Annotated in this window: 57 protein-coding genes and 1 riboswitch (2 of these 58 only partly in view); of the genes, 29 read left to right on the top strand and 28 right to left on the bottom strand. The window is 74.6% G+C overall.

The window, feature by feature from the left end:
* On the bottom strand, positions 1 to 452 hold the 5' portion of the coding sequence (locus AC4OR8_RS16530; RefSeq protein WP_492166802.1) for a dihydrofolate reductase family protein. The gene continues 112 nt to the left of window position 1, outside the view; the window shows 452 of its 564 coding nt (coding positions 1-452); its start codon is at positions 450 to 452; the stop codon falls past the left edge of the window.
* Between the two features lie 290 nt (positions 453 to 742).
* Between AC4OR8_RS16530 and mraY the strand changes: the two genes are divergently transcribed.
* Together mraY and AC4OR8_RS16540 are read left to right on the top strand one after the other, a co-directional pair.
* Positions 743 to 1,828: a phospho-N-acetylmuramoyl-pentapeptide-transferase gene (gene mraY / locus AC4OR8_RS16535; protein ID WP_492166686.1), complete on the top strand. Its 1,086-nt coding sequence runs from the start codon at positions 743 to 745 to the stop codon at positions 1,826 to 1,828.
* Between the two features lie 116 nt (positions 1,829 to 1,944).
* The gene (locus tag AC4OR8_RS16540) at positions 1,945 to 2,325 is read left to right on the top strand and encodes a MerR family transcriptional regulator (protein WP_492166687.1); all 381 of its coding nucleotides are present in this window, start codon (positions 1,945 to 1,947) and stop codon (positions 2,323 to 2,325) included.
* Positions 2,326 to 2,353: 28 nt separating this feature from the next.
* On the opposite strand, the gene AC4OR8_RS16545 is transcribed toward AC4OR8_RS16540, so the two are convergent.
* The 3 genes from AC4OR8_RS16545 to AC4OR8_RS16555 are packed head-to-tail and all read right to left on the bottom strand — an operon-like array spanning position 2,354 to position 4,101.
* Positions 2,354 to 2,860 carry a Clp protease N-terminal domain-containing protein gene (locus tag AC4OR8_RS16545; protein WP_492166688.1) on the bottom strand — a complete coding sequence of 169 codons (507 nt, stop codon included), beginning with the start codon at positions 2,858 to 2,860 and terminating at the stop codon, positions 2,354 to 2,356.
* Between the two features lie 16 nt (positions 2,861 to 2,876).
* The gene (locus AC4OR8_RS16550) at positions 2,877 to 3,101 is read right to left on the bottom strand and encodes a hypothetical protein (RefSeq protein ID WP_492166689.1); all 225 of its coding nucleotides are present in this window, start codon (positions 3,099 to 3,101) and stop codon (positions 2,877 to 2,879) included.
* A gap of 58 nt (positions 3,102 to 3,159) precedes the next feature.
* Positions 3,160 to 4,101, bottom strand: a complete 942-nt coding sequence (locus tag AC4OR8_RS16555; protein WP_492166690.1) for a helix-turn-helix domain-containing protein — start codon at positions 4,099 to 4,101, stop codon at positions 3,160 to 3,162.
* A gap of 81 nt (positions 4,102 to 4,182) precedes the next feature.
* On the opposite strand from AC4OR8_RS16555, the gene AC4OR8_RS16560 reads away from it, so the two are divergent.
* The 6 genes from AC4OR8_RS16560 to AC4OR8_RS16585 all read left to right on the top strand — a co-directional run bounded on the left by AC4OR8_RS16560 (position 4,183) and on the right by AC4OR8_RS16585 (position 8,175).
* On the top strand, positions 4,183 to 4,809 hold the full coding sequence (locus AC4OR8_RS16560; protein ID WP_492166691.1) for a DJ-1/PfpI family protein: 627 nt from the start codon (positions 4,183 to 4,185) through the stop codon (positions 4,807 to 4,809).
* 12 nt (positions 4,810 to 4,821) lie between these two features.
* Positions 4,822 to 5,133, top strand: coding sequence for a cupin domain-containing protein (locus AC4OR8_RS16565; RefSeq protein ID WP_492166692.1), 312 nt, complete (start codon positions 4,822 to 4,824; stop codon positions 5,131 to 5,133).
* Between the two features lie 141 nt (positions 5,134 to 5,274).
* Positions 5,275 to 5,781 carry a hypothetical protein gene (locus tag AC4OR8_RS16570; protein WP_492166693.1) on the top strand — a complete coding sequence of 169 codons (507 nt, stop codon included), beginning with the start codon at positions 5,275 to 5,277 and terminating at the stop codon, positions 5,779 to 5,781.
* Positions 5,782 to 5,961: 180 nt separating this feature from the next.
* Positions 5,962 to 6,861 (top strand): hypothetical protein, encoded by a 900-nt coding sequence (locus AC4OR8_RS16575; protein ID WP_492166694.1) that lies wholly within the window; start codon positions 5,962 to 5,964, stop codon positions 6,859 to 6,861.
* A gap of 126 nt (positions 6,862 to 6,987) precedes the next feature.
* Positions 6,988 to 7,569, top strand: a complete 582-nt coding sequence (locus AC4OR8_RS16580; RefSeq protein WP_492166695.1) for a DinB family protein — start codon at positions 6,988 to 6,990, stop codon at positions 7,567 to 7,569.
* Positions 7,570 to 7,620: 51 nt separating this feature from the next.
* A complete protein-coding gene (locus AC4OR8_RS16585; protein WP_492166696.1) occupies positions 7,621 to 8,175 on the top strand; it encodes a DinB family protein in 555 nt (184 codons plus the stop codon).
* Positions 8,176 to 8,201: 26 nt separating this feature from the next.
* On the opposite strand, the gene AC4OR8_RS16590 is transcribed toward AC4OR8_RS16585, so the two are convergent.
* Together AC4OR8_RS16590 and AC4OR8_RS16595 are read right to left on the bottom strand one after the other, a co-directional pair.
* Positions 8,202 to 8,846: a hypothetical protein gene (locus AC4OR8_RS16590; protein ID WP_492166697.1), complete on the bottom strand. Its 645-nt coding sequence runs from the start codon at positions 8,844 to 8,846 to the stop codon at positions 8,202 to 8,204.
* A complete protein-coding gene (locus AC4OR8_RS16595; protein WP_492166698.1) occupies positions 8,843 to 9,145 on the bottom strand; it encodes a hypothetical protein in 303 nt (100 codons plus the stop codon). The genes AC4OR8_RS16590 and AC4OR8_RS16595 overlap by 4 nt, the downstream gene beginning before the upstream one ends.
* Before the next feature lie 19 nt (positions 9,146 to 9,164).
* Between AC4OR8_RS16595 and AC4OR8_RS16600 the strand changes: the two genes are divergently transcribed.
* The 4 genes from AC4OR8_RS16600 to AC4OR8_RS16615 all read left to right on the top strand — a co-directional run bounded on the left by AC4OR8_RS16600 (position 9,165) and on the right by AC4OR8_RS16615 (position 12,515).
* A complete protein-coding gene (locus AC4OR8_RS16600; protein ID WP_492166699.1) occupies positions 9,165 to 10,682 on the top strand; it encodes a YcaO-like family protein in 1,518 nt (505 codons plus the stop codon).
* Between the two features lie 59 nt (positions 10,683 to 10,741).
* Complete coding sequence (locus tag AC4OR8_RS16605; RefSeq protein WP_492166700.1) at positions 10,742 to 11,536, top strand: class I SAM-dependent methyltransferase; 795 nt, start codon at positions 10,742 to 10,744, stop codon at positions 11,534 to 11,536.
* A 77-nt stretch (positions 11,537 to 11,613) separates the two neighbouring features.
* Positions 11,614 to 12,072 (top strand): RDD family protein, encoded by a 459-nt coding sequence (locus AC4OR8_RS16610; protein ID WP_492166701.1) that lies wholly within the window; start codon positions 11,614 to 11,616, stop codon positions 12,070 to 12,072.
* 59 nt (positions 12,073 to 12,131) lie between these two features.
* Positions 12,132 to 12,515, top strand: coding sequence for a hypothetical protein (locus AC4OR8_RS16615; RefSeq protein ID WP_492166702.1), 384 nt, complete (start codon positions 12,132 to 12,134; stop codon positions 12,513 to 12,515).
* Here AC4OR8_RS16615 and AC4OR8_RS16620 read toward each other — a convergent pair.
* Positions 12,512 to 13,387, bottom strand: coding sequence for a helix-turn-helix transcriptional regulator (locus AC4OR8_RS16620; RefSeq protein WP_492166703.1), 876 nt, complete (start codon positions 13,385 to 13,387; stop codon positions 12,512 to 12,514). The two genes, AC4OR8_RS16615 and AC4OR8_RS16620, sit on opposite strands and share 4 nt — an antisense overlap.
* 168 nt (positions 13,388 to 13,555) lie before the next feature.
* On the opposite strand from AC4OR8_RS16620, the gene AC4OR8_RS16625 reads away from it, so the two are divergent.
* Positions 13,556 to 14,614 (top strand): SDR family oxidoreductase, encoded by a 1,059-nt coding sequence (locus AC4OR8_RS16625; RefSeq protein WP_492166704.1) that lies wholly within the window; start codon positions 13,556 to 13,558, stop codon positions 14,612 to 14,614.
* A 16-nt stretch (positions 14,615 to 14,630) separates the two neighbouring features.
* Here the strand turns inward: AC4OR8_RS16625 and AC4OR8_RS16630 are convergent, their stop codons facing one another.
* A complete protein-coding gene (locus AC4OR8_RS16630) occupies positions 14,631 to 15,548 on the bottom strand; it encodes an alpha/beta fold hydrolase (protein WP_492166705.1) in 918 nt (305 codons plus the stop codon).
* Between the two features lie 69 nt (positions 15,549 to 15,617).
* Positions 15,618 to 17,282 (bottom strand): hypothetical protein, encoded by a 1,665-nt coding sequence (locus AC4OR8_RS16635; RefSeq protein WP_492166706.1) that lies wholly within the window; start codon positions 17,280 to 17,282, stop codon positions 15,618 to 15,620.
* A 351-nt stretch (positions 17,283 to 17,633) separates the two neighbouring features.
* On the opposite strand from AC4OR8_RS16635, the gene AC4OR8_RS16640 reads away from it, so the two are divergent.
* The 5 genes from AC4OR8_RS16640 to AC4OR8_RS16660 all read left to right on the top strand — a co-directional run bounded on the left by AC4OR8_RS16640 (position 17,634) and on the right by AC4OR8_RS16660 (position 21,097).
* Entirely contained in the window at positions 17,634 to 17,861 is a 228-nt protein-coding gene (locus AC4OR8_RS16640) for a hypothetical protein (protein WP_492166707.1), read from the top strand.
* Positions 17,858 to 18,322: a hypothetical protein gene (locus AC4OR8_RS16645; RefSeq protein WP_492166708.1), complete on the top strand. Its 465-nt coding sequence runs from the start codon at positions 17,858 to 17,860 to the stop codon at positions 18,320 to 18,322. Before AC4OR8_RS16640 ends, AC4OR8_RS16645 begins: the two co-directional genes overlap by 4 nt.
* Positions 18,323 to 18,403: 81 nt before the next feature.
* On the top strand, positions 18,404 to 19,246 hold the full coding sequence (locus AC4OR8_RS16650; protein WP_492166709.1) for an aldo/keto reductase: 843 nt from the start codon (positions 18,404 to 18,406) through the stop codon (positions 19,244 to 19,246).
* Complete coding sequence (locus AC4OR8_RS16655) at positions 19,246 to 20,319, top strand: alanine racemase (protein WP_492166710.1); 1,074 nt, start codon at positions 19,246 to 19,248, stop codon at positions 20,317 to 20,319. Before AC4OR8_RS16650 ends, AC4OR8_RS16655 begins: the two co-directional genes overlap by 1 nt.
* A 46-nt stretch (positions 20,320 to 20,365) precedes the next feature.
* Entirely contained in the window at positions 20,366 to 21,097 is a 732-nt protein-coding gene (locus AC4OR8_RS16660) for a peptidylprolyl isomerase (protein ID WP_492166711.1), read from the top strand.
* Between the two features lie 27 nt (positions 21,098 to 21,124).
* On the opposite strand, the gene AC4OR8_RS16665 is transcribed toward AC4OR8_RS16660, so the two are convergent.
* A complete protein-coding gene (locus tag AC4OR8_RS16665; RefSeq protein WP_492166712.1) occupies positions 21,125 to 21,700 on the bottom strand; it encodes an OsmC family protein in 576 nt (191 codons plus the stop codon).
* Positions 21,701 to 21,767: 67 nt separating this feature from the next.
* Positions 21,768 to 21,911, bottom strand: coding sequence for a hypothetical protein (locus tag AC4OR8_RS16670; protein WP_492166713.1), 144 nt, complete (start codon positions 21,909 to 21,911; stop codon positions 21,768 to 21,770).
* Positions 21,912 to 22,102: 191 nt separating this feature from the next.
* Between AC4OR8_RS16670 and AC4OR8_RS16675 the strand changes: the two genes are divergently transcribed.
* A complete protein-coding gene (locus AC4OR8_RS16675) occupies positions 22,103 to 23,101 on the top strand; it encodes an NADP-dependent oxidoreductase (RefSeq protein ID WP_492166714.1) in 999 nt (332 codons plus the stop codon).
* 97 nt (positions 23,102 to 23,198) lie between these two features.
* Here the strand turns inward: AC4OR8_RS16675 and AC4OR8_RS16680 are convergent, their stop codons facing one another.
* Positions 23,199 to 24,932 (bottom strand): SpoIVB peptidase S55 domain-containing protein, encoded by a 1,734-nt coding sequence (locus AC4OR8_RS16680; protein WP_492166715.1) that lies wholly within the window; start codon positions 24,930 to 24,932, stop codon positions 23,199 to 23,201.
* Positions 24,933 to 25,088: 156 nt separating this feature from the next.
* Between AC4OR8_RS16680 and pepN the strand changes: the two genes are divergently transcribed.
* The 3 genes from pepN (at position 25,089) to AC4OR8_RS16695 (ending at position 29,664) form a co-directional block, all read left to right on the top strand.
* On the top strand, positions 25,089 to 27,572 hold the full coding sequence (gene pepN / locus AC4OR8_RS16685; protein WP_492166716.1) for an aminopeptidase N: 2,484 nt from the start codon (positions 25,089 to 25,091) through the stop codon (positions 27,570 to 27,572).
* Positions 27,569 to 28,438, top strand: coding sequence for a formate dehydrogenase accessory sulfurtransferase FdhD (locus AC4OR8_RS16690; protein ID WP_492166717.1), 870 nt, complete (start codon positions 27,569 to 27,571; stop codon positions 28,436 to 28,438). The genes pepN and AC4OR8_RS16690 overlap by 4 nt, the downstream gene beginning before the upstream one ends.
* Positions 28,439 to 28,611: 173 nt before the next feature.
* On the top strand, positions 28,612 to 29,664 hold the full coding sequence (locus AC4OR8_RS16695) for an NAD(P)-dependent alcohol dehydrogenase (RefSeq protein WP_492166718.1): 1,053 nt from the start codon (positions 28,612 to 28,614) through the stop codon (positions 29,662 to 29,664).
* 69 nt (positions 29,665 to 29,733) lie between these two features.
* On the opposite strand, the gene AC4OR8_RS16700 is transcribed toward AC4OR8_RS16695, so the two are convergent.
* Complete coding sequence (locus tag AC4OR8_RS16700) at positions 29,734 to 29,973, bottom strand: hypothetical protein (protein WP_492166719.1); 240 nt, start codon at positions 29,971 to 29,973, stop codon at positions 29,734 to 29,736.
* A gap of 88 nt (positions 29,974 to 30,061) precedes the next feature.
* Complete coding sequence (locus AC4OR8_RS16705; protein ID WP_492166720.1) at positions 30,062 to 30,562, bottom strand: DinB family protein; 501 nt, start codon at positions 30,560 to 30,562, stop codon at positions 30,062 to 30,064.
* 187 nt (positions 30,563 to 30,749) lie between these two features.
* Here AC4OR8_RS16705 and AC4OR8_RS16710 point away from each other — a divergent pair, with 187 nt between their 5' ends.
* The 3 genes from AC4OR8_RS16710 to AC4OR8_RS16720 all read left to right on the top strand — a co-directional run bounded on the left by AC4OR8_RS16710 (position 30,750) and on the right by AC4OR8_RS16720 (position 36,341).
* Positions 30,750 to 31,817 carry an aldose epimerase family protein gene (locus tag AC4OR8_RS16710; RefSeq protein ID WP_492166721.1) on the top strand — a complete coding sequence of 356 codons (1,068 nt, stop codon included), beginning with the start codon at positions 30,750 to 30,752 and terminating at the stop codon, positions 31,815 to 31,817.
* 79 nt (positions 31,818 to 31,896) lie between these two features.
* Positions 31,897 to 33,117: an exonuclease SbcCD subunit D gene (locus AC4OR8_RS16715; RefSeq protein ID WP_492166722.1), complete on the top strand. Its 1,221-nt coding sequence runs from the start codon at positions 31,897 to 31,899 to the stop codon at positions 33,115 to 33,117.
* Entirely contained in the window at positions 33,117 to 36,341 is a 3,225-nt protein-coding gene (locus tag AC4OR8_RS16720; protein WP_492166723.1) for an AAA family ATPase, read from the top strand. Before AC4OR8_RS16715 ends, AC4OR8_RS16720 begins: the two co-directional genes overlap by 1 nt.
* Before the next feature lie 71 nt (positions 36,342 to 36,412).
* Here the strand turns inward: AC4OR8_RS16720 and AC4OR8_RS16725 are convergent, their stop codons facing one another.
* Complete coding sequence (locus tag AC4OR8_RS16725) at positions 36,413 to 37,171, bottom strand: sulfotransferase domain-containing protein (RefSeq protein WP_492166724.1); 759 nt, start codon at positions 37,169 to 37,171, stop codon at positions 36,413 to 36,415.
* A 95-nt stretch (positions 37,172 to 37,266) separates the two neighbouring features.
* On the opposite strand from AC4OR8_RS16725, the gene AC4OR8_RS16730 reads away from it, so the two are divergent.
* From AC4OR8_RS16730 to AC4OR8_RS16740, 3 genes are all read left to right on the top strand, one after another.
* Positions 37,267 to 38,808 carry a TldD/PmbA family protein gene (locus AC4OR8_RS16730; RefSeq protein ID WP_492166725.1) on the top strand — a complete coding sequence of 514 codons (1,542 nt, stop codon included), beginning with the start codon at positions 37,267 to 37,269 and terminating at the stop codon, positions 38,806 to 38,808.
* Positions 38,808 to 40,196 (top strand): metallopeptidase TldD-related protein, encoded by a 1,389-nt coding sequence (locus AC4OR8_RS16735; protein ID WP_492166726.1) that lies wholly within the window; start codon positions 38,808 to 38,810, stop codon positions 40,194 to 40,196. The genes AC4OR8_RS16730 and AC4OR8_RS16735 overlap by 1 nt, the downstream gene beginning before the upstream one ends.
* A 68-nt stretch (positions 40,197 to 40,264) precedes the next feature.
* Positions 40,265 to 40,576 carry a hypothetical protein gene (locus tag AC4OR8_RS16740; RefSeq protein WP_492166727.1) on the top strand — a complete coding sequence of 104 codons (312 nt, stop codon included), beginning with the start codon at positions 40,265 to 40,267 and terminating at the stop codon, positions 40,574 to 40,576.
* Between the two features lie 609 nt (positions 40,577 to 41,185).
* On the opposite strand, the gene AC4OR8_RS16745 is transcribed toward AC4OR8_RS16740, so the two are convergent.
* Entirely contained in the window at positions 41,186 to 42,760 is a 1,575-nt protein-coding gene (locus tag AC4OR8_RS16745; RefSeq protein ID WP_492166728.1) for a CYTH and CHAD domain-containing protein, read from the bottom strand.
* Between the two features lie 202 nt (positions 42,761 to 42,962).
* Between AC4OR8_RS16745 and AC4OR8_RS16750 the strand changes: the two genes are divergently transcribed.
* Positions 42,963 to 43,700, top strand: coding sequence for an Ig-like domain-containing protein (locus AC4OR8_RS16750; RefSeq protein WP_492166729.1), 738 nt, complete (start codon positions 42,963 to 42,965; stop codon positions 43,698 to 43,700).
* 65 nt (positions 43,701 to 43,765) lie between these two features.
* Here AC4OR8_RS16750 and gcvP read toward each other — a convergent pair whose 3' ends face one another.
* The 12 genes from gcvP to AC4OR8_RS16810 form a co-directional block, all read right to left on the bottom strand.
* Entirely contained in the window at positions 43,766 to 46,639 is a 2,874-nt protein-coding gene (gcvP, locus tag AC4OR8_RS16755; RefSeq protein ID WP_492166730.1) for an aminomethyl-transferring glycine dehydrogenase, read from the bottom strand.
* A 75-nt stretch (positions 46,640 to 46,714) separates the two neighbouring features.
* Positions 46,715 to 46,819, bottom strand: a riboswitch (glycine riboswitch).
* Between the two features lie 104 nt (positions 46,820 to 46,923).
* Positions 46,924 to 47,472 (bottom strand): MerR family transcriptional regulator, encoded by a 549-nt coding sequence (locus tag AC4OR8_RS16760; protein ID WP_492166803.1) that lies wholly within the window; start codon positions 47,470 to 47,472, stop codon positions 46,924 to 46,926.
* A gap of 248 nt (positions 47,473 to 47,720) precedes the next feature.
* Complete coding sequence (locus AC4OR8_RS16765) at positions 47,721 to 48,191, bottom strand: bifunctional nuclease family protein (RefSeq protein WP_492166731.1); 471 nt, start codon at positions 48,189 to 48,191, stop codon at positions 47,721 to 47,723.
* Positions 48,192 to 48,628: 437 nt separating this feature from the next.
* Positions 48,629 to 49,372: a transcriptional regulator FtsR gene (gene ftsR, locus AC4OR8_RS16770; RefSeq protein ID WP_492166732.1), complete on the bottom strand. Its 744-nt coding sequence runs from the start codon at positions 49,370 to 49,372 to the stop codon at positions 48,629 to 48,631.
* A gap of 4 nt (positions 49,373 to 49,376) precedes the next feature.
* Positions 49,377 to 49,907 (bottom strand): zinc-ribbon and FHA domain-containing protein, encoded by a 531-nt coding sequence (locus tag AC4OR8_RS16775; protein ID WP_492166733.1) that lies wholly within the window; start codon positions 49,905 to 49,907, stop codon positions 49,377 to 49,379.
* A 156-nt stretch (positions 49,908 to 50,063) separates the two neighbouring features.
* Complete coding sequence (gene gcvH, locus AC4OR8_RS16780) at positions 50,064 to 50,450, bottom strand: glycine cleavage system protein GcvH (protein WP_492166734.1); 387 nt, start codon at positions 50,448 to 50,450, stop codon at positions 50,064 to 50,066.
* Positions 50,451 to 50,484: 34 nt separating this feature from the next.
* Entirely contained in the window at positions 50,485 to 51,300 is an 816-nt protein-coding gene (locus tag AC4OR8_RS16785; RefSeq protein ID WP_492166735.1) for a DUF881 domain-containing protein, read from the bottom strand.
* A 7-nt stretch (positions 51,301 to 51,307) separates the two neighbouring features.
* Positions 51,308 to 51,640, bottom strand: a complete 333-nt coding sequence (locus tag AC4OR8_RS16790) for a small basic family protein (protein ID WP_492166736.1) — start codon at positions 51,638 to 51,640, stop codon at positions 51,308 to 51,310.
* Positions 51,637 to 52,569, bottom strand: a complete 933-nt coding sequence (locus tag AC4OR8_RS16795; RefSeq protein ID WP_492166737.1) for a DUF881 domain-containing protein — start codon at positions 52,567 to 52,569, stop codon at positions 51,637 to 51,639. The genes AC4OR8_RS16790 and AC4OR8_RS16795 overlap by 4 nt, the downstream gene beginning before the upstream one ends.
* Positions 52,562 to 53,161, bottom strand: coding sequence for a cardiolipin synthase ClsA (gene clsA / locus AC4OR8_RS16800; RefSeq protein WP_492166738.1), 600 nt, complete (start codon positions 53,159 to 53,161; stop codon positions 52,562 to 52,564). Before clsA ends, AC4OR8_RS16795 begins: the two co-directional genes overlap by 8 nt.
* Before the next feature lie 139 nt (positions 53,162 to 53,300).
* Positions 53,301 to 54,389, bottom strand: coding sequence for a hemolysin family protein (locus AC4OR8_RS16805; protein WP_492166739.1), 1,089 nt, complete (start codon positions 54,387 to 54,389; stop codon positions 53,301 to 53,303).
* A protein-coding gene (locus AC4OR8_RS16810; protein WP_492166740.1) for a hemolysin family protein crosses the window boundary here: on the bottom strand, positions 54,386 to 55,113 show its final stretch. The gene runs 763 nt beyond the window's last position; 728 of the gene's 1,491 nt are visible here — the last part of the coding sequence; the start codon falls outside the window, past its right edge; the stop codon is at positions 54,386 to 54,388. Before AC4OR8_RS16810 ends, AC4OR8_RS16805 begins: the two co-directional genes overlap by 4 nt.

Genomic DNA, 55,113 nt, shown 5'->3' on the forward strand with positions numbered 1-55,113 from the left:
CCCACCAGGACCGGGTGGGTGACGATCACGTACTCGTCGATCAGCCCGGCCCGCATGGCCGCCGCGGCGAGGGTGGCGCCGGCGACGTCCATCGGCCCGTCGCCCTCGGTCTTCAGCCTGCTGATCTCGGTGACGGCGTCGCCGGTGACCAGACGGGCGTTCCAGTCGACCACGGTGGTCGTCGAGGAGAACACCACCTTCGGCATGTCCCGCCAGCGGCGGGAGTACTCGACGTGCGCCGGCGTGACGCCGGGCTGTTGATCAGCGGTGGGCCAGTGGGAGCTCATCGTCTCCCAGAGCCTGCGTCCGTACAGCGCCAGGTCCGTCGCCCCCACCCTGTCGGACCACCACTGGAACAGCTCGTCGCTAGGCACGCTCCAGCCGAGGTCGTCGCCGGGCGCGGCGATGTAGCCGTCAAGGCTCGCGTTCATGCTGTAGGTCAGTTTCCGCATCGCGTCAGGCCTTCCGTGAGTCGGTTCGGCGTACAGACCAGCACGGCGCGGATGGTTCATCGGGGGCCACTGCGCCGTCCCATCCCCCAGCTCTGGAACCGGAGGCGCCCGCACCGCCACCCGACGGACCCAGCGCTTGCAGCTCAGTCAGCGATCCCGTCGAGGACTTCGCCCCGGCCCGGTGCGCCTCGGCCGCCGCACCGTTCCTTTACCTGACAATCGCGTCGAGACGACTCCCCTCCTGCCCTGGAGGGATCGACCATCCGGGTGGCCGAGGGACGGGGAACTCTGTGCGGGCGATAGTTCTGAGCGGCGGGTTGGCGGTGGTCTGCTCGTTGCTGGGCACCCGGTTCGCCATCGGATGGTTCACCCGGCACGGGTTCGGCCAGCCGATCAGGGACGACGGGCCGACGACGCACCACGTCAAGCGGGGCACGCCGACCTTGGGCGGTCTGGTGATCCTGCTGAGCGCCACGGCGGCCTACCTGGTCGCCACCATCTCGACCGGCGGCCGGCCGAGCGCCAGCGGCCTGCTCGTGCTGCTGCTGTTCCTCGGCTGCGGGGTCGTGGGCTTCCTCGACGACTTCATCAAGGTCTACACCCAGAACAACGCTGGTCTGTCCGGTCGGGCCAAGATCGCTGGACAGACGGCGATCGCGCTGGTCTTCGGCATCCTCGCCACGTGCTTCTTCGCTGATGGGCGCGGCGTCATGCCGGCGTCGCAGTACCTGTCGACCACGCGTGACTGGGGGGTCAAGCTTCCCCTGGTCGTGGTGCTGCTCCTGATCTGGTTCATCGTGACTGCGACGTCCAACGCCGCCAACCTCACGGATGGCGCCGACGGGCTGCTGGCTGGCGCCTCGACGTTGATCTTCGGCGCATACGCCATGGTGAACGTCTGGCAGAACAACCAGCTGTGCGGCTCGCCCCGGCCCACCGTGGTGGAGTCACAGTGCTACGAGGTGCGCGATCCTCTCGACCTCGCGGTGTTCTCCGCCGCCGTCGCGGCAGCATGCCTCGGCTTCCTCTGGTGGAACGCCAAGCCGGCGCGGATCATCATGGGGGACGTCGGCTCCCTCGCCATTGGAGGGGCGCTGGCCGGCCTGGCGATCCTGTCACGCACCGAGCTGCTGATGGCCGTCATCGCTGGGCTGTTCGTCCTCGAGACCATGTCGGTCCTCATCCAGATGAGCTACTTCAAGCTCACGCGGCGACTCACCGGCACGGGGCGTCGGCTCTTCCGGATCACCCCCATCCACCACCACTTCGAGCACCTCGGCTGGGACGAGGTCACCGTGGTGGTCCGCTTCTGGATCGTCGCAGGGGTCTGCGTCGCGGCCGGGCTCGGGATCTTCTACGCCTCGTGGCTGGCCTAAGCCGCGAGCGAGAAGCGTCGATCCCCCCATTTGCGCCGGGGAGCAGGCGCCGACCCTCGCTCGAACACCGCACGCAGCAGTGCGTGCGATCGACCACTGAGGAGCGGTAGGCCGCGGTGAGGATCGGTGACCTCGCCCGAGCGACCGGGGTGAGCCCGCGCTCGTTGCGCTACTACGAGGCGCAGGGGCTCCTTGCTCCCACCCGGTGCGAGAACGGGTGGCGCCGGTACGACGACGGGGCGGTGGACCGCGTCGTGCGGATCCAGCACCTCTTCGCAGCCGGCCTCTGCAGCCGCCGGATCGCCCAGCTGCTGCCCTGTCTCGACACCCCACCAGCCGAGCGCACGACCTACCTCGCGGCCGCGCTGCAGCACGAGGTGGATCGGTTGCACGCCGAGCGCCGGCGCCTGGACGGCGAGCTCGGCCTCCTGACTGACCTGCTCGCCGACGTGACGGGACCGGGCGACGACGGTCCCGACGACCACGGGCAGCGGTGAGCGACGGCCCGACGGGTGCGGCGAGACCTCACGGGGTCTCCCCCGCAGCTGCGTGAGCCGCCTCGCGGAGGCGGTCTCGATCCACACCCAGCGTCGCGAGGGCACGCGCCACGGTGCCGTGCTGCAGCGCGCAGGCGGCCGCCACGACGTGGGCGCCCAGCAGCCTCGACGGCTTCGTCGCCTTCGACAGCGTCACGGCGTCCTGGAAGACCTGCTGCGCCTGGGGCGTGGAGCGGAACGCGCCGGCGGCCGCGCCGCGCAGCTCCACCGGGTGGTCGGTGGCAGGCAGGGCCTGGATGCCCACCGCCGTCAGTGCGCTGGCGTGGGACGCCTCGACGGCGGCCCGCAGTCGCGGCGCGTCCGCGCCGACGCGTTCCAGGGCGCGGGCCGCGGTGCCGTCGGGCAGCCCGACGGCGGCCAGCAGGAGGTGCTCCGGTCCAGGGGTCCCCTCCCCTGCGTTGCGCGCCTCGACCTCGGCCCGGGAGAGCAGCAGCTTGATCGTGCGCACGTCGCGCACGGCGTTGACGAGTCCCATCGACGGTTCCTCCTGGTCAGCGGGCGCCGCGACGTGCGCGGACCTCGGGTGCGAGCTTCTTGTGGGCGGCCTGGGCGCTGATGCCCAGCGCCTCGCCCACCTGGGCCCACGTCCAGCCCTGGGCGATCGCCTCGACCGCCGCGGCCACCTCGAGCTGGCCGGCGAGTCGGCGCAGCGCCACCACCGAGGCGAACGCCGCCTCCGGCTCCTCGGGACTCGGCAACGGCTGGACGTCGGACACGTCTGTCAACTTACGTTGACGGCACCGATTCGTCAACCCAGGTTGACAACTCCCCCGGCTAGACGCCCGGCCGCCCCCGGAAGGCACGGCGGTACGCCGTCGGCGTGGTGCCGGCGTCGCGAGCCAGGTGCAGCCGCATGTTGGCCGCCGTGCCGAGACCGGCACGAGCCGCGACCTGGTCGACCGAGAGGTCGGTGGCCTCCAGCAGCCGGCGCGCCTCGAGGACCCGCTGCGCGGAGAGCCACCGCAGCGGCGTCGTCCCGGTCTCCTCCACGAAACGACGCGCGAAGGTGCGGGGCGCCCACCCGGCGTGCTCGGCCATCGCCCGCACCGTCAGGGGGTCGCCGAGGTGCTCGAGCGCCCACTGGCAGGTGGCGGCCAGGCTGGCGCTCGGGCGCGGCACCGGCCGCTGCACGTACTGCGCCTGCCCGCCCTCCCGGTGGGGTGCGACCACCAGGCGACGAGCGGTCCGGGCCGCGGCTCGGGCGCCGTGGTCGGCGCGCACGAGGTGGAGGCACAGGTCGATGCCGGCGGCCACGCCCGCGCTGGTCATCACCTCCCCCGCGTCGACGTAGAGCACGTCGGGGTCGACGTCGACCGCGGGGTGGCGCTCGGCGAGCTCGGCGGCGTCCTGCCAGTGCGTGGTGGCACGCCGGCCGTCGAGCAGCCCCGCCGCCGCCAGCGCGAAGGCCCCGGTGCACACCGAGACCACCCGGGCACCCCTGTCCGCGGCGGCCCGGAGCGCGTCGAGCACCGGCGGCGGCGGTGCGTCGTGGGGGGCGTAGCCGGGCACCACGACGGTGTCGGCGCCGGCCAGCGCCTCGAGACCCGACGGCACCTGCACGGCGTACCCGGTGGTCGAGGCGACCAGCCCCGGAGTGACGGAGCAGGTCGTGAACGAGTACCGCCCGCGCTCGTCGTGGTGGCCGAAGACCTGGGCCGGGATCGCCAGGTCGAACGCGACGACGGCGGGCAGGGCGAGGGCGACGACGCGGTGCACGCGGCCATGATGGCAGGATCCTGGCGAACCCCGCCTCTTCTGCCACTGGCCGTCGCCCGCCGGCGGCGACACGCTGGTGGCATGACCTCTCCCCCGGCCCTGCCCGCCACCGAGGCCGGACTGCGGCAGATCGGCCTCTTCCTCTTCGACGGCGTCGAGGAGCTCGACGCCGCCGGGCCGTGGGAGGTGCTGGCGCACTGGACGCAGACCCACCCCGAGGACGGCTGGTCCGCCTTCTGCCTCTCCGCCGACGGCCGGCCCGTCACCGGCGCCAAGGGCCTCGTGCTCGGCGCCCACGTCTCGGTGGCGCAGGCGCCGGCGCTGGAGGTGCTGGTGCACCCGGGCGGGTGCGGCACACGCCGACTGGTGCGCGACGAGGGCCACCTCGAGTGGGTGCGCCGGCAGCGCCGGGAGGTGCCGCTGATGACCAGCGTGTGCACCGGCTCCCTGGTGTACGCCGCCGCCGGCCTGCTCAGGGGCCGTCCGGCCACCAGCTACTGGGACTCGCTGGACGACCTGCGCGCCATCGACCCGACCGTGCAGGTCCGCGACGACGACCGGTGGGTCGACGACGGCGACGTGATCACCTCGGCCGGGGTGTCGGCAGGCATCGACATGGCCCTGCACCTGGTCGCCCGCCTGGCCGGCCCGGACCGCGCCGCGCAGGTGCGCCGCGGCATCCAGTACGACCCCGACCCCACCCCCTGAACGGAGCACGACGTGCGCTTCCTCGACGCCACCACCTACGTCGCCGACCGCCCCTGGGGCGCCGTCGACCTCGCCTCGATCGACGACGCGACCGTCCGGGTGCACTGGACCGACCAGCCCTACGTGTGGCACGTCAACGACGGGACCGAGGTCTTCGTCGTGCTCGACGGCGCCGTCGACATGCACCACCGGCAGGGCGACGAGGTGCGGGTCGAGCGCCTGGTGCCGGGGCTCGTCTGCGTGGCCGAGCCGGGTGACGAGCACGTCGCCCACCCCGCCCCCGAGGCCCGGATCCTCGTGGTCGAGCGCCGGGGCAGCATCTAGGGCCGGCTCGGGGCGGCGCAGCCGGTCGAGCGCACGGCCCGTGCCGTCCGCCGCCCGTGCCGTCCGCTGCCCGCGTCGGGGGCTACCGTTCCTGCAGACGTCGTCCACCGCACGACTGCGGGAGCCTGCTCCGGGGGTCACATGGTCCAGAACGTCCACGAACGCGTGCTGGCGGCTCCGCCGGAGGTCGTGGGCCGGTTGATCGACAGCCTGTCCTCACCCGCCGACCGGCTGTGGCCCGTGCGGCAGTGGCCCGCGATGCACTTCGACCGGTCGCTCGGCGTCGGTGCTCGGGGAGGACACGGGCCGGTCCGCTACCACGTCGAGGAGCACGCGCCGGGCGAGCGGGTGCGGTTCCGGTTCGAGGCTCCTGCGGGCTTCGACGGCTACCACGAGTACGTCGCGGCTGCCGCCCCGGGCGGAGGCACCGTGCTGCGCCACTCGCTGGTCATGAACACGACGGGGGCGGCCCGGGTGACGTGGCCGCTGTTCTACCGGCCGCTCCACGACGCCGTCCTCGAGGACAGCCTGGACACGGCGAGCCGGAGCCTCGGTCTCGAGGTCGCACCCGCCGCCGGCTGGGGCTGGCGCGTTCGCTTCCTGCGTCGAGTGGCCCTCGGCAGGCAGCGCAGACGTCCGAGGCCCTGACCGGTCGTCGTCTCCCGGGGTCCGGCCACCACGCCGCGGGGCGTCGAGTCGCGCCGGGGCGCCGGGGGCGAGCCGTCGCTCGGCAAAGCCTTCGGAGAACGGCCGATGCTGGAGTCGACGGTGGCTACGGTGCGAGAGCGGTTCCCCCCGTTCTCCCCCCTTCTCCCCCCAGGAGCACCCATGAAGATCAGCCAGGCGCTGTCCGCCACCGCGGTCACCGCCCTCCTCGTCACCGGCCTCGGAAGCGTCTCGGCCCACGCCGCGGTGCGCGACTCCGACCGCGACGGCATCCCCAATCGCTGGGAGAAGGCGCACGGCATGAACCCCTCCAGCGCGGCGGACGCGAGGGCCGACTTCGACCGCGACGCCCTGGTCAACCTCGCGGAGTACCGCCTGCGCACCGCGCTGCGTGACGAGGACAGCGACAACGACGGCCACGACGACGGCGACGAGGTCGAGGACGGCACCAGGACCACCGACGTCGACGACGCCGACACCGACGACGACGGCGTCAAGGACGGCGACGAGGACTCCGACGACGACGAGGTCGACAACGAGGACGAGGACGACGCCGGCGAGTCCTGCCGCGAGGACGACGACGACAACGACCGCGACGACGTCGACGACGAGGACGAGAACGAGCTGGGGCTGGCCCGCGGTGACAGCGACGAGGACGACGACGGCGTCCTCGACGGCGACGAGGACTCCGACGACGACGGCGAGGCCAACGAGGACGAGGACGACGCCCTGGAGGACCGCTGCGACGGTGACGCCGACGGCGACGGGGAGTCCGACGAGGACGACGGCGACCTCTTCGGCACGATCGCTGCCTTCGACAGCACCACCGGTTCGCTGACGATCACCACCGTGGCGGGTCACGCCCTCACGGCGGTCGTCGACGAGGACACCGAGATCGAGATCGAGGAGTCCGACGCGTTCGAGGACGAGTCCGACGAGGACGAGTCCGAGTTCGAGGACGAGGGCAGCACCGCCGACCTCGACCCGGGCGTGCAGGTCGCCGAGGTGGAGATCGGGGACACCGGCGCCTTCGAGGAGATCACCATCTACCGCGTCCTCTGACGCCGCAGGCCGCGACCGCCGGCGGTCGCGGTCCAGCACCGCCCCCGTGACCCCCTGAGGGCCACGGGGGCGTTCGTCGTCCGGGGGTCCTGGACAGCCGATCGGCGATGACCCAGGGTGCTGCCCATGGGTGGCTCCCCCTCGCACGACGCGGCTCGTCCCGAGTCCGGCCTGACCGAGGCCGACTTCTCGCCCGGCTGGGCGGACGACGACCGTCCGCGCATCCCGCGCGTGGCCGGTGAGCGCGAGGCACTCGCGTCCTACCTGGAGCACTACCGGGCGACCGTCGAGATGAAGTGCCGCGGCTTGACCCCGGCACAGCTGCGCGCCCGCTCGGTGCCGCCGTCCACGATGTCGCTCCACGGCCTGGTCCGTCACCTCGCCGCGGTCGAGCGCTGGTGGTTCCAGCAGAACTTCGAACGCCGCGACGTGCCGCTGCTGTTCTCCGCCCCCGGCGCACCGGACCTCGACTTCGACCCGCCCCCCGACGCCGACTTCGCCACCGACCTGCAGACCTGGCGCGCGGAGTGCGCGGTCTCCCGCGAGATCCTGGCCGCTCACGACCTCGACGACGTCGCGCGGCCGCTGGACTGGCAGGAGGACGTCGACCTGCGGTGGCTGGTGCTCCGGATGATCACCGAGTACGCCCAGCACTGCGGGCACGCCGACCTGCTCCGCGAGGGTGTCGACGGCAGGACCGGCGCGTGAGGCGGTGCTCGAACGTGGACCCGGGACCGGCGAACCCCTAGCGTCGACGTCATGACGACAGCGCCGTCCACCGATCCGTACGCCGCCGAGCGGGCCGACCTGCTCGAGGCCCTCACCAAGCACCGGGCTCTCTTCCTCCGCACCGTCGACGGCCTCGACGACGACCAGGCCCGGCTCACCCCGACGGCGTCGACCCTGTGCCTGGGTGGGCTGGTCAAGCACGTGGCCGCCACCGAGCGGGAGTGGGTCGACTTCGTGGCCGTGGGGCCGCCGGCCGACGGCCCCGACATCGACTGGGAGAACATCGACTGGGCCGACCCGCCGCCGGAGGTGCAGGCCTACCAGGACGGCTTCCGGCTGCTGCCCGGTGAGACCCTGTCGGGCGTGGTCGCCGACTACCGGGACGCTGCGGCGGCCACCGACGCCTCGCTGGCCACCACCGACCTGGCCGCGACGCAACCGCTCCCGGCCGCCCCGTGGTTCGAGCCGGGCGCCACCTGGTCGGCCCGGCGGGTCTTCACCCACCTGGTCGCCGAGATCGCCCAGCACGCGGGGCACGCCGACATCCTGCGCGAGAGCATCGACGGCCAGCGCACCATGGGGTGAGCCGGCCCCGGCCGGCCCGATCCGGACTAGCCGCCGCCCGGCGACACGGGCGCCGCGGGGACGGCCTCGACCGACCAGTTCGACATCACGAAGCGCAGGCCGAGGTCGCGCAGCAGCCGGTTGCCCGGCAGCGCGTCGTCGAACCGGGAGCCGCCGCGCCAGGCGCCGATGCGGGGGGCCCGGCCGCTCAGCTCGCCGATGCGGGCGTACGGCTCCGCGACCTCGTGCGGCAGCGTGGCCTCGGTGACCTCCGCGGCCGAGCGGTGGCTGCTGGTGTGGAACCCGAGCTCGTGCACCGTGGCGATGTCGGCGAGCTCGGCGTCGGTCAGCGACGCCGTGCCGGGCTCGTCGAACGGCTCGAACAGCGGGAAGAAGTACGCCCGGATGCCGAGGCGGTGGCACAGGTCGGCACCGAACAGGCCTGCCTCCCGGTAGCTGTCGTAGAAGCCCACCACGATCCGCGGCTCGGGCAGCGCGCCGCTGTCCGGCGACCCGGACACGTCGGTCTCGAGGTCCAGCGAGGGCCCTACCTCGACGAGCCTCCGCAGCCGCCGTTCCACCGCGCCCCGGTTCTCCGGCAGCACGTCGTGGTAGTTGCAGGCCAGCAGCGGCGCGCGCAGCAGCGCGGTGCTGTGACCGGGCGTCCACGCGCCGCCGGGCGTCGTGGTCACGCCCCCTCCGGCAGCAGGTCGGAGCCGAGCGCCGACTGCAGCACGTAGGCCTCCGGGCCGAACAGCTCGGGTGCTGCCGGGCCCGAGCCGAGCTCGGTGGACGTCGCAGCCACCCGCTCGGCCACCGCCTCGTCGACCTCGCCGCCGCCCGCTGCCAGCGTCGCGCTGGTGAACAGCACCACGGCCGCGCCCCCCGGCTCCAGGGCCTGCGCCAGGATCACCTCGCGCAGGGGCGACGGGCTAGCGTCGGTGGCGACGTCGGCCTCGTAGAAGTCGCGGTCGTGCGAGTCACGGGTCATCGAGGAAGGTCTACCGTCCATGTCCAAGAACGACCCGGCCACCACGGCCACCCCCGCCCGCGAGCCAGACGGGTCCGACAGCGCCGACCGGTCCGACGGGGCCGCCGAGGCGTACGCCGCCGTGCTCGGCCGGCACGGCACGGTCGTGCAGTTCGACATCAGCGGGGTCGACCGCACCGGCGTGCCCGTCACCAGCTGCTCGCTGCTCGTCGGCAACCGGCTCACCCACCACGGCAACGGGTACGGCGCGACCTCGGACGCGGCGGTCCTCGGCGGGCTCGGCGAGCTGGCGGAGGGCGTGCTGATGGGCGCGGCGCTGACCGGGCTGCGCGCCCAGGCGGAACGCGGCTCGTGGCGCGAGCTGGTCGCCCGCGAGGGCGTCGACCGCGTGGTCGACCCCCGGCTCCTCGGCCTTCCGGCGGGGGCCGACTGGACCCCCGACCGTCCCCTGACCTGGGTGCCGGTGGAGCGGGTGCGCACCGGGGAGACGGTGCTGGCCCCGCTCGACTGGGTCGCCAGCGACACCGCCGACCTCGCCGGGGCCGAGCCGCTGGTGCCGCCCGTGACCAACGGCCTCGGCGCCGGGCTGGACACCGCCCGGGCGGTGTCCCACGGCATCGGCGAGGTGCTCCAGCGCCACACCAACGGCCTGCGCTTCCGCGCCCTCGACCGGCTCTCCCCCGCTCTCGACCCGGCAGGCCTGCCCCCCGGTGTGGCAGCCCTGGTGGAGCGGCTGCGCGCCGTGGGGATCGAGCCCGTGCTGAAGCACGCCGCCACCGAGCTGGGCGTGTGCTCGACGTACGTCATGGGGCTCGACCCGCAGCCCGGCACGCCCGTGGTGCTCAGCGCCTGCGGCGAGGCGGCGCACCCCGACCCCGAGGTCAGCCTGACCAAGGCGCTGCTGGAGTACGCCAACTCCCGCGCCCGCAAGGCGTTCTGCTTCGGCGACCCCGCGCTGGCCCGCGCCGTCGCCCCCGCGGCCTACCTCGACCGCGTCGACCGCTCCCCCACCGGCGGGCGTGAGGCGGAGGCGATGCGGGCCTGGCACGACCTCCCGCCCGACCGGTTCCGTGCCCTCGTCGAGCCGGTGCGCGAGCACACCGTGGCGTACGCCGACCTGCACGCGCCGACCGCGCCGACCGTGCCGGGCGCCCCCGCGGGCCGGACGTCGAGCGCGCCCGCCGACGTCCTGGCCGGGCTGCTGACGTCACTGGCCGAGCACGACGTGCTCGCGGCCACCACGACCCAGGACGGCGTGGTGGCCGCCAAGGTGCTGGTCACCGGGATGGAGGTCGAGGTGCTCTCCCACGGCCGCGTCGGCGAGGCGGCGTGCCGCGCCTCGCTCGAGGCCGACCTCGACCTGGTGCGGGTGCAGGACCGCCCGTCGGGCGGCCACACCGCGCAGGTGCACCTCACCGAGGCGGCCCAGGCGCGGCTGGGCGGCCCGGCGTGGTGGTCGTGGGAGACGGCCCACCGGGTCGTCGGTCCCCTGTACCCGCTCTACCGGGAGCCGGCCCGCCACACGGTCGTGGTGTGACGGCCCGAGGCCGTGCCGGGACGACGCGGCTCGGTCGTGGTCGGGCCTAGGCTCCCGGCATGGACCAGGCGGCCACCGACGCGGCGATCCAGGCCTACTACGCCGACCAGTTCGACGAGTCGTCGCGGCTGACGACGCGCTCGCTGGCAGGCGTCCTCGAGCTGGTGCGCACCCAGGAGATGGTCGGTGCACGCCTCGGGCCGGGCTCGCGCGTCGTCGACGTCGGCGGCGCCACCGGCGTGCACGCCGCCGCCCTCGCCGCCGCGGGCCACCGGGTCACGCTGGTCGACCCGGTGGAGGCCCAGGTCCTGCAGGCCCGCCGGCACGGCACCTTCACCGCGCTGGTCGGCGACGCCCGCCGTCTCGAGCTCGCCGACGACGCGTTCGACGCCGCCCTGCTGCTCGGTCCGCTCTACCACCTGCGCTCCCGCGACGACCGGCTCGCCTGCCTGCGCGAGGCGGTGCGCGTCGTGGCCTCCGGCGGTCTCGTGGTGGCCGCCGCGATACCCCGGCTGTCGCGCCACCTCGCCGTGGCCCTGGCCGCACCCGCGCCGCACCCCTACCCCGCCGAGTGGGTCGAGCTGCTGGAGCACGGCACGCCCCCGACGGCCGGCAGGTTCCCCGCCGGTCACTTCCACACCGCGGCCGAGCTCGGTGACGAGCTGGCCGCGGCCGGCCTGCTCGACGTCGAGCTGGTCGCGGTGGAGGGCGTCGCCGGGCTCGCCCTGGAGCAGGTGACCGGGCCCGACCCCGAGCTCCTCGAGGCCGCGTTGACCGTCGCCCGCCGTACCGCCCACCTGCCGGGCGTCCTCGACCTCACCCACCACGTGGTCGGGCTCGGTCGCGTGCGGTAGCGGGGCGCGACCTCGGCCGACGGCCGGTCTGGTCGATGTCAGGACGGGGCGGTGCGGTCTGCGGTAGGAATCTGCCCATGAGCGCAACTGACAACCGTCCTGCCCCTTCCACACCCGACGGGCGAGCCGACGCGTCGCTGGGGAAGCGGGTGGGCGCGCTGCTCCTCGACAGCCTGGTGCTGATCCCGCTGTTCGTCGTCTCGGCCCTCCTCTTCGGGGAGAGCCGGACGGGTGACGGCTCGGCGAGCGTCTCGCTCACCGGGCTGCCGTTCCTCCTCACCGCGCTGGTGGCGCTCGGCTACTTCTTCGTCCTCGAGCTGACGACCGGCCAGACGCTGGGCAAGAAGGCGGTCGGCATCCGTGTGGTCTCCGAGCGCGGTGACCTGGGGGCCGGCGCGGTGCTGCTGCGCACCCTCCTGCGCGTCGTCGACGGGCTCTTCTTCTACGCGGTCGGCTTCTTCGTGGCGCTGGCGAGCAAGAAGAACCAGCGCGTCGGCGACATGGCCGCCTCCACGCGCGTCGTCTCCGCCCGCTAGGCGACACGGCCCGGCCCAGGACGCAGCCCAGGACCGGGCACCGGGTCTACGGTGCAGTCATGAGTCGCTCGGGGCGTGCGGTCGTGCTGGTGCTGGCTGTGCTGGCCGGGGTGGTCGCCGCCGTGCTGCTGGCCTCGGCGCCGTCGGCGACCTACCAGCACACCGAGCGCCAGCAGGGCCAGCAGGTCACCACCACCGAGCAGGCGAGGTGCGGCGGGCTCATCGTGAGCGGCTCCACCGCCCCACCCGCCGGCGACGGCTCCGACGACGGTGCGGAGTCGCAGGCGTGCCGGCGTGCCGAGCTGGGGTACGGGTTGGGCGCCGGCGCGGCCGCGCTGGTCTGCGTCATGCTCGGGTCGGTGGCGTGCTTCGCGGGCCGCGACGAGGAGGAGACGCGTGACGACCGCGCCACCGCCTCGGCCGGAAGCGCGTCCGCCGGCTAGGCGACTGCGCCCGCCAGCAGCCGCAGCGCGTGGTCGGACGCCGATCGCGGGGCCGCGCTGAGCAGCATCAGCCGGTGGCCGGTGCCGTCGGCGACCGTGGTCACCGTGAAGGCCAGGTCGAGGGCGCCCACGACGGGGTGGCGGTAGCGCTTCGTGCCCTCGGTGCAGGCCCCCACGGGGTGCTGCGCCCACCGCCGCGCGAAGTCGTCGCTGCCCATGCACAGCTCACCGACCAGGGACGCCAGCCCGGGGTCGTGGGGGTGCTGGCCCGCGACCAGGCGCAGCGACGCGACGGCCCGCTCGGCCTCCTGCTCCCAGTCGGCGTGGAGCTCGCGGGTGTGCGGGTCGAGGAACAGCATCCGCACCGTGTTGGGCCGCACACCGTCATCGGTGGGCGCGTCGAGCGGCAGGTGCCCGGCGAGGAGGGCGTGGGCCAGGGGGTTCCAGGCCAGCACGTCGTTGCGCCGGTCGAGCGCCAGCGCCGGCACGTCGCCGATCGCGGCCACCACCTGCGCCGTGGCCGCGCCGAGGGTGGCCGGCACCGACGGCGCGTCGACCGGGTCGGTGCGGGCGGTGCGGGCCGTGCGGGCCGTGCGGGCAGGCCGCGCGAGCCGGTGGAGGTGGGCGCGCTCGTCGTCGTCGAGCCGCAGCGCCCGCGCCACGGCGTCGAGGACGCCGTCGGAGGCACCGGCGCCCTGGCCCTGCTCGAGGCGGGTGTAGTAGGTGGCGCTGACCCCGGCCAGCTGCGCGAGCTCCTCGCGACGCAGGCCGGGCACGCGCCGCCGTCCGTACGACGCCACGCCCAGCTCCGCCGGGTCGAGACGCGCGCGTCGGACCCGCAGGAACTGCCCCAAGTCGGTGTTGGCCTCCACTCCCCCAGTCTCACCCACCCCGCGCGGGGGCCGGGCCGCGGAGGGTGACCCTGCCAGGGATAGGCACCGGGTGCCTGCCCTGCGGCGGGCGTGGTGCGGTCCGGCCACGGCACCCACGGTGGACGTGGCCCGTCGACCGGCGGACCGACCCGTCCCTGGAGGTACCTCGTGCACCCGCCCCGCAGCACCGCCCTCGTCGTCGGCGCCCACGGCGTCATCGGCTCCACCCTGCTCGACCACCTGGCCTCGCTGCCCGACGTCGACGTCGTCGGGATCTCCCGCCGCGGCGGCGCCGACACCGCGACGGTGCGCCACGTCGCCGTCGACCTGCTCGACGCCGAGGCCACCCGCGCGGCGCTGTCGCGGCTGCCGGAGGTCACCCACGTCTACTACGCCGCGTTCCAGGACCGGCCGACCTGGGCCGAGCTGGTCGCGCCCAACCTGGCGATGCTCGTCCACACCGTGGAGGCCGTCACCGCGAGCGCCACCGACCTGCGCCACGTCAGCCTGATGCAGGGCTACAAGGTGTACGGCGCCCACCTGGGCCCGTTCCAGACCCCCGCCCGCGAGGACGACCCCGGTCACCTCCCGCCGGAGTTCAACCTCGACCAGCAGCGCTACCTGGTGGAGCGGCAGGCCGGCCAGCCGTGGACCTGGTCGGCCCTGCGGCCGTCGGTGGTGTGCGGCACCGCCCTGGGCAACCCGATGAACCTGGTGTCCGTGCTCGCCGTCTACGCGACGCTGTGCAAGGAGCTGCAGGTGCCGATGCGCTTCCCCGGCCGGCCCGGCGCCTACGACACGCTGCTGGAGACGACCGACGCGGGACTGCTCGCCCGGGCCACGGTCTGGGCGGCCACGGAGCCGGCCGCCGCCAACCAGGCGTTCAACATCACCAACGGCGACCTGTTCCGGTGGAACCAGATGTGGCCCCACCTCGCCGACGTCCTCGGCGTCGACGTGGCCGCACCGCTGCCGATGTCGCTGAGCGACGTGATGGCCGACAAGCAGCCGGTGTGGGAGCGGCTCGTCGCCACCCACGACCTCGCGCCGACGCCGTGGGCCGACGTGTCGTCGTGGGCCTTCGGCGACGCCGTCTTCTCCTGGGACCACGACTTCCTCAGCGACGGCTCGAAGGCGCGCCGCCTGGGCTTCACCGAGCACGTCGACACCCGCGCCATGTTCGCCGACCTCGTCGCCGACCTGCGGGAGCGCCGCGTCATCCCGTGACGCACCCCGCAGGTGCTCACCGGCTCCGGGCGGCGGCGGTCGGGGCTGTCGGGTCGGAGGTGACGGTCAGCACCGCCGGCACGACCGTGGGCCACGACGCGGGTGGCGGCACCTGGTGGCCCATGTCGTCGACGAGCAGGAGCTGCGCGCCGGGCACGGCGGCGGCCAGCGCCTCACCGTGCGCCGGCGGGAAGAGCGGGTCAAGGGCGCCGTGCACGACCAGGGTCGGCACCGCGATCCGGCGGGCGTCGAGCGGGCCGTCGGGACCGTCGGGGCCCTCCGGGTCGTCGGCCTCGACCGCCAGCCAGTGGTTGCCGGCGGCCGCGACGTCGTGGGAGCGCTCCCAGGTGAGGGTGGCCGCCTCGAGGGCAGCGCCCTCGTCGAACGTCGCCCGGCCCGCGAACGTGCGCTCGCCGGCCACCGCCCACGCGACGTAGGCCCCCCGGTCGGCCCAGTCGGGGTCGGCCGGGGGCGCCGCGAACGCAGCGGACACCGCCGGGTCGGGCCCGGGCAGCAGGTCGTGGTCGACGCCGCCCACCGCGCTGGTGGCGACCAGGGTGAGCGAGGCCACCAGCTCGGGGCGGCGCAGAGCCACCGCCTGGGCGATGCCGCCGCCCATCGAGAGACCCACCAGGTGGGCCCGGCCCCCGGGTCCTGCCAGCGCCTCCACGAGAGCCGCGGTGTCACGGGCCAGCGTCGCGCCGCCGTACGTCGGCGCCCCGGGCGGGCCTGTCGTCGAGCGGCCCGTGTCGCGGTGGTCGTACCTCGCGACGCGCCGGCCGCCGGCGACGAGCGCGGAGCACCACGCCGGCGGCCACAGGTCCATGCTCGCCGCGGCACCGGCGACCAGGACCACCAACGGGTGCGCAGGGTCCCCGACCAGCTCGACGCACAGCTCGGCGCCGTCGACCGCGACGCGGGTCTCGTGGGTCATGCCCACTCCGACCGGCACCGGGCCGGCGACTCATCGGCCCACCCGCGGCGAGCGGTTGCCGGCCGGCGGTCAGCAGCCGTCGGTGAGCGCAGTCCTGGTCAGCCCCGCGCCGCCGGTGGCCTGGGTGCCGGAGCCGATGGGCCAGGCGCGCTGCCAGTCGGAGGTCAGCACGGTGCTGTCCATCTCGAGGCGCTTCTTGCCGACCAGGCTGATGCGGGGGGTCAGCAGCTTGCCGGAGACGGCGGCGGCGTCCTTGACCGTGCCGACCACCTGGCCGTCGTAGAACCAGGTGATGTGGTTGCCGGCCACCTCCACCGCGACGTTGCGGGGGATGTCGGTGAGGGTGATGCCGGGACGGGTCATCGTCCAGGCGGCGTCGGCGCCCCGCGAGCGGACGCCGAGGCGCATGCCCGGCGAGCGCATCGTGAAGTCGGCGACCGTGATGGTGTCGAGCCCGCACGACGTCACGTCGGCGCCCACGGGCACCAGCTCGACCCGCACCTGGTAGTTCGCCGCACTGGTCTCGTAGGTGGCGGCCCGCAGGCGGAACTCCCAGCGACCGGTGCGCTGGCTGTTGCCGTCGAGGGTGGCGGTGGTGGTGCCCCGGTCACCGCGCCCGCCGCGGCCCTGGCTGCTCTGGAGGAACAACCCGCCGTTGACGTGGGCGGCGCGGCCGAAGCCGTCGGAGGTGTCGAGCCACCCGCCCTGCAGCCGGCTGCCGCGGAACGGCGCGGAGGTGAGCGACTCGCCGTACTCCCAGGCGAAGTCGAACAACGACTGGCCCCACCCGAAGTTCGAGCTGGCGTTGGGAGAACCGCCCGCGCGACGCGGGCTGGCGGCGAAGGGCACCGGGTCGCCGCTGGAGGTGGCCGGGGCCACGGCGGGGCGGGCGGCGGCCGCGCGGGCCGCGGCAGGGGCGCCGGGCGCCAGCACGGTGACCGGGAACGGGTGGGAGGCGAACCAGCCGACGCGGTCGCCGCCCACGAACCAGTCGTCCTGGCGGGCGCGGTAGACCGGGCGCCCGGCGGTGGGCTCGCTGACCTGGAAGACGGCGGTGCCCTCGGGGCCCGCCTCGTCGGTGGCCACGGTCTGCCAGGAGCCGTCGACCCGCTTCTGCAGCTCCACGAGCCGGCCGGGGAAGGCCGGCGGCTGCTTGCCCCGCACCAGCGGCGTGGTGTCGGCGACCACCGTGAACGTGCGCCCGGCGACGGCGGCACCCTCGGGCACGCCCTGCTGGAGCGCGACGTGCGCCACGACCTCCTGGGAGCGTGCGTGGAACAGGTGGGCGGGCGTCGCGGCCTGGCCGGACACCACGCGGTAGCTGATGTTGAACATCGCCGGCGCCGGGAAGGTGAACCGGAATCGGCCGTCCTCGTCGGTGGTGGCGGCGGAGTTCTGCACGTCGGTCCACCGGTCACCGGGGCGGTTCATGTGGTACTGCAGGTGGATGTCCTGGCGGCCGGTGCGGCCCGTGGCGCCGGTGAAGGTCATCTGCTGGCCCCCGACGTAGGCGCGGGGCGTGACCTCGAGCGACCCGGTCACCACGCGGGCCGCGACGCGGGTCCGGTCGTCGGCCTCGCCGGGCTGCGACGAGCTGGGCGCGACCGTGGCGCCGAGGGCCAGGCCCACGACGGAGGCGAGCACCACCAGCCCGCGGCCGGCGCGGCGTCGGTCTCGGGCACCGCGTCGTGCGGACGGCAGGGGGGTCGTGGACTGGTCTCCAGCGGAGCTCATGGTCGTGTCTTCCATCGGGCGTCGGTGACGGGGTCGCGGTGGGTCTCGCCGCACCACGGAGCGCGGGGCCGCCCGGCGTCGTGCGCCGTGCGGTCCTCACCCGAGATGCGCTGTCGCCGGACACCGGGCACCACCCCCCACGGGCCGGTACGGCGACACCGCTGATGCTAGGTCGCGCGCCGGGCCGACGCCCGGCAACGTCCGAAAATCAGCCGACCGGCCATCCTCCCCCACCCTGATGACCACCCCCCGTTCGCCGAACGACACCTCCCGACCGACCACCGGCCAGGCAGCGGACGCGCCGCCCCTAGGGGTGGGGAACGCCCCGGGGAGCGCGGTTACGTTCGGGACATGACCCAGAGCAGCGAGCAGAACAGCGACAAGATGGAGGCGGTCCAGGCCGTCGTCGACCGCGTCACCTCCTGGCAGGACGGCGCCACCGAGGGCACCGTGGCCGAGGAGCTGCGCAAGGGTGCCGGTGAGGTCGGGGTGGACCTGTCGGAGGACGAGGTCGCGCGCCTGGCCGACGCGATCGAGAGCCAGCACGGCGCCGTGCACGCGGCCGACGTCCTGTCGTGAGCCCCCAGCAGGGCGACGGCCCGCTGGCCTCGCACCAACGGCCCGACGGCGTCGACGACCTCACCGTGGAGGCCCTCGGCGACATCTCCGAGGCCCTCGAGGCCGTCGAGGTGGCCCGCGGTCACCTCTACACCTTCCACCGTCTCTCCGGCACCGCAGACCTGACCCTCGGGAAGGGCGTCGCCAAGCTGCGGGAGGCCGGCCACGGCGCGCTCGCCGACCGCATCGAGCGCGAGCTCGTCGGGCGCAACGTGCTCGAGGGTCGCTGGACCTTCCAGATCATGGAGGAGTACGACGACACGTACTGGTCGGTCTTCCGCGAGCTGGAGCAGGCCGCCCGCGACGAGCTCGTGGGCGGTCGGCGCCACCTGTTCGAGGCCGAGATGAAGGAGGACGAGCGCAGCCGCGGCCGTCGCCACCACGAGGCCACCCCCGACGACCGCGGGCCGCAGGGCGCCTGAGGCGTGGGCACGGCGGGTTCGTCGCGCTCCCCCGGGGCCGACGGGCCTGCCGCCGACACCGCCCGGCGCTAGGTTGGCGCCATGTCTCTCGCGACCCCGACGTACGACCTGAACGACGGCACCACGATCCCGGCCATCGGCCTCGGGACCTACCCGCTGCGTGACGACGCCTGCGTCGACGCGGTGGTCTCGGCGCTCCAGGTCGGCTACCGGCTCCTCGACACGGCCGTCAACTACGGCAACGAGGAGGCGGTGGGCGAGGGCCTGCGACGCAGCGGGGTGCCGCGCGACGAGGTCGTGGTCGCCACCAAGCTGCCGGGTCGCGACCACGCCTACGACGACGCCGTCGCCAGCGTGCGCGGCTCGCTCGAGCGGCTGGGCCTCGACCGCATCGACCTGCACCTCGTCCACTGGCCCAACCCGTCGGTCGGTCGCTACGTCGAGGCGTGGCGGGCGCTGGTCGACCTGCAGCGCGAGGGGCTGGTCCGCTCGATCGGCGTCTCGAACTTCACCGAGGCCCACCTCTCCCGCCTCCTCGACGAGACCGGGGTGACCCCTGCGGTCAACCAGGTGGAGCTGCACCCGCACTTCCCCCAGCAGCAGGCCCGGGCCGTGCACGAGCGCCTCGGCGTGCGCACCCAGTCGTGGAGCCCGCTGGGCAAGCGCAACGCGCCGCTGACCGACCCGGCCGTCACCGGTCCGGCGCAGCGGCTGGGGGTGACCCCCGCCCAGGTGATCCTGCGCTGGCAGGTGCAGCTGGGCTCGGTGCCCGTGCCGAAGTCGGCCACGCCCGAACGGCAGCGCGCCAACCTCGACGTCTTCGGTTTCTCCCTGCACGACGAGGAGGTCGCCGCGATCACCGCGCTCGGGCGCCCCGACGGTCGGCTCTTCGACGGCGACCCCGACACCCACGAGGAGATGTGATGGTGTCGGCGCCACCGACGCCGCACCTGCGGGTCGACCTCGACCGGCTGCGCCGCAACGTCCGCCGGGCCGCCGACCGGGCCGGCGCCCTCCAGGTGTCGCTGCGTCCCCACGTGAAGACCCACAAGTCGGTGGAGATCGCGCGGCTGCAGCTCGTCTCCGGGGCCGTCGGCATCACCGTGGCCACCGTCGGCGAGGCCGAGGTGTTCGCCCGCCACGGCTGCACCGACGTGTTCATCGCCTACCCGCTGTGGCTCGACGACGAGCGCGCGGTGCGGCTGCGCGACCTCTCCGAGATCGCCCGGATCGCGTTCGGGGTCGACTCCGTGGCCGGGGCGGCCAACGCCGGACGCCGCCTCGGCGGCTCGGGCATCGAGGTGATGGTGGAGGTCGACTCGGGCCACCACCGCACCGGCGTCGAGCCCGAGGGCGCCGGGGCGGTCGCGCTGGCCGCGCGGCGCGCCGGGCTCACGGTGCGGGGGGTCTTCACGTTCCCCGGCCACGGCTACGCCCCCGGAGCGGCGGCCGGCGCCGTGCGCGACGAGATCGCCGCGCTGCGCACCGCCCGCGACGCCGTGCGCGCCGAGGGCATCGACGTGCAGGTGGTCTCCGGCGGCTCGACGCCGACGCTGACCGCCAGCCTGGTGCCGGGCGCGGGCGACGTCGTCGACGAGCTCCGCCCGGGTGTCTACGTGTTCGGCGACGCCCAGCAGTGGGAGCTCGGGGCCCTCGACCCGACCGACGTCGCGCTCACCGCCCGCGCCACCGTCGTCAGCCACGCCCACGGGCGCCTGGTCCTCGACGCCGGCAGCAAGACGCTGGGCGCCGACCGGGCGCCGTACTCCTCCGGCTTCGGGCGCCTGCTCGACCACCCCGGCGCGCGCCTGGTGGCGCTGTCGGAGCACCACGCGGTCGCCGACCTGGGCGACGAGGCGCTTCCCCCGCTCGGCACGGTCGTCGACGTGGTGCCCAACCACGTGTGCGCCGCGGTCAACCTCGCCTCCGACCTGTGGGTGGAGGAGGCCGGCGGCCTGCGGCCCTGGGCGGTGACGGCGCGCGGCCAGAACGGCTGACGGGGCGCTCAGGAACCTCTAGGCCGCGGCCCCTACGATCGGGCCCATGCGCACCCGACCCCTCGTCCGTCGTCCGCTGGCGCGCCCCCTCGCCGCCGCGGCCGTGCTCGCCTGCCTCACCACGACGGCCGCCTGCGGCTCCGACGACGACGCGGCCAGCAACCCCGCGCCGTCGGCCTCGGAGTCCGCCTCGGACCCGGCGTCGGAGCCGGCGGCAGCCCCCGGCGAGGCGTGCGCCTACCCGCAGGACGGCGAGCCGGCCGCTCCGGTCGACCCGCCCGCGGAGTCGCCCACGGTCTCCGGCGAGGTCGGCGTCGACGTGGTCACCAGCGCCGGCGACCTCGGCCTGACCCTCGACGCCGACGCGACCCCGTGCACCGTCAACTCGTTCGTCAGCCTGGCCGAGCAGGGCTACTTCGACGGCACCACCTGCCACCGCCTGACCACCGAGGGCATCTACGTGCTGCAGTGCGGCGACCCGACGGCCACCGGCACCGGCGGACCCGGCTACACGATCCCCGACGAGCTCACCGGTGACGAGACCTACCCCGCCGGCACCCTGGCGATGGCCAAGACGATGTACCCCGACTCCGGCGGCTCGCAGTTCTTCATGGTCTACGAGGACTCGCCGCTGCCGGCCGACTACACCGTCTTCGGCACCATCGACGACGCCGGCCTCCAGGTGCTGGAGGACGTCGCGGACGAGGGCACCGACACCGGCGCCGGCGACGGCGCCCCGGCCACGCCCGTGGACATCGAGAGCGTCACCGTCGGCTGACCCGGGCCGTGGGCCGCGGACTGCGGCTCAGGCGAGGTCGCCGGTGGTGTAGCGCACCGGCTCCCCCAGGGTGACGGTGCGCCCGACGGTGCACAGCCGGTCCTGGATCATCTCCACGGTGCGCGGCACGACCTCGCGGGCGCGGTCGCCGTCGTCGCCCTCGGGGAAGCTGACGTCGAAGGTGACGGTGAGCCCCACCAGGTGGCTGCCGTCCTCGTCGCGCACCTTGTGGCCCTCGGCGCGGGCGGCGAACGACGCGAACGGCGCCCGCTTGCCGGTCACGTGGTCGAGGTCGACCGCGCCGCAGCCGACCAGGGCGGCGAGCAGCAGCTCGACCGGGGTGAAGTCGGGGTCGTCGCCGGAGCCCACGGGCAGCACGCCGCCGCGGGCGTTGGTGGCCTTGTAGCGACGCTCCCCGATGCGCACCATGTCGACCGCGCGGTGCGAGCCGTCGGGGTACGACGGCGCCGCGACGGGGCTGCTCACGTCGGCGTCGGGCTGTGCGGCGTCGGCGCTGGCTCCGACCGGCACACCCGCCGGGGCGGCCGAGGCGGGATCGACGTCGAGGTCGGGGGACGGCTGGGAGGGCTGCTGGTCGCTCATGGGCGACAGCCTGCCACCGTCCGGTGACCCGCCGTGCGGGGCAGCCCCGCACGGCGCCCGGGGTGGCTCAGGAGTCCTGGGGCTCCAGGCCGCGGCGCACCCGCCGGCGGCGGGCCATCACCAGCGCGAGGTTGCGCTGCGCGGTCGCCTCCCGCTCGGGGCGGATCCTGCCGGAGGCGATCCCGTGGGCGACGTACAGCTGCGAGTGCATGGTGGCTCTCATCCCTCTCGCCCCCTCCCGGGGGCTCGGTCGTGGTGGTGCGGTGTCATGGGTCATCGTGTTCGACGACTCTTACAGCGTAGCGACTGCTACACCGGAACGCCCGCCGACGGACCTGTGATCTCACGCACCCCTCTCGCCCGGCCCGCGCCGCCGCCGCGGGCACTGGCAGCATCGGGGTCATGACCGCCCAGACCCGTGAGATCCACCTGGCCCGACGACCCTCCGGCACCCCCGTGCCCGACGACTTCGCGATGGTCACCACCACGCTTCCCGACCTCGCCGACGGCGAGGTGCTGGTGCGCAGCACCGTGATGTCGGTCGACCCCTACATGCGCGGGCGGATGAACGACGCCGAGTCGTACGTGCCGCCGTTCCGGCTCGGTGAGCCGCTCGAGGGCGGGGCCGTCGGCGAGGTGGTCGAGTCGCGCGCCGCCGACCTCTCCCCCGGCGACGTCGTGCTGCACAACGCGGGCTGGCGCGAGCACGCGGTGCTGCCGGGCGCGGCGGTGCGCCGCCTCGACGTCGGTGACGTGGCCGCGTCGGCGTACCTCGGGGTGCTCGGCACCACCGGGCTCACCGCCTACGTCGGGCTGACCCGCATCGGCGAGCTGAAGGAGGGGGAGACGGTGTTCGTCTCCGGCGCCGCCGGGGCCGTGGGCTCCTCGGTCGGCCAGATGGCCCGCCTGCTCGGCGCGGGCAAGGTCATCGGCTCCGCCGGGTCGCCGGAGAAGGTCGCCTGGCTCACCGACGAGCTCGGGTTCGACGCGGCGTTCGACTACCACGACGGGCCGGTGGGCGACCGCCTCGGCGAGCACGGCCCGGTCGACGTCTACTTCGACAACGTGGGCGGTGAGCACCTCGAGGCCGCGATCACCCACCTCAACGACTTCGGCCGCGTCGCCGCCTGCGGGATGATCGCGTCGTACAACGCCACCGAGCCGACGCCGGCGCCGCGCAACCTGATGATGGTGGTGCAGAAGCGGCTGACCATCCGCGGCTTCATCGTCAGCGACCACCGCGACCTGGCCTCGGAGTTCCACCGCCGCGTGGGGGCCTGGGTGGCCTCCGGCGAGCTGACGCACCGCGAGACCTTCACCGACGGCCTCGACACCGCCGTCGAGGCGTTCCTCGGCGTGCTCGGCGGGGCCAACACCGGCAAGATGCTCGTGCGCCTCTGACCCCACGCGCCGACGGCGGGCCCGGACTCCTGGTCCGGGCCCGCCGTCGGTGCGGTGCGGTGCTGTGCTGCTGGGCGGTGCTGCGGTGGGGCCTGTGTCAGCGGACGCGGATCCCGAGGTAGCGGCTGCCGGTGACGACCTCGCTGTAGGGACCGCTCTGGGTCACGATGCTGCGGGGCAGCCCCTTGCCGCGGGCGCGCAGCTCGACGGAGATCTCGTCGTTCTGCACGGGGTCGGCGAAGGCCTCGACGGCCTGGGCGACCGACTTGATCCGGTAGGTGTTGGTGTAGTCGGAGCCGCCGCCCTGCACGACCAGGTACGCCGAGCGGCGGGCGCGCGCCGGGATCTTCACCGAGAGCGGGGCGTGGGTGACCGACCCGTCGGGCGCCTCGAGCAGGGCGCGCAGCTTCATCGTCGAGCCGGCCTCGGCCCGCACCGAGTCGCGTCGTCCGACGGTGACCCACTCGCCGCCCTTGCGCTGCTCGATGCCGCTGAGGCGGAGCACGTCGGTGGAGTCGTCGACGACGCCGTCGACGGTGACGGAGTCGATGCTGACCCCGTCGATGCGGCTCAGCGCGTAGGTGAGGTCGGCGAGGTCGAAGACCGACTCGAAGGAGATGTCGTAGTCCGAGAGGTAGGTGTCAGCGGCGCTCAGCGAGAACGGGGCGCCGACCTCGTCGGTGCCGGTGATCGTCCAGCTCTGCTTCTCGGTGCCGGGGATGTAGGAGTCCAGCACCCGGTCGTGGTTGACCAGCAGCTGGGCGAAGACCGTGTCGGCGGTGAAGTCGTCGACGTACACGTCGCTGCTGCCGGTGCGCTCGCGGCCCTCGAAGCTCACGGTGGAGGTGATGGTGGTGGCGTCGGGCAGCTCGGCGAAGGTGCCGGTGATGCCGGTCGTGCGGTCGTCGGTGATGGTGCCGACGGCCGGGGCGATGTTGGCGACCTTGAACGGGGCGCCGAGGGAGTCGGGCTGCACGTACAGCGCCGTCGCCGGGTTGAGACCGAGGGTGGTCTCGCCGAAGAAGCCGAAGGGGTGGCCGAACCCGACGACCTCGCCGTCGCAGACGGAGGTGGCCGTGCCGACCGCACCAGCGGTGACGTCGCCGTAGGACAGCGTGGTGGCGAGGTTGCCGCCGGCGACGACGGTGTCGGCCGAGGCGTCCTCGGCCGCGGCCCTGCCGACCGCGCCCACGGCGTAGGTCTGGGCGTCGAGGTAGGGCTTGTCGGCCTTGCTCGCCTGGGTGAGGCGCTTCTGGCTGAGGCCGCTGATCCCGACGGGCATCCGCAGCTGGGCGAAGCCCTGCTCGGCCTGGGCGGCGCTGACGTCGGAGGAGGCGGCGATCGCGCGGGCGGTGCGGTCGTCGACGGCGACCCGGCGGGCGCCGTCGGTGAGGTAGTCGTCCATCTCGGCGTACGGCGTGATGCCGGCGACCGGCGAGGAGCCGTAGGAGAGGCCGTAGGCGACCGCGCCGACGAGCCGGTCGTCGATGTAGACCGGCGAGCCGGACATGCCCGACCAGATGCCGCCGGCGGCGTCGATGGCGGGAGAGGAGAGCTCGGCCATGATCATGTCGACGCCGGGCGCGATGCCGTCGTCGAGCACGCCGATGACCGACCCGGTGAACGCCTCCGGCGTGGTGCCCTCCGAGACGGTGAGCCCCGTGACGGCGGCGTCCGCGGTGACGTCGGCCTGGGGATAGGTCGGCGTGCAGTCCTCGGCGGGCGCTGCCTGAGCCGGTGCGGTGGTGACCGCGGCGGCGCCGAGCACCAGACCGGCTGCGGTGGTGGCGGCCAGGGCTCGGCCCCGGCGGGTGGTGCTGGGTCGCGACATCGCGTCCCTCCTCCTGTGACGTGGGCCGCACGGCGCGGCCCTCGCACAGGTTGACGCACTGCGGACCCGTTCGGTTGCCGATCGCCCCAGGTCGCGTGGCTGGATCGTGACGGTGGCCCCAGGTGCACCGTCGGGGCAGGCACATAGGCTCGCCACGTGAGCACCACCGACTCCCCCGTCACCGCCGTCGCCGGCGCCGCCCACGGCCTCCTGCGCAGCGAGGCGCAGGCCCGCGCCGCGCTGCTCGACGTCGAGCACTACGACGTGCGCCTCGACCTCGCCGCCGACGACGCCACCTTCTCCTCGGTCACCACGATCCGGTTCACCTCGCGCGGCGGGGCGACGTTCCTCGACCTCAAGCCGGTCTCGGTGCGCGAGGTGCGCCTCGACGGCCGTCGGCTCGACGTCGACCTGCTGCGTGGCGGCCGGCTCCCGCTGGAGACCACCGAGGGCGCCCACGAGCTCGTCGTCGACGCCGTGATGCGCTTCCGCACCGACGGCGAGGGCCTGCACCGCTCGGTCGACCCCGCCGACGGTCGCCACTACGTCTACGGCATGTCCTTCATGGACGCCGCTCCCAGCATCTTCGCCTGCTTCGACCAGCCCGACCTGAAGGCGCCCTACACCTTCCACGTGCGCGCCCCCGAGGACTGGACGGTGGTCGGCAACGCCCCGGCGAGCAACCCCGAGCCGGGCGTGTGGGAGCTGGAGACCAGCCGGCCGCTGTCCACCTACTTCGTCACCCTCGTCGCCGGGCCCTACCACCTGCTGCACGACGAGCACGACGGCATCCCGCTGTCGCTGAGCGCCCGGGCCAGCCTGGCCGGCGCCCTCGAGGCCGACGCCGACGAGCTGTTCACGATGACCCGTCAGTGCTTCGACGAGATGCACCGGCTGTTCGGCATCCGCTACCCGTTCGGCCGCTACCACCAGGCGTTCGTGCCGGAGTTCAACGCCGGCGCCATGGAGAACCCCGGCTGCGTCACGTTCCGCGACCCGCTGCTGTTCCCCAGCCGCGTCACCCGCGGCCTGCGCATCCAGCGCGCCACCACGGTGGCCCACGAGATGGCGCACCAGTGGTTCGGCAACATCACCACGCCGCTGTGGTGGGACGACCTGTGGCTCAACGAGTCGTTCGCGGAGTACCTCGGCACCCGCGTCACCGCCGACGTCACCGAGTACGACGACGCCTGGGTCTACCACGCCTACTCCCGGCGCCAGTGGGGCCTGCTCGCCGACCAGCGGCCCAGCACCCACCCGGTCGCCGGCAACGGCGAGCAGGACGCCACCGCCGCGCTGCAGAACTTCGACGGCATCTCCTACTCGAAGGGCTCCAGCCTGCTCAAGCAGCTCGCCGCGGGCATGGGCGACGAGGTCTTCTTCGCCGGGGTGGTCGACCACTTCGACACCCACTTCTACGGCAACGCCACCATGCACGACCTCCTCGCGAGCTGGGAGCGCGCCGGCGCCGGCGACCTGTCGCGCTTCGCCCGCGACTGGCTGAGCACCGCCGGCCCCGACCGGCTGGTGCTCGACCGGGAGCGGGGCGAGCTGGTGCGCGTCCCGCCGGCCGGCAGCGAGGCCGAGCGCACCCACGCCTTCCGGGTGGCCCGCGCGGCCCCCGGCGGCACCTGGTCGCTGGCCCCCACCACGGTGGCGGGCGAGCGCACGCCGTACGACGCCGGCGACGACGCCGTGCTGCTCGACCCCTACGAGGACACCTGGGCCGTGGTCGAGCCCGACGCCACCACGACGGCGGCGCTGGTCGACCTCCTGCCCCGCACCACCGACAGCCTGCTGCGCGCAGGTGCCTGGAACTCGGTGCGCAGCGGCTACCACCACGCCCGCATCGCCCCCGACGACGTGGTCGACCTCGTCGTGGCCTGGCTGCCGGACGAGCACGACGACGCCGCGGTCGCCTACACGCTGCCGTGGGTGCTCTCCGCGGTGCTGCCCCGCGCCGGTGACCCTGCCGTCGCGGCCGCACGGGTGCACGACGTGGCCACCAGCGCCGCCCACGCCGCGGAGCCGGGCTCCACCCACCAGCTCGCGGTGTTCCAGGCCGCCGCCAGCACCGCCGCGCTCCCCCGGCTCGCGACGTGGCTGGCCGGCGACGACCTGCCCGCCGGCGTCGAGGTCGACCTCGAGCTGCGCTGGCGCCTGCTGGTGCGCCAGGCCGCCCTCGGCGGCACCGACCGTGCCGGTCTCGACGCCGAGCTCGCGCGCGAGCACTCGACCAAGGCCGGGACGGAGCACACCCGCGCCGTGGCCGCGCTGCCCGACCCCGCGGCGAAGGAGTTCGCCTGGGACCGGTTCACCGGGCGGGTGCCGGCGACCAACTACGAGCTGGAGGCCGCCGGCCTCGGCATGTGGCAGCCCGGCCAGGAGGACCTCACCGCCGCCTACGTCGAGCGCTACCTCGCCGAGCTGCCCGGCCTGGTCGACGTGCACCGGGGCTGGGTGCTCGGCGACGTGGCGTCGTCGTTCTTCCCGATGACCGCCCTCGACGACGCCACGGTGGAGCGGCTGCACGCCCTGATCGCCACCCCCGGCCTCGACGCCACCGTGCGTCGGCGGGTCGTCGACGCCACCGACGAGCTCGAGCACCGCGTCGCGGTGGCCCGGGCGTTCCCGGCATGAGCCTCGCCGAGGGCCGCGCCCGGCGTCCCGGACCCACCGTGCGCACCCGCGTCGAGGAGCACCTCGCGCCCGCCCCCGACGCCGAGCCCGGCACCCCCGGGGCGGTGCGCCGCCACGAGGACCGGCTGGTCACCGAGGAGCCGCTGGAGATCCGGCTCGCCTGGCCCGGCACCACGGCCCACCGCGCCTGGGTCACCATGCGCACCCCCGGCCACGACTTCGAGCTCGCCGCCGGCTGGGCGGTGCACGAGGGCCTGCCGGGTCCGGCGGGCATCGCGGGCATCGCCTACTGCACCGACGTCGACCTCGCCCCGGAGCAGGAGTTCAACGTGGTCACCCTGACGCTGGCCTCGGTGCCCGAGCGGGCGCCCGGCCACCGCCACGACGCGCTGTCGGCCGGCTCCTCGGCGTGCGGGGTCTGCGGCGCCGACAGCGTCGCCGCCGTCCTCGACATCGCCCCCGGCACCCGCTGGCCCGGCGAGCGCCCCACCGCCGAGGTCGTCCGCACCCTTCCCGACCTGCTGCGCGAGCAGCAGCCCGTGTTCGCCCGCACCGGCGGCATCCACGCCGCCGGGCTGTTCACCGCCGACGGCCAGGCCCTGGTGGTGCGTGAGGACGTCGGACGCCACAACGCCGTCGACAAGGTCACCGGGGCCCGCACCGTGGCGGGACACCCCGCGGCCGAGGCGTGCCTGGTGGTGAGCGGTCGCGCCGGCTTCGAGCTGGTGCAGAAGGCGGTCACCGCCGGCGTCGGCGCCCTGGTGAGCGTGGGGGCGCCCACCAGCCTGTCGGCCCGCCTGGCCAAGGAGAGCGGGCTCGAGCTGTGGGGGTTCACCTCGCCCCGGCGCGCCGTGCGCTACGTGTGACCCGCGTCGCGACGCACCACCTCTGACCCCAGCGGGTGGGCCGACGCGGCCCCCTGTCCGCCTACCGTGGTGGAGGCCGCCACCGCGGCCCGCCCGGCGCCCGTCGCCGCCGCTGCGGCGCACCCGCGTGCCGCGCCGCGACGCCGCCGCCCACCGAGACACCAGGAGTCGCCATGAGCACCACCGCCAGCCTCACCGTCCCCACCCCCAGCGCCCCGTTCGAGACCAGCACGGTGGAGCGGCGCGCAGTCGGCGAGCACGACGTGCTCATCGACGTCGCCTACTGCGGCATCTGCCACTCAGACATCCACCAGGCCCGCAACGAGTGGGCCGAGGGCATCTTCCCCATGGTGCCGGGCCACGAGGTCGCCGGCACCGTCGCCGAGGTCGGCAGCGGCGTCTCCCGCTTCTCCGTCGGCGACCGCGTCGGCGTCGGCTGCTTCGTCGACTCCTGCGGCGACTGCGAGAACTGCGCGGCCGGTGAGGAGCAGTACTGCCTCAAGGGGGAGGTGCCGACGTACAACGGCAAGGACTACGACGGGGAGCCGACCTACGGCGGCTACAGCAAGCAGATCGTCGTCCACGAGGACTACACCCTCGGCATCCCCGAGGGCATCGACCTCGACGCCGCCGCGCCGCTGCTGTGCGCCGGCATCACGACGTACTCCCCGCTGCGCCACTGGGGCGCGGGCCCCGGCAAGAAGGTCGCCATCGTGGGCATGGGCGGCCTCGGCCACCTCGGTGTGAAGATCGCCGCCGCGATGGGCGCCGAGGTCACCGTGCTCAGCCAGTCGCTGAAGAAGGAGGAGGACGGCCGCCGCCTCGGCGCCGACCACTACTACGCGACCGCCGACCGCGCGACGTTCAAGCAGCTCGCCGGCACCTTCGACCTGATCGTCAACACGGTGGCCGCCACGCTGCCCGTCGACCGCTACCTGTCGCTGCTGCGCCTCGACGGCGCGATGGTCAACGTCGGCATCCCGGCCGAGGCCGACACCTACCACGCCTTCTCGCTGGCCGGCATGCGTCGCAGCCTGGCCGGCTCGAAGATCGGCGGCATCCGCGAGACCCAGGAGATGCTCGACTTCTGCGCCGAGCACGGCATCGGCGCCGAGGTGGAGGTGCTCGCCCCCGAGCCCGCCGTCGTCGACGAGGCCTACGAGCGCGTCGTGGCCAGCGACGTGCGCTACCGCTTCGTCATCGACATGGGCGCGCTCGACGGCTGATCCGCCGCTGAGCCACTCCCGCACGGCCCCGGACCTCGCGTCCGGGGCCGTCGTGCGTACGGCGGCAGGTCAGTCGCCGCCACCGCCGCCGCCGCCACCCCCGTCTCCGCCACCGCCGCTGTCACCGCCGCCGCCGCTGTCACCGCCGTCGCTGCGGTCTCCGCTGTCATCGCCCCACGACCCGGTGTGACCGGCCGACGAGCCGTCCGCGCCACCACCTCCTCGGGAACCGCGGGGCGTTCGGTTCGCCCGGAGGAGCAGGACCACGACGAGCGCGGCGATCACGACGCCGACAGCGGTGACGACCATCAGGGGCTCCTGGGGCTCGAGGGCACGACGGCGCCACGCTAGCGGCGCGACACCCGGGTGGGCAGGGGGACGTGCCGGTCAGGGCCGGTCAGGGCCGGGCGGCCAGCACCTGCTCGCGCAGGACGTCGGCGTGCCCGCAGTGCTGGGCGAGCTCCCGGATCACGTGGAGGTAGACCCAGCGCAGCGGCAGCGGCCCGCGCCGGTTGCCGCTCACGAGGTCGTCGACACCGAGCCCGGCGACCGCCGCCCGCGACGCCGCACAAGCGTCGCGGTAGGCCGAGCGCACGGAGGCCACCGTGTCGGTGGGCGCCAGCACGAACGACTCGTCGGGGCCCGCGGGACAGCCGATCTCCTCCCGGGACCGACCGGTCACCGCCTCGTCGAACCACACCTGCTCCACGAAGGTCGCGTGCTTCACCAGCCCCAGCAGGGTCGTCTGCGAGGGCACCAACCGGCGGCGCGCCTCCTCCTCGTCGAGGCCGTCGAGGCAGTCGTGCAGCGCCGTGCGGTGGTCGTCGACGAACAGCTCCAGCTGCTCGCGCAGCCCGGCGTCGAAGGCGGCGGGGTCGTGGCTGGAGGTGGCGGGCACGCCCGGAGGCTAGCGGGGCGGCGCCGGCGGCGCGGTGCGGGGCGGTGCGGCGAGAGCGACCGTGGCTCCGTCCTCCCGTCCGGCTCCACCGACCCCGGGGAGCCACCCTCTTCCGCCGTCCTCGCCTCGGCGGGCACGCCCCCGTGGGGCCCCAGAACGGTCCGGTCCCGCTGCTAGCGTCCGCGGCATGACCGACGCGGCACGTGACCAGCTCTTCGACACCCTCCCCGACGGTCGCGAGGTGCGGTGCCTGGGCATCGGTGCGGCGCCGGGTCCGGTGGTCGAGGTGCTGACGCTGGGGGCCGCGGTCCACCGCCTCGAGGTGGCCGGCGGCGACGGCGTGCGACGCAACGTCGTGCTCGGCCACGCCGACGCCGCGGAGCGGCTCGCCAGCACCGACTACGTGGGCGGCACCATCGGGCGCTACGCCAACCGCATCGCCCGGGGCCGGTTCGAGCTCGACGGCCGCGAGGTCGTGGTCGGCGCCCAGGACCGCGGGCACAGCCTGCACGGCGGGCACGAGGGCTTCGACAAACGAGCGTGGGACGTCCTGGAGCACGGCTCGCACGACCTGGTGCTCGCGCTGGTGAGCCCCGACGGCGACCAGGGCTTCCCCGGCAGGGTCGAGGCGCGCGTGCACTACCGCGTGGAGGGCGACACCGTGCGCGTGGTCATGGAGGCCACCACCGACGCGCCCACGGTCGTCAACCTCACCAACCACGCCTACCTGAACCTCTCCGGCGAGGGGTCGGGCACGATCGACGACCACCTGCTGCAGGTGCTCGCCGACGCCTACACCCCCGTCGACGGCACCGGCATCCCCCGGGGCGAGCACGAGCCGGTGGACGACACCCCGTTCGACCTGCGCGAGCCCACGCCTCTCGGCGACGCCGTGCGCCGGGAGCACCCGCAGCTCGTCGACGCCGTGGGCATCGACCACAACCTCGTGCTGAGCGAGGGTGCCGGCGAAGGACTGCGGGTCGCGGCGGTGCTGGCGTCGCCGCGCACCGGCACCCGGCTCGAGCTGCGCACCGACCAGCCCGGGCTGCAGGTCTACACCGGCAACTTCCTCGATGGCACCCGCCGCTCGACCACGGGCGGGCGCTACCGGCAGGGCGACGGCATCGCGCTGGAGCCCCAGCTCTTCCCCGACTCCCCCAACCGGCCCGACTGGCCGTCGGCGCGCCTCGAGCCCGGCGAGACCTATCGCGCCGTGCTGGAGTGGGCCTTCGGCGTGCTGCCCGCCACGTCCTGACCCGCCCGCCGACCCGCCCCCGGCCGGCGCAGCGGCGTGGGGTCGCACCGCTGTCGGCGGGCCCTCCTAGGGTCGTCGCATGCGCATCCTGCACACCTCCGACTGGCACCTCGGCCGGTCGTTCCACCGTGAGGGGATGCTCACCCACCAGGCGGCGTACGTCGACCACCTCGTCGCCACGGTCGAGGCCGAGCAGGTCGACCTCGTGGTGGTCGCCGGTGACGTCTACGACCGCGCCCTGCCGCAGGTCGACGCCGTCCGGCTCGCCGACGAGGCCCTCGCCCGCCTGGCCGCCGGCCGCGCCCGCGTGGTGGTGACCAGCGGCAACCACGACTCCGCCCAGCGCCTCGGGTTCAGCTCGCGGCTCATCGACGCCGCCGGCGTCCACATCCGCACCTCCGCGGCCGGCGTCGGCACGCCCGTGCTGGTCGACGACGCCCACGGGCCGGTGGCCGTCTACGGCCTGCCCTACCTCGACCCCGACGCGGTCAAGGAGCCGTGGGGCCTGCGCTCGCGCTCCCACCAGGCGGCGCTGAGCGAGGCGATGACGCGGGTGCGTGCCGACCTCGCCACCCGCCGGGGCACCCGCTCGGTGGTGCTCGCCCACGCCTTCGTGGCGGGCGCGGAGCCCAGCGACTCCGAGCGCGACATCAGCGTGGGCGGCGTCTCGCTGGTCCCGACGTCGGTCTTCGACGGCATCGACTACACCGCGCTCGGCCACCTCCACGGCCGGCACGTCCTCACCGACGCGGTGCGCTACAGCGGGTCGCCGCTGGCCTACTCGTTCTCGGAGGCCACCCACCACAAGGGATCGTGGCTGGTCGACCTCGCCGCCGACGGGTCGGTGACCGCGGAGTTCGTCGACGCGCCGGTGCCGCGCCGCCTGGCCCGGCTGCGCGGCGAGCTCGACACGCTGCTCACCGACCCCGACCTCGCCCGCCACGAGGACGCCTGGGTGCAGGTGACCCTCACCGACGCCGGGCGGCCGGCGCAGGCGATGGAGCGGCTGCGTCGCCGGTTCCCCCACACCCTCGTGCTCGGCTTCGACTCCGTCGTGCCCCGCCTCGGTGGCGCGCCGTCGAGCCGCACCCAGGGCCGCAGCGACCACGACATCGCCCTGGAGTTCATGGCCTCGATGCGAGGGGCCGAGCCCAGCGGCGTCGAGCGGGCCCTGCTGCGGCGCGCGGTCGACGCCTGCTGCGACGACCCCGACCTCGACGTGCTGGTCGGCGCCGACACCGGGGCCGAGCCCACCACCGTGGCCGCCGCGGCGGCCGCAGCCGACGGGCGGCTCTTCTGATGCGCCTGCACCACCTCGAGGTCACCGCGTTCGGCCCGTTCGCCGACACCGTCACCGTCGACCTCGACGAGCTGTCGGAGGCCGGGCTGTTCCTGCTCTCCGGCCCCACCGGCGCGGGCAAGACCAGCGTGCTCGACGCCGTCTGCTTCGCCCTCTACGGCGACGTGCCCGGCGACCGCAACGGCGCGCGCCGGCTGCGCTCCGACCAGGCCGCGCCCGGGGTGGCCCCGCGGGTCGAGCTCGAGGCCACGCTGTCGGGCCGGCGGTTCCGCCTCGTGCGCTCCCCCGCCTGGGAGCGCCCCAAGCGCCGCGGCACCGGCACCACCACCCAGCAGGCCAGTGTCACCATCTCCGAGCGCGTGGGCGGCGAGTGGACGACGCTGTCGTCGCGGCTCGACGAGACCGGTCACCTGGTGGCCGGGCTGCTCGGCATGAACGTCGCCCAGTTCACCCAGGTGGCGATGCTGCCGCAGGGCCGCTTCCAGGCCTTCCTGCGGGCGCGCTCCGACGAGCGGCACCGCCTGCTCCAGCAGCTGTTCCGCACCGGCCGGTTCGAGGACGTCGAGCGCTGGCTGCGCGACCACCGCACCGACCTGCGCCGCGACTCCGAGTCGCGGCGCGAGGCCGTCGCCGACCTGGTCAGCCGGGTCAGCGAGGCCGCCGACGCCGCGCTGCCCGGAGACCTCACCCCCGACTCCGCCCACGACCCCGCTCCCGCGACCGGCGACCCCGTCAGCGGTCCTGCCGCCGCCGGCACTGACGCCACCGCGCCAGGCGGCGACGGCCCCTCCCTCGAGGTGCTGGCCGAGGACGACACCCTCACCACCTGGGCCCGCGGGCTGCGCAGCGAGGCCACCGCGTCGCTGGCCGCGGCCACCGAGGCGGTCGCCGCCTCCGCGGCCGCAGAGGCGTCGGCCCGCACCGCCCACGAGGAGGGCCGGGCCCGCGCGGAGCGGCACCGTCGGCTGGTGGCCGCCCAGGCCGAGCTCGACGCGCTGCACGCCGAGGCACCCGCCCACCACGAGCGGGTGGCCAGGCTGGCCGCCGCCCGTCGTGCCGCCCCCGTGCCGGCGCTGCACCGCCTCGCGGTGCGCGCCCGGCGCGACCACGACACGGCCGCTCACGAGGCACGCGCGAGCCTGGGCGCCCTCGGGTCCGCCGCCCCGTCGCCGTACGCAGAAGCACCCGACGAGCGACACGTCGCCGCGCTCGCCGACGGCGAGGCCACCGCCACCGACCAGGCAGCGCGGCTGCGGGCACTGGTGCCGCGGGTGCGCCGTGGCGTCGAGGTGGAGGCCCAGCTGAGCGGGGCCCGCGCGACGTGCCGTGACGCCACGACCCGCGCCGGCGCCGTCGAGGAACGCCTGGCCACCCTGCCGAGCCGCCTCGCCGACGTCCGCACCCGCCTCGCCGACGCCCGTGACCGCGCCGCCGGACTGGCCGCGCTCGTGGCCGAGACCCGTGACCTCCGGGCCCGGCTCGAGGCCGCCGAGCTGGTCACCGCCCTCGACGTCGAGCTCGCCGACGCCCGCGCCACCTGGCTCGCCGCCCGCGAGGCCACGGTGGGCGCCCACGAGCAGGTGCTCGCGGTGCGCGAGGCGCGCATCGAGTCGATGGCCGCCGAGCTCGCCCACGGGCTCGCCGTCGGCGGGTGCTGCCCCGTGTGCGGCTCCGACGACCACCCCGCCAAGGCCGTGCCCGCGCCCGGGGCGCCCGACGCCGCCGCCGAGAAGGCCGCCCAGCGTGCCCTCGACGACGCCAAGTCCGACGAGCACCTGCACGAGACCCACCACCGCGACCTGCAGACCCGCCGCACGATCGCGCGCGAACGGGCCGGCGACGCCACCGCCGACGCGCTGCGCGACCTCCTCGCCGAGCGGTGCCGCAGCCACGACGACGCCAGCGCGGCCGCAGGCGAGGTGGAGCGGCTCGTCGCAGAGGAGCGCACCCACGAGCGGGAGCGCGACGACCTCGCCGACCGGCTGCGCCGCGACCACGCCGCGTGCGCCCAGTCCGAGGCGCTCGCGTCCGCCCTGACCGACGAGCGCGACGCCATCGCCGCCGAGGTCGGCGCCGCGCTCGGCCCCGAGGACGGCGACACCGACACGCAGCCCGACACCGGGCTCGGCACCGGGCTCGGCACTGGGTTGGACGTGGCGCTCGACAGCCGGCTGGCCACCCGCCTCGAGCGGCTGCTCGCGGCCGCTGACGCCGACGTGCGCCGCTGGCGGCACGCCCGCGAGGCCGCGGCGGGTTGGGTGCGCGCTGCGGCCACCGACGCCGAGGCCCGGGAGCACGTGGGGTCCGCCGCGCTCGAGGCGGGCTTCGCCGACGTCGACGCGGCGCTCGCCGCCGTGGTCGCCCCGGGTGAGCTGCCGGTGCTGGAGCGGGTGGTGGCCGAGCACGACCGCAGGCTGGCCCAGGCCGAGCGGGTCGTGGCCGAGGCCCAGGACCCGGGCTCCGACGACCAGCCGGGCGACCAGTCGGGCCACGAGGCGGGCGCCGACCCGGCCGCCCACCTCGCCGCCCTGGGCGCCGCGCTCGAGGCCGCCGTCACCGAGCTCGACCGCTGCCGCGGGTCCGCCGCCACCTGGACCGCGCGCTGCGGGCGCCTCACCGAGCTGGTCGTCGAGCTGGAGCGCGCGCTCGAGGCGTGGGCGCCGGTGCGACGGCGGCTCGCGGTCGCGCAGGGCCTGTCGGCGTTCGTGGAGGGCAAGTCGCCCGACAACCGGCTGCAGATGCGACTGTCGGCGTACGTGCTGGCCTACCGGCTCTCCCAGGTCGTCGCCGCGGCCAACGAGCGGCTCGCGCGGATGTCGGACCAGCGCTACACCCTGGAGCACTCCGGGCAGCGCGGCGCCGGGGAGACCCGGGGCGGGCTGAGCCTGCTGGTGCGCGACGACTGGTCGGGCGAGGCGCGCGACCCCGCCACGCTGTCGGGCGGGGAGACGTTCGTGGTCTCGCTCGCCCTGGCGCTCGGCCTGGCCGACGTGATCACCCAGGAGGCCGGCGGCGCCGACCTCGACACCCTCTTCGTCGACGAGGGCTTCGGGTCCCTCGACGCCGACACCCTCGACGACGTGATGGACGTGCTCGACTCGCTGCGCGACGGCGGCCGGGTGGTCGGCGTGGTCAGCCACGTCGCCGAGATGCGCGACCGCATCCCCACCCAGCTGCTGGTCACCAAGGGCCGCGCCGGCTCACGCCTCGCCGTCACCCGCTGAGACCAGTCGCTGACGCCGACCACCGCGGGCAGCAGCCTGCGACCGGCCCCAGCGACCAGCTCCTACGACGGTCAGTGCATCCGCGTCCAGCCGCTGACGTCGAGGCCCCAGTCGCGGGTGAGCCGCTCGAGCTGCGGGCGGTACATCACCCGCAGCGACTCCTCGAGCCCGGGCGTCCAGTCCCACTCCTCGCGGCTCGACGACGTCGACTCCCGCGCGAGGTCACCCAGCGGCACGGGATCGACGCCGAGGCGCCGCCACACGTCGTCGACCACGGGCTGGGGGTCGTCGCGGATCGTCTCGTAGACGTGCACGACCAGCCGCTCGCGGCCCAGCGCGGCCGCCCACGCCTCCAGCTGGTCGGCGTAGAAGCCGGTGAAGGTCTGCACCGTGATGGGCAGCGGGTAGGGCCACGACTTGCCACGGGTGGCGGCCCACCGCATCGCGGAGCGGAACCGCTCCACCGGGTCGCGCAGCAGCACCAGCACCGGCACCTCCGGCGGGAGCGCCGCGGCGGCGTACGCCGGGAGGGAGGCGTGGCGCAGGTACTGCGGGGTGAACTCGCCGCGGCGCAGGCCGTCGGCGGGGAACAGGTCGGCGTACTCCTGGGCCGGCACGAGCCCGTCGGCGACCCGGTTGAGGAGCTGCTGCTCCTTCTTGCCGTTGGTCCCGAGGCCCACCTCGGGGTGCTGGGTGAGCAGGTCGGTGAACCAGGTGGTGCCGGAGCGCTGGGCGCCGATGCCGAGCCAGGCGGGCCCGGGGGCCTGCTCCCGGCGCGACCGGGAGGGACGCCAGCGGGAGGCGGGGCGGGCGGGCGGCGTCGGCTGCATGGCGGCCACCCTACTGAGCGGGCCGCCTCACCTCGCGCCGCGGCGGCCACGTCGGTGGGCCCGCAGCGGGGCCGGGATCGGCTAGGTTCGCCACCATGACCGGACGCGCCTCCGACCAGTCCCGGCTCGACCCCACCTTCGCCGCGCTGCCCCACCGGGCCCTGGCCCGCACCGCCCTCGAGCGGGCCGCCGCGCTGGGCGTCAGCCACGCCGACTTCCGCCTGGAGCGGGTGCGCTACCAGTCGCTGTCGGTGCGCGACGAGGTGCTGCAGGACGCCAGCGACACCGAGGACCTCGGCTTCGCCGTGCGGGTGGTGCACCGCGGGGCCTGGGGCTTCGCCTCCGGCGTCGTCCTCACCCCGGAGGAGGCGCGGCGGGTGGCGGAGACAGCGGTGGCCGTGGCAGAGGTGGCCGCCACGATGACGGCCAGACCGGTGGAGCTCGCCCCCGAGCCGGTGCACGACGACGTCACCTGGGTCTCCGCCTACGACGTCAACCCGCTCGAGGTGCCGGTCGCCGAGAAGGCCGCGCTGCTGGTGGACTGGACGCGGCGGCTGCGGCTGGGCAGCGCGGTCGACCACGCCTCGGCCTTCCTCGCACAGGTGCAGGAGAACAAGTTCTACGCCGACCTCAGCGGCACCACCACCACCCAGCAGCGGGTGCGGCTGATGCCCGGGTTCGAGGCGATGGGCGCCGCCGGCGAGGTGTTCGACTCGATGGCGAGCATCGCCCCGCCGGTGGGCCGCGGCTGGGAGTACTGCACGGCCGCCCCCGCCGACGGCGGCTGGGACTGGGACGCCGAGCTCGCCGAGGTGCCCGACCTGCTCGGCGAGAAGCTCGCAGCGCCCAGCGTCGAGGCCGGCACCCACGACCTCGTCGTGCACCCCTCCAACCTGTGGCTGACCATCCACGAGTCGATCGGCCACGCCACCGAGCTCGACCGGGCGCTGGGCTACGAGGCCAACTACGCCGGCACGTCGTTCGCCACGCCCGACCTGCTCGGCACCCTGCGCTACGGCTCGTCGGCCATGCAGGTGACCGGCGACCGCACGGTGGAGCACGGCCTGGCCACCGTCGGCTACGACGACGAGGGCGTGGAGACGCAGTCGTGGGACATCGTGCGCGACGGGGTGCTCGTGGGCTACCAGCTCGACCGCTCGATGGGCCCGATGGTCCCCGAGCTGAACGGCGGGCGCTCCAACGGCTGCGCGTACGCCGACTCCCCCGGCCACGTCCCCGTGCAGCGGATGGCCAACGTGTCGCTGCAGCCCGACCCCGACGGGCCCACCACCGAGGAGCTGATCGGGCGGGTGGAGCGCGGGCTGTACGTCGTCGGCGACAAGTCGTGGTCGATCGACATGCAGCGCTTCAACTTCCAGTTCACCGGCCAGCGCTTCCACCGCATCGTGGACGGCGAGCTGGCGGGCCAGGTGCGCGACGCGGCGTACCAGGCCACGACTACCGACTTCTGGGGGTCGATGGAGGCCGTCGGCGGCCCGGACACCTGGGTGCTGGGCGGCGCCTTCAACTGCGGCAAGGCCCAGCCGGGCCAGGTCGCCTCGGTCAGCCACGGCTGCCCGACCGCGCTCTTCCGCGACGTACGCATCCTCAACACCACCGACGAGGCGGGCCACTGATGACCACCACACCCCAGGACCTCGTCGAGCACGCCCTGGCCGCCTCGACCGCCGACGACTGCGTGGTCGTCGTGCGCGACACCACCGGGGCCAACCTGCGCTGGGCCGGCAACACCCTGACCACCAACGGCGTGATGCACCGGCTCTCGGTCACCGTGGTGTCGTTCGTGCGCGGGGCGGCCGGCACCGCCGCCAGCCCGGCCACCGGCAGCGCCACGACCCGCGAGCAGGTGACCGCCCTGGTGGCGGCCGCCGACGCCGCGGCCCGTGCGGGCTCCCCCGCCGAGGACGCCGCCGACCTGGTGGCCGAGCGCACCAGCCCCGACTGGGGCGACGCACCGGTGCCGACCGACATCCACGTCTTCGACACCTTCGCCCCCGCCCTGGGGGAGGCCTTCACCCGCGCAGGCGCCGAGCAGCGGGTGCTCTACGGGTTCGTCTCCCACGAGCTCGCCACGACCTACCTGGGCTCCTCGACCGGGCTGCGGCTGCGCCACGTGCAGCCCACCGGCCACTACGGCTGCACCGGCAAGCCCGCCGACCTGTCGCAGAGCGCCTGGGTGGGCGGCGCGACCCGCGACTTCACCGACGTCGACGCCCTGGCCATGGACGCCACCCTCGCCCAGCGGCTGGGCTGGGGCCGCCGGCGCGTCGACCTGCCCGCCGGGCGCCACGACACGATCCTGCCGCCCAGCGCGGTGGCCGACCTGATGATCGACGCCTACTGGTACGCCGGCGCCCGGGTCGCCCACGAGGGCCAGTCGGTCTACAGCCGCCGCGGCGGCGGCACCCGCATCGGCGAGCGCATCGCCGCCCGCGGGGTGGGGCTGTCCTCCGATCCCGCCCACCCGGCGCTGGAGTGCGCGCCGTTCGTGGTGGCGACGTCGTCGGGCAACGAGTCGTCGGTCTTCGACAACGGCCTGCCGCTGGAGCGCACCGACTGGGTGCGCGACGGCGACCTCACCGCACTGCTGCAGACGCGGCACTCCGCGGCGATGACCGGGCAGCCGGTCACCCCTGCCGTGGACAACCTCGTGCTGAGCGTCGACGGCGCCACCGGCTCCGTGGACGACCTGGTCGCCGGCACCGAGCGCGGGCTGCTGCTGACCTGCCTGTGGTACATCCGCGAGGTCGACCCGCAGTCGCTGCTGCTCACCGGGCTCACCCGCGACGGCGTCTACCTCGTCGAGGACGGCGAGGTCACCGGCGTGGTCAACAACTTCCGGTTCAACGAGAGCCCTGTCGACCTGCTCAACCGGTTCACCCACGCCTCCGCCACCGTGCCGAGCTTCAGCCGGGAGTGGGGCGACGACTACTTCAGCCGCACCGCCACCCCCGCGCTGCGGGTGCCGGACTTCAACATGTCGAGCGTCTCCCAGGCGCTGTGACCGGCCGACCGCTCGACGACCTGACCCTGGTCGGCCACCGTCGCCGAGGTCAGGCCCCGCCTCCACACGTGGTCGTCGACGCGCTGGCCCACCCCGACCGCGGCCGGCCGTGGCTCCACCTGCAGGACGGCGAGGTCGCCCCGGTCGTGCTGCTGCACGAGCCCCGGCGCGTGGTCTGGAGCTCGCTGTGGACGGCCCACCCCCACGACCGCGTCGAGCTGGTCGTCGAGGGCGAGGGCGAGGGCCTCGGCGGTGGCTCCCGGCTGGAGTGGCGACTGTGGTCGCTGGTGCCCGCTGAGGACGCGTCGGTGCGGCCGCGCTGCCGGCGCCTGCAGGAGATCCTCAACCGCGACCTGCGCCTGGACCTCTTCGACGGCTGACCCGGCCCGCCCCGGCCTTCCTCGGCCTGCCTCGCGACTCCGCTCGTTCGCGCCGCTCCGGGGTCGTGTGCCCCACGACGCGGTCGAGCGCGTCCTCAGGCACACGACCCCGGCGCTCCGGCACCACCCGCCACCACTGGGACCAGTCGAGCCCCACGCGTACCGGGTCGTGTGCCTCACGACGCGGCCCACCGCGTGCTCAGGCACACGACCCCCGTGGACCGGCGGCGCTGCGGGTCCGCCGCCCGGGTCGTGTGCCCCACGACGCGGCCCGGCGCGCCCTCAGGCACACGACCCCGGGGGCCCGGCACCACCCGCCACCATTGGGGTCGGTCGAGCCCCACGCGTACCGGGTCGTGTGCCCCACGACGCGGCCCACCGCGTGCTCAGGCACACGACCCCCGTGGACCGGCACCACCCGCCACCACTGGGGCCAGTCGAGCCCCACGCGTACCGGGTCGTGTGCCCCACGACGCGGCCCAGCGCGTGCTCAGGCACACGACCCCCGTGGACCGGCGGCGCTGCGGGTCCGCCGCCCGGGTCGTGTGCCCCACGACGCGGCCCAGCGCGCCCCCAGGCACACGACCCGGGCACAACGACGACGGAGGCTCAGCCCAGCGCGTCGACCGCGTCGACGAGCCGACCGTGGCGGTGGGGCCAGGAGCGACGGGCGTCGTCCTGGACGGCGGTGGCGCGCGCCTCGGCGCGGGCGTGCAGGCGGCCGTAGGTGAAGGAGCTCTCGCCGGCGGCGCTGGCCTCGGCAGCCAGGCGCACGAGGTGCTCGCGCACCACCACGGTGTCCTGGCGCTCGCCGAGCACCCGCGTGAGGTCGCGTGCCTCGCGGGCCACCCGGCGCGCCTTCCGGCCCCAGGCCGGCTCGAGCACCTCGGCGGCGTAGCGCAGCCGCTTGGCCGCCTTGCGGGCGTCGTGCCAGCGGGCGTCGACCACCGCACCCGGGCCGACCAGTCCTGCCGGGCCACTGCCCCCGGGGCCGTGGTCGCGCGACGCGACGTCGGCGTCGAGCAGCTCGACGGCCTCGACGAGGCGCCGCAGGTCCTTGGCCACCCGGGCCGGCAGCACCTCGCGGGCGGGCTGCTGGGCGCGCTCGCGCAGCGGCGGGGTGGCCACCAGGGTCTCCAGGGTCGTCAGCAGCGCCAGGTAGCGCTCCGAGGCCAGTGCCTCCTCGACCTGCGCGACGGCCTCCGCGCGACGTCCCGGGCGCAACCGTCGGCGCACCGGTCCGACCACCAGGTCGCCCGGCTCCTCGGCCAGCTCGGCGCGCAGCAGCTCGTGCACCACGTCGGCGTCGCGCAGGTCGCTCAGCGAGCGGGCCAGCCACTGCAGCTCCACCCGCACCGGGTCGGTGACGTCGCCGTCGAGCAGCGGGCCGTACGTCGCGAGCAGGCTGCGCAGCCGCCGGCACACCACCCGCATCTGGTGCACACCACGGGTGCGGGCGCGACGCACCTCGACGTCGTGGCGCAGCAGCTCGCCCACCTGCTCGGCGAGCCGCTGCTGCAGCAGGCGACCGGCCGGCCGCTTGCGCCCGACGCGTCGTACGGGGTCGGCACCGGCGGAGGCGGCCACCACGGCCAGGGCGTCGGCGAGCACCCGCTCGATCTTGCGTCCCACCGCGCTGGGGTCGACGCCCAGGCCGGCGAGGAGGTCGTCGACGTCGTCGAGCAGCGCGGGGTCGGCGTCCACCAGCTCGACCTCCCACTCGCGCCAGGTCACCGTGGGGCCGCCGTCGGACGGCGATCCGGTCACCTCGTCGTCGGCGAGCTCGGCCAGCACCACCCCGTCGGCGCTGAGCAGCTGTCGCGTGGTGCGCCGGGTCAGCACGGTGGCGACGACCTCGAGCGAGGCGCCCCGGGTGTGACCGAGCACGAGGTCGCGCAGGGGCTTGGGCGCCGTGGTGGTGGCCGACAGCGGACGGTGCAGCTCGTCGCGGCCCCGTCCGGCCGGCACCTTGAGGTGCCAGCCCTCGTCGCTGCCCCCGGAACGGCGGCGCAGCGAGATGCCGGCGCGCACGAGGCGCAGGTCGGCGGTGTCGAGGTACACGGCGTCGAGGTCGGTCACCACCGGCGGGCCGACCTCGGCCACCTCGTCCAGGGCCGTCAGGTCCGGCACCGCGGCGTCCGGCGGCGGGGAGTAGGTGCGCTCGATCTCGTGGTGGGTGGCCATCCCCCCGGTCTACCGCAGCAGCGCGCCGAGCGGGTCACCCCTGGGTGGTACAGACCAGTCGGACCCGTCACGGCCCGGCGCTGCGGGGCGTCCGCACCGCTCCGGTGACGATCGGGTCACGACCGGTCGGTCGGACCCCGGGGCCCCCCGTCCCGCTTTACCTTGAGCCTGCCGCTCACCGGGAGCGGCGAGGAAGGGACAGATGACCACCGCCACCCCGGGCCGCCGACGCGCCGCCCTGACCGCCACCCTCACCGCACTGCTGGGCGCGGCGCTCCTGGGTCCCGCCACCGGGTCGGCCTCCGCCGCCGACGGCGAGACCTCCCCGCCCGTCGCGGTCGACGACGCGTTCACGCTGTACCACGGCCAGTCGAAGCGGCTGGACGTGCTGGCCAACGACTCCGACCCGCAGGGCGCCGAGCTCAGCGTGTGCAAGGTCAAGGCCGACGCGCTCCCCGAGGGCTTCCAGGTGCAGTTCGAGGACGGCGACGTCTACCTGGAGAGCTGGTTCTTCATGAGCGACGACTCCTCGGTCTCCGAGCTGTCGTTCACCTACTACGCCTGCAACGACGAGTTCCTCACCCCCGCCACCGTCACCGTCACGCTGGTCGAGCCCGAGCCGATCAAGGTCACCAAGCTCGACCGCCCGGGCCGACTCAAGTTCACCAACCCCAACGACTTCCGGGTCGTGGCCTTCTACGGCAGCTTCGAGAGGGGCGGCCCCGACGGCCGCGCCAAGATGCAGGCCGGGACCTCCGACGTGGTGACGGTGACCACCCGTCGCGTCGACTGGGTCGCCTACTCCCCGTCCCGCAACATCTACGTCGGCGACGGCACCGTGCGGGGCATCGACCTGCCCCGCGGCGACCGCGCCGGCCGCGTGGCCACCGAGGTCACCATGCCCGCGCCGGCGGCCCGCCAGTGGGCCGCACTCGGCTGAGCCACCCGCACCGACGACGAGGCCCGGCACCCCACGAAGGGGTGCCGGGCCTCGTCGCGTCCCGCTCACTCGGCGAAGGCCTCCAGCGGCGGGCACGAGCACTGCAGGTTGCGGTCGCCGTACGCCTGGTCGATGCGACCCACCGGCGGCCAGTACTTGTCGGGGTCGACGCCGGTGGGGAACACCGCCAGCTCGCGGGAGTACGGGCGGTCCCAGTCACCGACCAGCACTCGCGAGGTGTGGGGGGCACCGCGCAGCGGTGACTCCTCCGGGGTCCACTCCCCCGCCGCCACCCGGTCGATCTCGGCACGGATGGCGATCATCGCGTCGCAGAACCGGTCGATCTCGGCCAGGTCCTCCGACTCCGTCGGCTCGACCATCAGCGTGCCGGCCACCGGGAACGACATCGTCGGTGCGTGGAAGCCGTAGTCGACGAGCCGCTTGGCGACGTCGTCCACGGTGACGCCGGTGTCCTTGGTCAGCCCGCGCACGTCGAGGATGCACTCGTGGGCCACCAGGTCGCTGTGGCCGCGGTAGAGCACCGGGAAGTGCTCGCCGAGGCGCGCGGCGACGTAGTTGGCCGACAGCACCGCCGACGCCGTGGCGCGGGTGAGGCCCTCGGCACCCATCATCCGCACGTAGGCCCAGGAGATGGGCAGGATGCCGGCCGAGCCGTACGGCGCCGCGCTGATCGGGCCGATGCCGGAGCGCTTGGCCTCCTCGGGGTGCAGCGCGTGGGAGGGCAGGTACGGCGCGAGGTGGGCGCGCACCGCCACCGGGCCGACACCGGGACCGCCGCCGCCGTGGGGGATGCAGAAGGTCTTGTGCAGGTTCAGGTGCGACACGTCGCCGCCGAACTCTCCGGGCTTGGCGTACCCGAGCAGGGCGTTCAGGTTGGCGCCGTCGACGTACACCTGGCCGCCGTGGGCGTGCACCACCTCGCACAGCTCGGTGATGCTCTCCTCGTAGGCGCCGTGGGTCGAGGGGTAGGTCACCATGATCGCGGCGAGGTCGTCGGCGTGCTCGGCACAGGCCGCGCGCAGGTCGTCGAGGTCCACGCCACCGTCGTCGGCGGCCTTCACCACGACCACGCGCATGCCGGCCATCACCGCGGAGGCGGCGTTCGTGCCGTGCGCCGAGCTCGGGATGAGGCACACGTCGCGGCCGGTGTCGCCGTTGGCGTGGTGGTAGCCGCGGATCGCGAGCAGGCCCGCGAGCTCGCCCTGCGACCCGGCGTTCGGCTGGATCGAGACGGTGTCGTAGCCGGTGACCTCGGCCAGCCAGCCCTCGAGCTGGTCGACGAGACGGCGGTAGCCGACGGCGTCCTCGGCCGGTGCGAACGGGTGCAGGTCGGCGAAGCCGGGCAGCGAGACCGGCTCCATCTCCGTGGTGGCGTTGAGCTTCATCGTGCACGAGCCCAGCGGGATCATCCCCCGGTCGAGGGCGTAGTCGCGCGCGGAGAGCCGGCGCAGGTAGCGCAGCATCTGCGTCTCGCTGCGGTGGGCCGAGAACACCTCGTGGGTCAGGTACGGCGTCTCGCGGCGCAGCGCCGCCGGCAGGGCGTCGTCGGTCGCGGCGTCGAGGGCGTCGAGGTCGGCGGAGACCCCGAACGCGTCGAGCACCCGGTCGACGGTGGCGCGGGTGGTGCACTCCGAGGTGGACACCCCCACGGTGTCGGCGTCGACCAGGCGCAGCTGCAGGCCGAGCACGCGGGCGTCGTGCACGACCTGCGCCGCACGGCCCGGCGCGGAGACGGCCAGGGTGTCGAAGAAGTCCTCGTGGGCCACCTCGACCCCGCCCTCGCGCAGCCCGCGCGCCAGCACGGCGGCGTAGCGGTGGGTGCGGGTGGCGATCGCGCGCAGCCCCTCGGGGCCGTGGTAGACGGCGTACATGGACGCCACGACGGCCAGCAGCACCTGCGCGGTGCAGATGTTCGACGTGGCCTTGTCGCGGCGGATGTGCTGCTCGCGGGTCTGCAGCGCCAGCCGGTAGGCCGGGCGGCCCTCGGCGTCGACGGAGACCCCCACCAGGCGGCCGGGCAGGTGGCGCTCGAGGCCCTTGGCCACCGACATGTAGCCGGCGTGCGGGCCGCCGTAGAACAGCGGGACGCCGAAGCGCTGCGACGACCCGACCACCACGTCGGCGCCCATCGAGCCGGGCGACTCCAGCAGCGTCAGCGCCAGCAGGTCGGCGGCGACCACGGCGAGGCCCCCGCGGGCGTGGGCGGCCTCGATCAGGGGGCGCGGGTCGCGCACGCGGCCCGACGCGCCGGGGTACTGCACCAGCACCCCGCTCACCGGCTCGTCGGCTCCGGGCAGCCCGTCGTCGAGGTCGGCCACGACGACCTCGAGGCCCATCGCCTCGGCGCGGGTGCGCACGACGTCGATGGTCTGCGGCAGCGCGTCGGCGTCCACGACGAACGGTCCCGACGCCTTGCGGTTGCCGCGGCGCACCAGCGTCATCGCCTCGGCCGCGGCGGTGCCCTCGTCGAGCAGGGAGGCGTTGGCGGTGGGCAGGCCGGTGAGGTCGCCCACCACGGTCTGGAAGTTGATCAGCGCCTCGAGGCGGCCCTGCGAGATCTCGGGCTGGTACGGCGTGTAGGCGGTGTACCAGCTGGGGTCCTCCAGCACGTTGCGCCGGATCACCGCCGGGGTCAGCGTGGCGTGGTAGCCCAGGCCGATCATCGACTCCCCGGGCCGGTTGGCCCCGGCCAGCTCGCGCAGCTCGCGCGCGGCGGCGTCCTCGCTGACCGGCGCGGGCAGGTCGAGCTCGCCCGCGCTGCGGATCCCGCCGGGCACGGCCGCGGTCATCAGGTCGTCGAGGGAGGCGAACCCGAGGCGGTCGAGCATCGTGGCGACGTCGTCGGGACGCAGCCCGACGTGCCGGTCGACGAACGGCAGGGCGGCGTCGAGCTCGGTGAGGCGGGGGTGGTCTGACACGTGGCGGCTCCTCGGGGCGGTGGTCGTCCGGGCGCCTCCCCCTCTGTCGGGGCGTCGTCGCACCTCCAGAGTTGCCTCATCCGCACGGTCCGGGCGCCTGAGAGGTTCCGGGGAGGAATTGCCCCTTCGGCGCTCCGCGCCGCCTCGAGGGCGCCGCGGAGACTCTCCCGTGCGGGATAGTCAGCGTCCTCAATCTAGCGGGTCGCCCCTCGGGCAGCACAACGGCCCGCCACCGGTGGGTGGCGGGCCGTGGGCGTCGTACGTCGAGCAGGTGGGGTGGCGCGTCAGCCGATCTTGCGGGCCGCGCGGCGCGCGGCGAGCTCGTCGGCGGCCGAGGGCGCCTCCGACTCGTCGGCGGTGCGCTCGCTCGGCAGCTGGGCCAGCGTGCCCTCGATCTCGCGCCACACGCCGCCGATCGCGATGCCGAACACGCCCTGGCCACCCTGGAGCAGGTCGATGACCTCGTCGTTGCTGGTGCACTCGTAGACCGAGGCACCGTCGCTCATCAGCGTCACGCGGGTCAGGTCGTCGGTGCCGCGCTCGCGCAGGTGCTGGACGGCGGTGCGGATCTGCTGCAGCGAGATGCCGGCGTCGAGCAGTCGCTTGATCACCTTGAGGATCAGGATGTCGCGGAAGGAGTAGAGGCGCTGCGAGCCCGACCCCTTGGCCCCGCGCACGGTGGGCTCGACCAGGCCGGTACGGGCCCAGTAGTCGAGCTGGCGGTAGGTGATGCCGGCGGCGTTGCACGCCGTCGGGCCCCGGTAACCGGTGTCGCTGGGCAGCGGCGAGACGTCGTCGGTGAAGAGCAGCCCCTGCTCCTCGGCAGCCCCCATGGCGATCTCGGTCGCGTGGGCGGCGTCGGTGCCGTCGATCTTCTCGTGCTCGTTCACACGGTCCTCCGGGGTCTACTCCGAGTGCAGGCAACCCCTGGGAAGCCGGCGAGGTCGGATGCCCGAGGGCGACGACACCGGTGGAGTTACAACGGAGACAGTTCAAGGTAGGGCGGCCGCCCACCCCCGTCAAAGACGTCCGGCGGCGTGTCGGCAACCCTCAACCTCTACCTGAGGGTGAAGCTGGGGCGCTACTGGCCGGCTTCGAAGTCCTCGGGGGTGACGTGGTCGAGGAACTCGCGGAACTTCTCGACCTCGTCCTCCTGCTCGGCCGGCACGGCCAGGCCGGCCTCGTCGAGCACCTCCTCGGCGCAGACGATGCGCGAGCCGGTGCGCAGGGCGAGCGCGATGGAGTCGGAGGGGCGCGCACTGACCTCGGTGCCGGACCCGAGCACCAGGGTGGCGTAGAAGACGCCGTCCTTGACCTCGGTGATGCGCACCTCGGTGAGCTCGTTGCCGGTTGCGGTGAGCACGTCCTTGAGCAGGTCGTGGGTCAGCGGGCGTGGCGGGGTCACCCCCTGCTGGGCGAAGGCGATCGCCGTCGCCTCCACTGCTCCGATCCAGATCGGGAGGTATCGCTCCCCCGTCACCTCGCGCAGCAGGACGATCGGCTGGTTCGAGGGCATCTCGACCCGGACTCCCATGACATCGACTTCGCGCACACCCCAGACCCTACTCCCGCCCCCCGACGTGCCCTCGGACTCGCCCGGGGTCAGGTCTCAGCACTGGCTGCGAAGGTCTCGACACGAGCGCTGGCGCGCCCTGCTCGACCGACGAGGGCGACGGCATCCCCCGGCCACCCGGCTACCCCGCGCCATCGGTGGTCGAGTGCCGAGGAGCGCCAGCGACGAGGTGTGTCGAGACCCTCCGCGGTGCGCTGGGACCCCCACACAGGTCTCAGCACAGGCTGCGGAGGTCTCGATACGAGCGCTGGCGCGCCCTGCTCGACCAACGAGGGACGGCGTCCGCGGGGCACCCTGCTCGACCGAGGGGCCCGCGCCATCGGTGGTCGAGTGCCGAGGAGCGCCAGCGACGAGGTGTGTCGAGACCACGCGAGGTGCGCACACCCCGCTGGGGTCAGGTGCCGGCACCGGGCGGGTCAGCGCGCGAGGCCGGCCTTGACCAGGGTGGCGTGGAGCCGCACGGAGAGGGCGGCGATCTCGGCCGCGGCGTGCTCGGCGCGGGCGGAGGCGGCGGCGTCGCGGCTGCGTCGCATCGGGGAGACGACCTGCTCGACGAGCCCCACCTCGCGGTCGGCGGCTGCCCGGAAGCCGCGCAGGTGGCGCGGCTCGATGCCGAAGTCGGCCAGCTCACGAGCCGTGCGGGCCACCACCAGGGCGTCGGTGTCGTAGAGACCGGTGCCGGTGCGGGCCACCACGAGGCCGAACTGCTCGAGCTGGCCGAGGAGCTCCTCGGAGATCTCGGCGACCTTCAGCAGCTCGCGCCGCGAGAGCCGCAGGTTGTCCTGGCGGCGGAACGACTCGGGGCTGGGCAGGCCGTCGGGGGCCAGGGCCACCCGCGGCACCGTCGGCACGACGGCGTCGATGGGCGGCGGCTCGAGGCCGCGGTCGATGGCGTCCAGGTGCTCGCCGATCACCTTGAGCGGCAAGTAGTGGTCGCGCTGCATCCGCAGCACGTAGCGCAGCCGCTCCAGGTCCCCGGGGGAGAACTTGCGGTAGCCGGCCGGCGTCCGCTCGGGCTTGATCAGCCCCTTGTCCTCCAGGAACCGGATCTTGGGGATGGTGACGCCGGGGAAGTCCTCGCGCAGGTGGTCGAGGACCTCACCGATGTTCATCCGGGCCCGCGGGCCCCCGGAGGCGGCGGGCCCGGCGGTGGTGGCCACCGGCTCAGCCGCCCTCGTGACCGGCGAAGAACACCAGGCGGTACTTGCCGATCTGGACCTCGTCACCGTCCTTGAGCAGCACGTGGTCGATGCGGTCGCGGTTGACGTAGGTGCCGTTGAGGCTGCCGGCGTCGCCGACGGTGAACGACGCGCCCTCGCGGTTGAACTCCGCGTGGCGGCGCGACACCGTCACGTCGTCGAGGAAGATCTCGCTCTCGGGGTGGCGACCGGCGTAGACCACGTCGCTGTCGAGCAGGAAGCGGCTGCCCGAGCCGGGACCACGCTGCACGACGAGCAGCGCGTGGCCCGAGGGCAGCGCGTCGACGGCGGCGGCGTCCACCGGGTTGAGCTGGCGGTCGGACGTCTCGACGCGAGCGTCACCGACACTGATCTGGATCGTGGCCGTCGACTCCCCCACGGGCTCCGACGAGGCGGGAGCGGCGAGGTCGTCGGCCGAGACCAGACGGGTGCCGCACTGGGCGCAGAACCTGGCGTCGTCGGGGTTCTGCCGACCACACGCGGTGCAGAACGGCATCTCTTCTCCTCCGGCTGTCACGGTCAGGTCGTCGGCGGTCCGCCGGGTCGACCAACCCTCAAGGCGACCCTGAGGGTGAGTGTTGCCCCGAACCTACCAGCCGGCGGACGCCGGGCGGCGCGGGTCGGGCGGGTCAGGTCCTGGGCAGGTCTTGGGTCAGGAGTCGAGGGTGGCGGTGTATCCGACGGCGTCCATCAGCTCGTCGAGCTGGGTGGGGTCGCTCGGCACGACCTCGAACAGCCAGCCCCCGGAGTACGGGTCGTTGTTGACCAGCTCGGGAGTGGCGTCGAGGCTGTCGTTGCGCGCCACGACCTCGCCGCTGACGGGGGCGTAGATGTCGCTGACCGACTTGGTCGACTCCAGCTCGCCACAGGTGCTGCCGGCCTCGAGGGTGTCGCCCACCTCGGGCAGCGAGACGTACACGATGTCGCCGAGGGCGTCCTGGGCGAAGTCGGTGATGCCGACGCGCACGGAGCCGTCGTGCTCTCCGGGACGGCGCAGCCACTCGTGCTCGGAGGTGTAGAGCAGGTCGTCGGGGTACACGCGGGGGTTCTCCTCCGGTCGGGGTCAGGGAAGGCTACTGGGCGGCGTCGGGTGCGGCGTACCCCGGCTCCGACGCGGTGCGGACGCTCTCGATGTCGAGGGAGGCCAGCTCGGTCACCTCGACGTCGGCGGTGGGCTCCTCGGCCGCCACCCGCGGCCGCTCGAAGAACGACGCCGCGTTGGCCAGGGTGGCGGGGTCGCCGATCGCGTCGACGACGTACGGCGCCTCGAGCAGCGTGCCGTCGACGACCATGCCGCCGACGGCGTCGGTGAACGAGCTCTGCGCCACCACCCGCACCTGCCCGTTGAGCTGGACGGCCTCCGCGGAGGCGGTGCGCAGCTCCTGGACCAGGTCGACCAGGGTCTGGGCGTCGACGGTGCCGTTGACCTCGGCGATGGTGATGCGCACACCCGGCCCGGTCACCGGCACCGTGCCGGTCAGCACCGCGAGGGTGTCGGCCTCGGCGCGGGCCTGCGCCAGCGCGGCGGCCTCGGCGGAGGTGTCGGACTCCAGGCGGGCGCGGGTGCGCTCGAGGCGCTGCACCTCGGAGGCGGCGCGCTGGGTGGCGCCCGACAGCCCGCTCAGCACGTCGACGAGGTCCTGCTCGCCGTAGCCGGCGAGGCTGTCGTCGACCTGGTTGCTGCGCACCTCGGTCACCGCGGCGAAGCCGACCACCGCCAGCAGCACCGCCACGACCACCTGGCTGCGCGCCGGCGTGCGCAGCGCCCGCAGCAACCGGTCGCGGCCCGACGCCGGGTCGGGACGACCCGGGCGCAGCGCGGACGGCGGCGCGGTCGGCGGCGCGGTCGGCGGCTCGGACGGCGGCTCGGGGCGCGGGGAGTCGGTCACCGCGGCCTCAGGCGTGGAACAGGTGGCGGCGGATGGCCGCGACGTTGGAGAAGATCCGGATGCCGAGCACGACGATCACGCCGGTGGAGAGCTGCCCGCCGACGCCCAGCTTGTCGCCGAGGTAGACGATCGCGGCGGCGATGACGACGTTCGACAGGAACGACACCACGAAGACCTTGTCGTCGAAGATGCCGTCGAGGTAGGCGCGCAGCCCGCCGAAGACCGCGTCGAGGGCCGCCACCACCGCGATCGGCAGGTAGGGCTCGAGCGAGAGCGGCACGTCGGGCTGGAAGACCAGGCCGAGCGCGATGCCCAGGAGGAGGCCGAGCGCTGCGATCACGGGGGCGTCACCTCTCCTGTCATCGAGCCCGCCACGGGCTCCACGCTGCGCAGGGCACGCAGGGTGGCGGCCGGCAGCGTCAACGTGTCGACGTCCTGCCGCTCCAGACCGAAACCGTACTGTGCCGCGATCTGGGCGAAGAGGGCGCCCGACGCCGTGTCGGCCAGGTCTGCCTGGAGGGTGCGCGCGCTGCCGATGGCCGACACCACGAACGGCGAGCGCAGGTCGTTGCCGTTGAGGCGGATCACGTCGCCCGACAGCGCGATCGACGACAGCGGCGTCAGCCGCCTGCCGTTGATCGCCACCGCCTCGGCGCCGGCCAGCCACAGCCCGTTGACCAGGAGCCGCAGGTCGCCGTCCTGCACGATCGTGGCGCCGGAGGCGGGGTCGGAGACGGTGATCCGCACCCCCTCGCCCCGCACCGCGGCGTAACCGTTGCGCACCTGCAGCCGGCGCAGCCGCGACTCCTCGGCCACCCGGCGGGCGATCAGGTCGTCGAGCTGCTCGTCGTCGGCGGCGTTGCCGGCGGCGAGCTCGCTGGTGCGGTCCTGCTGGGCGGCCAGCCCCGCCCGCGCGTCGACGACCCGCTCCACGAGCGTGCCCCGTCCGGCGCGGTCGGCGGCGGCGTTGCGGGAGGTCTGCAGGGCCGCGGTCGTCACCAGGACGCCGAACAGCACCAGCACCACCGCGGCGACCCGGTGGCGGCGCCACTGCTCGCGGACGGTGACCGGCGCGGGGTGCGGCTGCCCCGCCACCTCGCGCTCACGGCGCTCGATCGCACGACGCTCGGCGACGTGGAGGTAGTCCTCGTCGAGCGACTGCTGGGTGATCAGGGTGAGCAGCGGCATGGTGACCCGACCGGGCAGCGGCTGCGCCGGCGTCGGTGCCGGTGCCGGCGTCGGGCGGGGGACGTCGCGGGGCTCAGGCACGTGCCGAGGTCCGCCGTTCGGTGGTGGCCAGCAGGGTGCGCACCTGCCAGGCGTAGAGCACGCCCGCCCACCAGTAGAGCCCGATGCCCCAGAGGGCGAACGCCCAGCCGAACACCTGCGACAAGGTGGCCACCACGCCCTCGCCGTCACCGAGGAGCAGCAGCGGGAAGGCGTAGAGCAGGTTGAACGTGGCGGCCTTGCCGAGGAAGTGCACCGGCAGCGCGCTGTAGCCGCGGGTGCGCAGCAACGGAACCAGGCCCCACATCAGCGCGTCGCGCAGGGGCAGTGACACCGCCACCCACCACGGGATCACGTCGCGCAGGGCGAGCCCGACCACCACCGCGAGGATGTAGAGGCGGTCGGCTACAGGGTCGAGGACCTCCCCGACCACCGAGGTCTGGCCCCAGCGGCGGGCGAGCCAGCCGTCGAGCCAGTCGGTGACGCCGGAGGCCATGAGCAGGGCCAGCGCCCAGCCGTCGGCCTCCGGGCCGAGCACCAGCCACAGGAACACCGGGACCCCGGCCAGCCGTACGGCGCTGAGCAGGTTCGGCACCGTCCACACGACGTGGCGGGGCGTCGGGTCGTCGGACACTGCTCGCCTTCTCGTCTGCGGGTCGGGTGGTCGTCCAGCAGCGGCCCGAGCCGCCGGCGACGGCGAGGGGCTCACGCCCCGGCCGCTGGCGCAGCCACCCTAACGGCCCCGGGTCCCTGCGGGCCGGAACCGCACCGGGCTAGGCCTCGGGGGCGCCTGCCGCGGCGGTGTCGGCCGGGTCGAGGTGCGGGGCGTCGAGGTGGGCCGCGTCGCGGATCTCGCCGATCAGCTCCTCGATCACGTCCTCCAGGGTGGCCACGCCGAGGGTCACCCCCTCGCGGTCGACGACGCGGGCCATGTGGGCCCCGCGGCGCTGCAGCTGCTCGAGCGCGTCGTGCAGGGCGTCGTCGGGCGTCACCGGGGCGAACGGGCGCACCCACTTGTCGTCGATGGGGCGCTCGCGACGCTCCTCGTCGGGCTCCAGCACGTCCTTGATGTGCAGGTAGCCGACGAGCTCGCCGTCGTCCTCGACGGGAAAGCGGCTGTAGCCGGTGGACGCGCACAGCGCCTCGACGTCGGCCGGGGTGGAGCCGCGGCTCACGGTGGCCAGGCCGCCCGGCGCCATCAGCACCGAGGCCACCGTCTTCTCGGTGAACCCCAGCGCGCCGGCGAGCCGGTCGTACTCGTCGGCCTCGATCAGGCCCTCGCCGTGCGACTCCTCCACCAGGGCGGCGACCTCCTCGCGGGTGTACGCCGAGCTGATCTCGTCCTTCGGCTCGACCCGCAGCAGCCGCAGCGTGCCGTTGGCCGCCGCGTTGAGCAGCACGATCACCGGGCGCAGCACCGTCACGACGCCGAGCATCGGCGGGCCGAGCAGCAGCGCGGCACGGTCGGGCCCGGCGATCGCGATGTTCTTCGGCACCATCTCGCCGAGCACCACGTGGAGGAACACCACGACGGCCAGCGCGACGACGAACGCCACGGGGTGCAGGAACGCCTCCGAGACGCCCGCGGCCTCGAACAGCGGCTCGATCAGGTGGGCGACGGCCGGCTCGCCGACCGCGCCGAGGCCGACGGAGCAGATGGTGATGCCGAGCTGGGCACCGGCCATCATCAGCGACACGTTCTCCATCGCCCGCAGGGTGGTCTTCGCCACCCGCGACCCGGCCAGGGCGGCGGGCTCGATCTGGCTGCGGCGCGCGGAGACCAGGGCGAACTCCGCACCCACGAAGAACGCGTTGAAGGCCAGCAGCGCGACGGCCACCAGCAGCGCGGTGAGGTCGCTCATCGGGTGCCTCCCTCGGTGCGCACGTCAGCACGGGCGCCGGGGCGTACGTCGGACCGGCCCGCGGTCGCGCCGGAGGTCACGGCGGTCGCACCGGTGAGCCGTCGCGGCTCGGCGGGCACCGGGGACGCGGCGCCCGCTGCCGGGTCCTGGTCGTCGCCGCCGAGGAGCCGCAGAGAGAGCCGGTCGATGCGCAGCCCGTCCATGTGCTCGACGGTGAGCACCGCGAGCTGCTCGCGCGGCTCGTCGGGGTCGCTGTCGTCGGGCACGGCCACCTCGGCCATGTCGCCGGTCTGCGGCACCCGGCCCAGGACCCGCAGCACCAGGCCCGCGATCGTGTCGTAGTCCTCGTTCTCGGGCAGCGCGATGCCGGTGAGGTCCTCGACCTCGTCGGGGCGCAGCAGCCCCGACAGCGTCCAGCTGCCGTCGCGCCGCAGCCGGCCGCGGGCGCCGAGGCGGTCGTGCTCGTCGGCGATGTCACCGACGATCTCCTCGATCACGTCCTCGAGCGTCACGATGCCGGCGTGCCCGCCGTACTCGTCGAGGACGACGGCCATCTGGAAGCCGTCCTCGCGCAGCAGGGCCAGCAGCGGGTCGAGGCGCAGGGAGTCGGGCACCAGGATCGGGCGCACCATCAGGTGCTTCACCTTCGTGGTGGCCCGCTCGTGCACCGGCAGGGCCACGGCGTGCTTGACGTGCACGGTGCCGACGACCATGTCGTCGGCGT

Source organism: Nocardioides sp. FY1077 (genome assembly GCF_058681775.1).

Bases quoted from the DNA above. Each gene is read 5' to 3' on its own strand.
- AC4OR8_RS16545 (WP_492166688.1), bottom strand. From the start codon at position 2,860: ATGGGACTCGTCAACGCCGTGCGCGACGTGCGCACGATCAAGCTGCTG.
- AC4OR8_RS16560 (WP_492166691.1), top strand. From the start codon at position 4,183: ATGACCTCTCCCCCGGCCCTGCCCGCCACCGAGGCCGGACTGCGGCAG.
- AC4OR8_RS16570 (WP_492166693.1), top strand. From the start codon at position 5,275: ATGGTCCAGAACGTCCACGAACGCGTGCTGGCGGCTCCGCCGGAGGTC.
- AC4OR8_RS16575 (WP_492166694.1), top strand. From the start codon at position 5,962: ATGAAGATCAGCCAGGCGCTGTCCGCCACCGCGGTCACCGCCCTCCTC.
- AC4OR8_RS16580 (WP_492166695.1), top strand. From the start codon at position 6,988: ATGGGTGGCTCCCCCTCGCACGACGCGGCTCGTCCCGAGTCCGGCCTG.
- AC4OR8_RS16585 (WP_492166696.1), top strand. From the start codon at position 7,621: ATGACGACAGCGCCGTCCACCGATCCGTACGCCGCCGAGCGGGCCGAC.
- AC4OR8_RS16595 (WP_492166698.1), bottom strand. From the start codon at position 9,145: ATGACCCGTGACTCGCACGACCGCGACTTCTACGAGGCCGACGTCGCC.
- AC4OR8_RS16600 (WP_492166699.1), top strand. From the start codon at position 9,165: ATGTCCAAGAACGACCCGGCCACCACGGCCACCCCCGCCCGCGAGCCA.
- AC4OR8_RS16605 (WP_492166700.1), top strand. From the start codon at position 10,742: ATGGACCAGGCGGCCACCGACGCGGCGATCCAGGCCTACTACGCCGAC.
- AC4OR8_RS16610 (WP_492166701.1), top strand. From the start codon at position 11,614: ATGAGCGCAACTGACAACCGTCCTGCCCCTTCCACACCCGACGGGCGA.
- AC4OR8_RS16615 (WP_492166702.1), top strand. From the start codon at position 12,132: ATGAGTCGCTCGGGGCGTGCGGTCGTGCTGGTGCTGGCTGTGCTGGCC.
- AC4OR8_RS16630 (WP_492166705.1), bottom strand. From the start codon at position 15,548: ATGACCCACGAGACCCGCGTCGCGGTCGACGGCGCCGAGCTGTGCGTC.
- AC4OR8_RS16635 (WP_492166706.1), bottom strand. From the start codon at position 17,282: ATGAGCTCCGCTGGAGACCAGTCCACGACCCCCCTGCCGTCCGCACGA.
- AC4OR8_RS16640 (WP_492166707.1), top strand. From the start codon at position 17,634: ATGACCCAGAGCAGCGAGCAGAACAGCGACAAGATGGAGGCGGTCCAG.
- AC4OR8_RS16650 (WP_492166709.1), top strand. From the start codon at position 18,404: ATGTCTCTCGCGACCCCGACGTACGACCTGAACGACGGCACCACGATC.
- AC4OR8_RS16655 (WP_492166710.1), top strand. From the start codon at position 19,246: ATGGTGTCGGCGCCACCGACGCCGCACCTGCGGGTCGACCTCGACCGG.
- AC4OR8_RS16660 (WP_492166711.1), top strand. From the start codon at position 20,366: ATGCGCACCCGACCCCTCGTCCGTCGTCCGCTGGCGCGCCCCCTCGCC.
- AC4OR8_RS16665 (WP_492166712.1), bottom strand. From the start codon at position 21,700: ATGAGCGACCAGCAGCCCTCCCAGCCGTCCCCCGACCTCGACGTCGAT.
- AC4OR8_RS16670 (WP_492166713.1), bottom strand. From the start codon at position 21,911: ATGCACTCGCAGCTGTACGTCGCCCACGGGATCGCCTCCGGCAGGATC.
- AC4OR8_RS16675 (WP_492166714.1), top strand. From the start codon at position 22,103: ATGACCGCCCAGACCCGTGAGATCCACCTGGCCCGACGACCCTCCGGC.
- AC4OR8_RS16680 (WP_492166715.1), bottom strand. From the start codon at position 24,932: ATGTCGCGACCCAGCACCACCCGCCGGGGCCGAGCCCTGGCCGCCACC.
- AC4OR8_RS16690 (WP_492166717.1), top strand. From the start codon at position 27,569: ATGAGCCTCGCCGAGGGCCGCGCCCGGCGTCCCGGACCCACCGTGCGC.
- AC4OR8_RS16695 (WP_492166718.1), top strand. From the start codon at position 28,612: ATGAGCACCACCGCCAGCCTCACCGTCCCCACCCCCAGCGCCCCGTTC.
- AC4OR8_RS16700 (WP_492166719.1), bottom strand. From the start codon at position 29,973: ATGGTCGTCACCGCTGTCGGCGTCGTGATCGCCGCGCTCGTCGTGGTC.
- AC4OR8_RS16710 (WP_492166721.1), top strand. From the start codon at position 30,750: ATGACCGACGCGGCACGTGACCAGCTCTTCGACACCCTCCCCGACGGT.
- AC4OR8_RS16715 (WP_492166722.1), top strand. From the start codon at position 31,897: ATGCGCATCCTGCACACCTCCGACTGGCACCTCGGCCGGTCGTTCCAC.
- AC4OR8_RS16720 (WP_492166723.1), top strand. From the start codon at position 33,117: ATGCGCCTGCACCACCTCGAGGTCACCGCGTTCGGCCCGTTCGCCGAC.
- AC4OR8_RS16725 (WP_492166724.1), bottom strand. From the start codon at position 37,171: ATGCAGCCGACGCCGCCCGCCCGCCCCGCCTCCCGCTGGCGTCCCTCC.
- AC4OR8_RS16730 (WP_492166725.1), top strand. From the start codon at position 37,267: ATGACCGGACGCGCCTCCGACCAGTCCCGGCTCGACCCCACCTTCGCC.
- AC4OR8_RS16735 (WP_492166726.1), top strand. From the start codon at position 38,808: ATGACCACCACACCCCAGGACCTCGTCGAGCACGCCCTGGCCGCCTCG.
- AC4OR8_RS16745 (WP_492166728.1), bottom strand. From the start codon at position 42,760: ATGGCCACCCACCACGAGATCGAGCGCACCTACTCCCCGCCGCCGGAC.
- AC4OR8_RS16750 (WP_492166729.1), top strand. From the start codon at position 42,963: ATGACCACCGCCACCCCGGGCCGCCGACGCGCCGCCCTGACCGCCACC.
- AC4OR8_RS16760 (WP_492166803.1), bottom strand. From the start codon at position 47,472: ATGGGGGCTGCCGAGGAGCAGGGGCTGCTCTTCACCGACGACGTCTCG.
- AC4OR8_RS16775 (WP_492166733.1), bottom strand. From the start codon at position 49,907: ATGCCGTTCTGCACCGCGTGTGGTCGGCAGAACCCCGACGACGCCAGG.
- AC4OR8_RS16805 (WP_492166739.1), bottom strand. From the start codon at position 54,389: ATGAGCGACCTCACCGCGCTGCTGGTGGCCGTCGCGCTGCTGGCCTTC.